The organism is Sphingobium sp. B2 (assembly GCF_007693735.1).
Lineage (GTDB): Bacteria > Pseudomonadota > Alphaproteobacteria > Sphingomonadales > Sphingomonadaceae > Sphingobium > Sphingobium xenophagum.
Window position 1 is genome coordinate 55,943 of record NZ_VDBZ01000006.1, and the last position, 56,009, is coordinate 111,951.

Below are 56,009 nucleotides of genomic sequence, written 5' to 3' on the forward strand. Positions count from 1 at the left end.
ACCGGCTCGTTGACGACCGAGAAGTCGTCCTGCGGATTGCCGGTCGAGATCTTCGACACGCTCGCGAACTCGTCCTCGACGAGGCTGATGCGGGTCAGATCCTTGGCCGACGCGGTGCAATCAACCTGCGCGCTGTCGCTCGCCATGATCGTCTGATCGGCGAAGGCCGGCTCGGCGATGAGGAAGACCGCCAGGGCGACGAGGCTTGCGCCGATGAAGCGGCTCGCGTGGCAAGTCACGCGCGAGAGGAAGGCAGTGCCGAGCGCGGCACTCCCGATAGCATAGACCGGCATCATGATGAGCTCCCCTGTTGGTCTTTCGCGGAGCCGGTCTTCACCATCCCGAAGCCCACCAGCTTCAGCGACAGGCCGGAATATTCCCAGTCGTAGCGGAAGGTGCGGTTCTCGCTGGAGATGACCTTGTTGCCGACGATCGTGTGCAGTTCGCCGGTCACCTCCGAGCGGAGGTTCCTGGTGTCGATCTCCATCTTCTGGATGGTGAAGAACTGCGAGATCGAGGAGCCGCGCTGCTCGCTGACGATCTTGAGCAGGTCGGCCTTGATCTTGCCCTGCGTGCGCGGGCTCGCAATGTCGAGCACCGCATTCATCCAGTATTCGAGGTTCTGCGGGCTGCGATCGAGCGTCAGCACGACCGTGTCGCGCGTGATCATCTCCAGATATTCGCGGCTGACGCCGGCAGAGCTGACCGTCAGCGGAGAACGCAGCACTGGTTGCAGCACCACCTCGCGGTCGCGCGACAGGCTGACCGTGCAGAGCAGCAGGGTGATCACGGCGAGCGCCACCGCGGCGACGGCCAGAATGTTGCGCTGGCGCAGGATCCGCTGGCTGTTCGTATGGCTGTAGGAAAGTTCCATATCACCCCGCCATCAGTCGAAGATATGAGGGTGGCGTGGCTCTCAGGCCGGTGAAGCCGGCCGGAAGATGCCAATAGGCCAGGTGAAGCAGCCAGGACGTCGCCCGGCCTGCCTTAGCTTTTCTGAGACCCCACCAGCCCGCCCCCGAAAGAAGCATGCCGATAAGGATGTGCTGAGACAGGATCCCCCAGACGAATGGGATAACCATCGCCAGGAACTCATCCAGCGTCCACAGCCCGATCAGCTCGGGATCGTCGAGATGAGTTGGAATGACGTACTTGTCTGCGGCCATTGCACCACCCCCTCCTGGACCTGGGCGGAGCTGCTACTCCGCACAGGCCTGGGATCGGTTCAGATCGTCGCGGTCACGGTGGACGTGACGATCGGCACGCCGGTTCCGGCACCGACGCCGACGCCGACCGGGATCGCGATCTGCCCCATCGAGAAGCGACCCGAAGCGAGGGCGACCACGCCGCCGGCGAGGCTGAGCACCGTGATGATCTTGCCGCCGGATCCCTCGAGGAAGTCGGTGAACTTAGTGAGCGCGGTGTTGAACGTCGTGTCGGCGCCGGCGAAGGCGGGACCGGCGAAGAAGAGAAAAGCGAACAGGAGTACGGCGAGGGCGAGGATCGCCAGCTCCGCGTGTCCGCTCTTTTGGAGGACAGACTGCATGTGGATTTCCTTCGATTGGAGACGCGACGGAACCGCGCCCAAACAAAGCTGGCCAATCACATCGCCGCACCGCAACGACGTATGGGATCAGCCCCCTCCCGAATCGGGAAAATTTTCGATCATGTTCGATGTCGGTGATGAAAATGGGGCACCGTGTCCCGGTGATCAGGGCATCCTGCCCCGTCATATGGGGCAAATTGGCCGGGTTGACGGGGCGTTATGCCCTGCAATTGCGGACAGGCTTCATTCGCGGTAGATTCGCGGCGCAAGACTCGTCAGATATTAACCATTGCCTGTTCATAATCCCGGCAAGGCAACCGACCATCGATCGGGCTCTAATGGATGAGGGCAGTTCAGGACGTGGGCACTATGGGCGCTGACTCACGAGACTTTACACTGGATATCTCCGAACGCTTCTTTCATCTCACGACTGAGAGCCTTCGCCTTCATTCTAATAGTACTAAGTGCTATCAGACGCTCGAAAATCTCGTGAACAGCCGCGTTCCAGGAATAGAAAAGATAGATGATGAGGATGCGGAGAACCTAAAGCGCCATCTGGTGGCTGTCCCTACAGGCGGAAGCATTCAGATCCATTTAGAGATTACGGAGACGAGTGCCAAAAATCTTGAGAGAATAAAAGAATTGCTCGAAACAAGACTCGAAACCAACATTTCTGTTGGGGACGCTCTTTCTGCCCTTTTATTCAACTATATAGTCGAGCAGCGGGCAGCTCGCGTGATTTCCAAGCTCCAGTTGGACGAGTTCGATCAACCTCGCGAGACCGGCCCATTCAAGGGGTCCCGGCACTAACAAGCGCGGTCACCAATGCGTTAGCCTTTCGGTTCGGACAAATCTGGTCGAAACCACGCTTGCATTGGCTTTTCTGCTATGATTGTCTTCCCCATCCGAACGGCATTGGGGGATCGATATGACATCTCTTGCCAAGTTAGGGGCGTAAGTTGTGGAGCTCGCCCAAGGCGACGAGCTGCAGAGGGACTATGTGCCTCTGATCCTGCGGGCGATGGCTTGCAAGAAAGCAACTCAACGCAAACTCGCCCACCTGACCGGTATCAGCAAATCGAGGCTGGGCGTTTTGCTGCACAGCAAGCCCGAAAAACGCGTCACCATGACGCTTCCTGAATTTGAAACAATATTGCACGCGCTCGGCATGAATCTAGTGCACGCATATGTGTGCCTGAAAACCTTCAAAGGTCTCGATGAATATTATCAGAAATGTTATTCGACGGCTGTCTTCATGCTCTGCGACATATGCGTGCGCGCGCCTGAGCGAATGATTGATGTGCTCGAGGAATTGGGTGGCTTCGATGGAACCGAGATCAGGCTGGCCTGGAGCCCGTCGCTCCAAAACGCATTGATCAAGAAGGTGACCGAGGAGGTCCAAGCTATTCATGAGCGCAGAAATCGCCTCACCCATGGCGACGATTTCGACCTCTAGCCGAACTGTTCGTGGACATGGATCAGCAAACCATGCGGCTAGAATGTCGAGACGGACGCCTTCCTTCCGATTGTTGGGCGCAGCTGCGTGTTAGGGCCGGCTGTCGTCGAAATGATTGTCGCCTGGCGCCCGATCCCGCTCAATCGCGACCAGTTGAGCAGAACATTGTCCACATAGGCTTGCGTTTCAGGGATCTGCGGGACCAGGCCATTCCGAATCCGCCCCGGTCCTGCATTGTAGGCGGCGAGCGCGAGATGATAGTGGCCGAAACGGTCGAGCTGCTGGCGCAGATATTTCGCGCCCCCGCGCAGGTTCTCATTGATGCTGTAACGGTTGACGCCCAGTGCAACTGCCGTGTCGGGCATCAACTGTGTGAGCCCGAATGCGTTCTTGCGCGAGAAAGCGTCGGGCCGATACCGGCTTTCCCGGATGATCATGGCATCGAACAGGCCAACCGGAATGCCATATTGGCATGCGATGTTGCTCATCATGTCGTAGTAACTAGCCCGGCGCATCTCGGCATCGGACGTCAGAAATCCGGTCGGCCGGTAACCCGGCGAAGAGCAGCCAGGCACATAATGATAAGCCGCCGACGCGAACATGGCGCCGCCTCGCATCCAGAGCGGGACAGGCACGCTGGATGCAGGCGGGAGCTGTGCTTCGACCGCCATCGCGCCCAACTGCGCGACGCCCACATGGGCGAACGGATCTTCGGCATCGGCAGGCGCCGACCGGGGATTTGTGTCCATGAAATTGTTCGCCATCTGGAATTCCACCCATTGCCGACTGAGGTCATGCACCCGAAAGTCCCCAACCGGCGGCAACAGTGTCGCATCTGGCAGATCCCGAACTGGCGCAGCCGGCGCCGCGACGTCTTGCTTCACCGGGGCGCCCATCGCGATGAGCTGGACGCTTCGGACCGCGTGTTCAGGCCTCGAGACGGCGGGCGCTTCGACGGAACAGATCAGGCCGACGGTGGCGACACCCAAGAAAAAAGCACGCATGACGACCTCCCCATTCTTGAACCGAGGAAAATGGACGCCAGCCGAGTCCATCTTGTCAATCCGCCCCGAGACACTCTGACGGCCGGCCGCACAGCTCTTGCGAGAGCGAAATGTGGCTGATCGCGCGATACAGCAATGGCTGCGGAAAGGGCCGAATTCCTCTTCCAGAGGCCGTTCGGAATGCCCTGGTTCGCTGGTACATCGGCCAAGGTGCCCGGGCCGATGAAGAAGCGGGGATCATGCTCGTCCAGCAAGCGCGCATCGGCGAAAAGTGGATCGCCTGTGACTGCTTGCCGCCAGGTGAACCGCCGCCCATCCTGACTCCCGCCTTCCTCTCGGAAGCTGAAACCTACTACCTGCGGCGTCTTACGAGCACTGATCGGCCCGAGCATCAACCCGATTGCCCGTTTTTCCGCGAACAGGCAACAAACCGCATCACCGAAGTGTGGACACAGGAAAGCCCTGCGGAACCGCCCGCCGGCTATTTCGAGGTTCTGCGCCCCGCGCCCGAGAAGCTTGCCCAACGTCCCGAGGAGGACAGCACCGATGATCGTACCCGTCAGGCATCGATCCCGCGCCTGGCGCGGTTGCTTTGGCGGCTTCTTGCTCTTTCCGGCTTGAATCGTTGCCTGCCTCCATCGTTCGATACGGCCGAGCGTTCCATCAAAACCGAATTCCGCGTGCTCTCCGTTGCGGCCGGAAAAGTCGAAATCGCGCCAGGCATTGAACTGGGTCGCGCGTTCTGGACGCATGCTCAGGCGCTACACAGCCGACGCATGTACGCGCGTCTGCGTGAACTTGCCCGAGGCTGGCCCCGCGGCCATGCTCCGCAGGCGTTCCTGGCCCTATTTGCTCAGGATGTCCGCGGCTCCACCATATATGTGCCGGGAAGCGATCCGGTTGTCCTCGCCAATCGCGTCCAATCGCCGTCGATCCGTGGAAACCAGATCAAGGGGCCTTACCTGACGATCGTCGTTGCTGGGGAATATCCTGAAGCCCATGGGTATGCGCCGCTCCGTGCCTACGCCCAGCCTATTTTCTCAGGGAAACGCTTCGTTCCGGTAGATTCCGAATTTGAACGCGCAGTGCTCCGCGAATTGATCAAACTCCAATGGACGTTCGATCGCATCGGAATCGACCTCACCATTGAGAAACCGGTTTTCGACACACTTACGCCGATCGGCGCCTGCCGGCCTGACTTCATCCTGGAACTGCGCTCTCGCGAAACCGGCGAGATCAGGTCGATCATCGTGGAAGCCATGGGATCAACTGATGAGACGTATCTAGCCGCAAAAGCTGTCACTCATCCGCGCATGGCGCAAATTGGTCCACTCGTGTGTGTATCACCGGCGGATGTGGAAACGGGCCGCATCGGCGCTATCGTCCGTCGCGCGGCGGGCGCCTAGCTCCAGCGCATCGATGTGGCGAAGAGAATGACGATGCCGAGCGTCACAGGCATGGAAGTCAGGTACAGCTTTTGCCAGCGCCACCATATTTTCGGGACAAACAGGATGGCGGACCGAAGGGAATTGACGCTGGACCAGCCGCGCTCGCGAACCACTTCCACCATTGTCGTCGCGCAGGAGAGCGCCATGGCGATCACGCAGCACGAACCGGCAGCGACATAAAGCGCCATCCAGTTCGCCAGTTCGATCGCCGTCAGATATCGCATCTCAGCAACCTGTATAGCCGATAATCGTGCACAAAGGCTAATCGGAGTATCAGGTACCGCAAAATTGGAACTTGCCTCATCTGAGATGCACAGATGCCAAAGGTCGGCGTTGCAACGCGATGCAGAAGATGCGTGCGCGTCAGTCCGGGTCCGACCGCAGTAGTACCCGCGCTACGAGGTCGTAGCGCGTCGGGTGTATCCGATCCCGCGTCGGAAAGCGCAGCAGATCGATCGTCTCATCAGCATAGGTCGCAGCGACCGAGTTCACAATGTAGGCATGTTGACGACTGTAAGGAAGAAGCCAAATGACCCGATGGCAGATGGTCCGGATACGGATACTCGTCAGCCTGGCGGCGAGATCAGACCTTGCATCGTCGTTGGATCCGACCGAAAAGACGCATGCGCCGTACTTCTTCGTTGGGAAACGCCATCCAAGTATCTGATGTGCATGCACACGCTCGGCCGCTAGCACATCGCACTGGGGGGCATATTTCGCGTTGATGGCGCGTGCGGTCCCCAGCCCGATGCTGTCGCCCAATATGAGGCACTCAAATACGGACCTGCTCCCCGGCATCGGGAACGTTGCTGTCTTGGTCTTCGATTTGTTGCCGGATTTCCGATACGTCCACCTTGCCGATCAGGTAATCCCCCTCATCCTTGAAAAACGCCTCAATCCGCTTCGTTTCGTCCAGAGGTGGCAAAAGCGAACCGAAGCGGGCCTGCCATTGCTGCTCTACAAAACCCAGGAGTGCCTTCCAGGAAGCCGCCTCGCTTGCGTGGACCTGGAGCATCTTATGACCCTCATGCAGGATGATAAGGACGGAGGCGTGCATGATGCTATCCATCGTAAGCGGCAAATCAGTACGGGCAGGCACGACCTGCCTTTTCGTCGCAAAACATGCAATTCCGGCCACCCGAAATCAAAAATACATATCAACTATGTCTATGTACTGCCAAACTGATTCTAGAAAATACAAGAAAAACCTTCACATGTGTAAAGAGAAAGTTTCAGTTAATTTTGTATATACTCAGAAATTTATCAGAATTGTTATTATAACAACAGTTCTATCAACTCACCAAAAGTGACTTGATAGGAATCTCAGGGTTTGCAAGTACAGATTTATCAGGAGTGGCCTGCGTGATAACGAGTGCCTTACCCTGAACATAGTCCTTCACAGAGTTGACGCAGTCAAGGGCCAGCACCTTACCCTTGCTAAGATATACGAGCGTGAAGCTGCGCGCTGCGCTCTGGCCCCGCACGACGACTTCATCGTATCCCAAGCTAAGCCCGATAGTCTGGAGCTTGAGATCATATTGGTTCGACCAGAACCAGGGAACGGCGTGGTACGGCGCGGCGTCACCAGCAATATGCCTGGCGGCCGTTATGGCCTGGTCATTGGCGTTCTGAACTGACTCCAACCGGATCCGCTGACCGCCAGCAAAGGGGTTGGCATGGATCGCGCAATCGCCGATCGCGTAAATGTTCGGCAACGAAGTCTGACAGAATTCATCGACTTCTACCCCGTTCCCGCTTGCCGCACCCGCCGCGATCAATGGCTCTACGGCCGGAACGATCCCGATGCCGACGACAACCATGTCTGCGGGTAAGACCGAGCCGTCAGACATCCGGACACCCGTTACCCATCCATCATGTCCAATCAGGCAATCCATTTTGGCGTTCAAATGGATCTCAACGCCATGCGCCCGATGTTCAGCCTCATAAAAACGAGAAAGCGGTTCACCAGCGACCCTTGCCAGCACACGATCCATCGCTTCCAGCACCGTCACTTGCTTGCCGAGCTTGGCGAGTACCGCAGCCGCCTCGAGGCCGATATACCCGCCACCGATCACCACGACATTCTGCACTTTCGGCGTCTCGGCCAGCATGCGGTCAGCGTCAGCACGAGTGCGGACGTTGTGGACACCCATGAGATCGCTTCCCGAACAGCTCAAGCGACGAGGCGCACCGCCAGTTGCCCAGATCAGCTTGCCATAGCCAATGCGGCTTCCGTCGGAGAGCACAACATTTTGCTCCGCCGGATCGACGGCCACAACCCGTCGCAGGAGCTGCAACTCGATATCGCGCTCGGCCCAGATTGCCTGAGGTCGAATGAGAATTCTTTCGAAGCTCTTTTCGCCTGAGAAATATTCCTTGGAGAGCGGCGGGCGTTCATATGGCGGATCTGGCTCATCTCCCAGCAGTGCCACACTTCCCGCATATTTATGCTGGCGCAGCGCGAGCGCGGCTTGAGCTCCCCCATGCCCGGCCCCAACAATAAGAACATCGTACCGCTCGCTCATGGGATAGATAGCTTCCTTACAGGATTACATAAGCCGTGCTTTGCTTGTCACGCCGTCGGTTAACGGCAAGAGCCTGATTGAGCTCTCTTTGCGAACTCAAGTGCCCTCAATCTTCCGGCGCAATCGTGATGCAAAGTCCGTCCAGAGCATCAGAGATAGTCAACTGACAGGATAACCGAGATCTTGAGCAACGGTGCTCGGACGAGTCCAGAAGATCGTCCTCATCCGTACTCATGGGTGGCAAGCGATCGAGAAACGCTTCATCGACCTGGATATGGCAGGTTGCGCAGGAGCAACACCCTCCGCACAATGCAAGCAACTCGTCGATGCCTGCGTCGCGGATCGCTTCCAGTAACGTGGTTGCGCCATTCGGTGTGACGGTCACGCGCTCGCCAGTGCGCGTTGTAACGGTAATCTCCATTAGTCCTCTAATTTCCAAATATGCTTTTTGGCAGTCTGCTATCGACTGAAAAACCTCCACGCCGCCTTGGCGCGCAAGGCTCATGGGGAAAGCGCGTAGTCCAATCCGATATCGGCCGCGGGAGCACTTTGGGTGATGCGCCCGACTGATACAAAATCGACGCCAGTCGACGCGATTTCCCTAATCGTATCGAGCCGCACGCCGCCTGACGCTTCGATGGGGACGCGGCCGCCGACAAGGGCGACGGCCTCTTTGAGCTTGGCAGGAGACATGTTGTCGCAAAGCAGACGATCCGCCCCCGCCATCAGCGCAGGCTCGATTTGTTCGATCCCGTCAACCTCGACCTGGACTTCCAGCCCGGTATTGGCGGCTTTCGCAGCCTTGACCGCTTCGACAATGCTGCCAGCGGCGGCGATGTGGTTGTCCTTGATCAGGATACCGTCATCCAGACGCATGCGATGATTCCGCGCCCCGCCCACCTTGGCGGCATATTTCTCGATCGCCCGAAGACCGGGAATTGTCTTGCGCGTATCGAGAAGGACGCAATCCGTACCGGCGATCGCTTCGGCATAAGATCGCGTCACCGTCGCGATGCCGGTCAGGTGCTGGAGCGTATTGAGAGCGGACCTCTCGGCCGCGAGCATGAGCTGCGCGCTTCCCGCAATTCGCATGAGGGGCTGCCCAGCGGCAACATTGTCCCCATCCTGCACCAGGAATTCGATAGCGACCTCGGGGTCGAGCTTACCGAAAAACGCGGCTGCCAGCTGGAGCCCGGCAACCACTATCGGTTGCCGGGCAGCCAGAACGGCGGAAAAGCGCGCGCTGGCGGGGACTGACACACGGCTCGTGACGTCTCCGCTCCCCAGATCCTCACTCAGAACATAATCGACGAAGTTGTCGAGTTGTTGCTGATCCAGGCCCGCGATCAAATCCGACTCACGCATCAGGAAACCGCGTCCGCCAGATCTTCAACTTCTTCCTTGTCGGCGAAGACGCCGGTCAAGCGCCTCTCCTCCTCGGAGACGTTGATCAGCCGCCAGTCATCGCCCTTGGGGACCATGCCCTCGAACGACATGAGCTTCGCCAGTGGCACGCGCGGTTCTACAGCACCCAGTGCCGGCTCGCCTTTCTGAACAGCCTGGGCGGCGCGATACATCTGGGTGCGGAAGGTGAAGATCGCCTTGTCGCTCGAGCCGAGCAGATCCTCGCTGCGGTCGGCGATCGGCCCCATCGATTCCCACATCGCCATGTCCTGACAGGGAATGCCGTAGATGCCGGTAAAGTCGCCGGCTTTCATCAGGGCCCGGTCCTGCAGATAGTTGTTTTCGGCGTTGCGCCGCTTTTTGAAGGTAACGGGCTCGACGTCCTTGCCAATCTCCGCCCCGCAGAACTTGCGCCAGGCATCCTGACTGATGCCCTTCGTCGGATGCCAGGCGATCCAATAGAACATGGTGTTCACATCGTCGATCGGAACCAGCATCTGTGACAGATGATATTGGTCGTTGGACGGGATGTGCACCGTGAACGGAGCCTGGAACAGAGTCATGCGTACATAGTCCTGCTTGTCCGCATCGATGATCGGCTTGCGGATAGCAGCATAACGAAAGCCGAACGGCGTTTTCTGCACTTCAATCTTGGGCGCCTTGTCGGCCGACGGGCGAAGCCACGCGGTGTCCGTAGCCGTCGAGCCGCTTACTTCGGTGGCCGTCGGCATGTTCGATGAATGCAGGCTCGAACTGTGCGCCGAATCGATCGACCCTTCGAGAACCTGCGCCCAGTTGCAGCCGCCATGCATTTTCACGATGCTGATCTTCTCAGCCGGCGCGGCCGACCAGTTCGGCGGGCTGAAAGGGATGACATTTTCCGGGTCACCCATCCACACCCAGACGAAACCAGCAGATTCTACCACCGGATATGCCTTGGTCTTCATCGTGCCGCGTAGCTTTGCATCGACCGGCTCGGAAGACATGTCGACGGCATTGCCGTCCACATCGAATTTCCAGCCATGATAAAGGCAACGCAGGCCGCATTCCTCGTTGCGACCGAAGGCAAGGGAAGCGCGCCGGTGCGGGCACAGCTCGTCGAGCGCACCGATGCGCCCCTCCGTATTGCGGAACACGACCATGTTCTCACCCAGCAAGCGAACACGCAACGGCGTGCCGTCTGGCTCGGCGACGTCCTCGATCATGCAGGCGGGCAACCAGTGCTGCCGCATCAGCTTCCCCATTGGGGCCTCGCCCTCCACACGGCAAAGCAGATCATTTTGTTCCGGAGTCATTAGCTACCCTCCTCATTTTGGCTTGGCACGAAGACGAATCACCCTCAGGATGCGCCCTTGAAATTACTTCTATATCGTAGTAATGGCTTTTTCAAGCCTGATTTTCGGGTTGAAGGGAGCGGCAGGCAAAGAATGGCAAATGCGTTGCGACTAGGAATCATTGGGCTCGGCCGGGGTTTCATGCTCACTCTGCCCGCGCTGAAGGCCGATTCTCGCGTAGCGCTTGCCGGGGCTTTCGACCTGCGCCGCGAAGCTCGGGAACGCTTCGCGGACGAATTCGGCGCGCCGGCGTTCGATACGCTCGACGCGCTCTTGTATTCGCCGGTTATCGATGCGGTTTATATAGCCACCCCGCATGAGTTGCATGCCGAGCAGGCCATCGCCGCTCTGCGGGCTGGAAAGCATGTGCTGGTCGAAAAGCCGATGGCGACAACGCTTGCAGATTGCGCGCGTATAGAGCGCGCCGCCGCCGATGCCGGCAAGGTGCTCGTGGTCGGACCCAGCCACGGCTTCGATGCACCCGTACAGGCTGCCGCGCAATTGGTTGCCTCAGGCAGGTTCGGTGCCGTGCGGATGGTCACGGCGCTCAACTTCACCGATTTCATGTTCCGGCCCAGGCGTCCGGAAGAACTGGATAGCGCCCGTGGCGGCGGCGTCGTCTACAGCCAAGCGGCGCACCAGATCGATGTCGTGCGCCGCCTTGTCGGGCAGCCCGTTTCATCTGTTCGCGCCGTCGCCGCCAACTGGGATAGCAGCCGCCCGAGCGAAGGCGCCTATACGGCGCTGGTGACATTTGAAGCCGGTGCTGCAGCGTCGCTGACCTATAGCGGATATGCGCATTATGACAGCGACGAACTGGTGGGGTGGATAGCGGAGCTTGGCTATGACAAGGACCCGGATCGCTACGGCGAGGCGCGTAAGAGGCTTGCGACGCTATCATCGCAGGATGAAATCGAAGCCAAACTGAAGCGCACATACGGCGTCCCGGCTGTCGCTGCCGACACGCCAGCGCCGCATCATGAGCATTTCGGTTTCATCATCGTCAGCTGCGACCGCGCGGACCTGAAACTGTCGCCCAAGGGGCTCTCAATTTATGGGGACACCGAACGCGATTTCCAGCCGATCGAGCCCCCTGCCCTGCCGCGCAAGGAAGTCATCGACGAGTTTGTCGGCGGTTGCCTAGCCCTGTCTCTTATACACATCTAGATGTGTATAAGAGACAGGCCCTGCCGCGCAAGGAAGTCATCGACGAGTTTGTCGGCGGTTGCCTAGCCCGTATAATTCATCGGGGGTTGGCGGATGTAGCGTAAGCATCTGATTTAACGTATGATTTGGTTGTCTAATCCGATCAACGTCATTTCAAGAAAGCTACACCCGCCATGGACGATCCTACGCTGCCGCTACCTGGTCTGTCACCTGTTTCGGGCAAGCGGTTGGACGTCAGATTTGACGGCGGTCTGCTATCGTCAGACGGCGGGATTTTGCTGTTGCGCGAGGTGGAGCAGCGCCTTGGCGTTGCGGATCGCATGGCGGCCTGCATCAAAGATCCCCGCGCGCCGGATCTGATCACCCACAGCCTTACCGACATTATCCGCTTCCGGCTGATGATGATTGCGGCGGGTTACGAGGATGGCAATGACGCCTCCAGTCTGCGCGTCGACCCGATGTTCAAGCTGGCCCTTGATCTGGCACCTTCGGATCGCGCGCTATGTTCGCAGCCGACGATCTCGCGACTGGAGAACCTGCCTGATACGCGTGCGTTGCTGGGCATGGGCCGGGCGATGGTTGATCTGTATTGCGATTCCTTCCGCACCGTGCCCAAGCGTATTGTCCTCGACATTGATGACACATTCGATGCCGTGCATGGCGGCCAGCAGTTGCGATTATTCAATGCCCATCATGACGAATATGGCTTCCAACCCATCGTCGTGTTCGATGGCGAGGGCCGCTTCATCACTGCCGTGCTACGCCCGGCCAAACGACCCGGCGGCAAGGAAATCAGGGCTTTCCTGCGCCGCCTGATGCGTGCAATCCGCGCCAACTGGCCAAGAACGCAGATCATGCTGCGCGGCGACAGTCATTATTGCTGTCCCGAGGTCATCGACTGGTGCCGGGCGGGCGGACACGACTTCATCCTGGGCGTCGCGCCGACCTCGACATTGCGCCGCCATGTCACCGATCTCGAAACCAGCACCAAAGCGCGCTTCGAGGCCGCAACCGACGATGGCAAGGTGCGCCGCTTCAAGGCATTCCACGACGGCGCTAAAAGCTGGAGCCGCGTCGAGCGGATCATCGCCCGCGTCGAAGTCGGCGATCAGGGGGCCGACACCCGCTTCGTCGTCACCAATCTCAAAAAGGGCTCGCCCCGCTGGCTCTACGAGCAGGTCTATTGCCGGCGGGGGCAGGCGGAAAATCACATCAAGTCGTGGAAAACCCATCTCGCCGCAGACCGTACATCCTGCACAAAGGCCACGGCCAACCAGTTGCGGCTGTTCCTTCATGCCGGTGCCTACTGGCTTATGTGGGGTCTGCGCACCGCCATGCCGAAACGCTCAATATGGCGCACTGTCCAGTTCGATACCTTGCGCCTGCACCTCATCAAGATCGCTGCCCGTGTCGTCGAAATGAAGACCTTGATCCGCGTCCAATGGCCCACCGCCTGTCCCAACCAGCAGATCGTCCGGGTCGCCCTCGATCGTATCCCTCGCCTCGTTACCTGAACAACGGGCCTGGCCCCAAAAACCAAACCCGTCCCTTCAACCCGCAAGCCTCAACATACCCGACCTTCGGCTCATCCCCGGGAGTGATGCACCGCGCCTGCCTCCAACCAAAAACCGAAATCCTGACGCCCGATCAACAACGCGATGAATTATACGGGCTAGGCATTCGCCGCCCGATCCATGACGGGCGCTGGGGACTTGATACCATGGCCTGTTGCGTCGCGCTCCTCGAATCGAGCCGACGCAATACGGACGTAGCGCCCAACCAACTTCTCGACACTCTATCGGAGAAACCGTGACAATGACCAGACTGAGCCTTTCCCTCGCCTGTTGGGGCTATGACCGCACCGAAGCCCTCCAGACGGGCGCGGTCCGGCCCGACGGCATCGACCTCAACTTTCAGGTTCTGGATGTCGAGGAAACCTTCTTCCGCATGCTGCGCAATCGAGAATTCGATGTCGCTGAACTGTCGATGTCGTCCTATTGCGTGACCCTGGGCCGCGAGAATCCTGGCTTCATCGCCATTCCCGTCTTTCCTTCGCGCTTCTTCCGCCACTCCTGCATTTTCGTCTCCGCCAAAAGCGGCATCGAAAAGCCCGAGGATCTCGTCGGCAAGCGGATCGGCGTGCCTGAATATCAGATGACGGCTCCGGTCTGGATCCGCGGCATCCTGCAGGACGAGTATGGCATTGATCCTGCGTCGGTCACCTACGTCACGGGTGGTGAAGAGGAGCCGGGGCGCGAGGAGAAGCTGAAGCTCAATCTACCCGACAAGTTCAAGGTCGAGCCGATCGGACCCACCCAGACCTTGAAGCGCATGCTGGCGGATGGAGAGATCGATGCGCTGCATACTGCGCGGGCGCCGTCGACCTTCTATTCGGAGCCGGGCAAGGTTCGGCGCCTCTTCCCCAATTTTGTGGACGTTGAAAAAGCCTATTTCGCGAAGACAGGAATCTTCCCGATCATGCATGTCGTGGCCATCCGGCGAGACGTGTATGAGAAGAATCGATGGATTGCTCAGGCGCTTTACAAGGCATTCGTAGAAGCCCAGCGGTTGAGCTATGAACAATTGTTGGTGTCGGCATCGCTGAAAACGATGTTGCCATGGCAGATCGCCGCAGTGGAGGACACTATTGCTACGATGGGCAGGGAATGGTGGCCCTATGGCATCGAAAAGAACCGCCACGTCATCGAGACATTCACGCGTTACCATCACGAGCAGGGCCTGTCGCCCCGCCAGCTCACCATAGAAGAGATGTTCGCGCCCGAGACTTTCGCCGAGTTCCGCATCTAAGAAACCATCCTGCACGAGGCCAGTCTACTGCTCACATGATGGTCCTCGGGACACGTTTAATATCCCGAGGACCATCATAGGAATATGGGTTTCGGGTGCCGGGTACGGTTTTGCGATGCGTTCGTGCGGCGTCTGTGCGAGTGGAGGATCGGTTGAACCCGTCAGGAGTGAACAGATGTCGAAGCACGCCCCCAAACTCGATCCGGAACTGAGTTTGGGCTATCAGGTTCGGCGCTGCCACCGACGGTTCGATCGGCTCTTGAGTGCCTATTTGGCCAAGCACGAACTCAAAACCGGTTTCTGGTACTATCTTCGTGTCCTATGGCTCAGGGACGGGGTGACCCAAAAATATCTGAGCGACATGACTAACGTCACCGAAAATACGACGGTCGCCATGATAAACGCCATGCTTCGGCAAGGGCTGGTGCAACGCGCCAAGGACAAGGATGATCGTCGAAAATTGCGGATTACTCTTACAGATCATGGCCGTGCGCTCGAAAAGGAGCTGATGCAATACGCGATCGACATCAACAAGGTCGCTGTTGCTGGCATCGAGCCGCGCGAAGTTGAAATCTGTCGATCGGTCCTCGAGCGCATATCAGCCAATCTCGCTGCCGAATTTGATAGGCTGCCTGCGAAGCCTGCTGACGAAGGATGACTCCTCCACATCATCCCTGGATCAGGGGCAACAGGCCATGAACAGGGAGGGACGTGTGCGCCATGGCTGAACGGGAAGGCCTCACGGCCACTCCAACTCCCGATAGAGGGAAGCCTTGGCGCAGCCTGACCGACCGTTTCGGCCGAACGATCACTTATGTCCGCCTGTCCGTCACCGATCGGTGCGACCTGCGCTGCCGTTATTGCATGGCCGAGCGCATGGAGTTCCTGCCGCGCCAGGACCTCCTCACCCTGGAGGAACTGGCGGAACTGGCCGATGCCCTGATCGCGCGAGGTGTGCGACGCATCCGCCTGACCGGTGGCGAGCCTCTGGTCCGTCGCGGCATCGTCGGGTTGGTGGAGGCGATCGGCCAACACATCGGCAACGGCCTTGATGAGCTGACGATGACAACCAACGCTACCCAGCTCGCCACAGTCGCGCGCGACCTCCATCGATATGGCATTCGCAGACTCAACATCAGCCTCGACAGCCTCGACCACGAGCGCTTCCGGGCGATCACCCGGCGCGGCGACCTGGACCAGGTGTTGGCCGGGATCGCCGCCGCGCAAGACGCGGGCCTCGCCGTGAAGATCAACATGGTTGCGCTCAAGGCGCTCAACGAAGATGAAATCGGAACAATGGTTGGCTGGTGCGGCGAACGGGGATTCGATCTCTCGCTGATCGAGACGATGCCGTTGGGTGCGGTGGAAGAAGACCGGACCAATCATTATCTGCCCCTCGACCTCGTGAAACGTCGGCTGGCGCGCGAATATGTCCTGATTCCGTCGCTCCACCGAACCGGCGGACCGGCGCGCTATTATGACGTTGCCGAAACCAGTCGGCGGATAGGCTTCATTACGCCCCTCACCGACAATTTCTGCGCCGGCTGCAACCGCATCCGCATATCGGCTACTGGCACCATTTTTGGTTGTCTCGGCCGCGACCAGCGCATCGAACTGCGCGATGCGATGCGTGTTGGTGGCCGGGATGCGATCGACGCGGCGCTGGATGCCGTAATGACCGCCAAGCCACTCCGCCACGAGTTCGACATTGCGCGATCACAGCCGGCTGTCGAACGCCATATGAACGTCACTGGCGGTTGAGCGCCTCCATGATCTTTTGTTCGCCGACGCAGTATGGCCGTTACTTTTTGCGCGGCTGGTCGATTGATTTTCATAAAATTGGTCTGCCTTGAGAAAATTGGTCCATTTCTGAAGAGAGCCCGAGCGGGCGAAAGGAATGGAGAAATATATGGGACGTCAGCGATTTACGCCGGAACAGATCATCGCGAAGCTGCGTGAGGTTGATGTGATTGTCGGGCGAGGCGGGACCACCGACGAGGCCTGTCGTCAGATCGGGATTGCCGAACAGACGCTATATAGGTGGCGTAAGGCGACAGCCGCTGCTTCATATTCGTTGATAATGTCGGTCTTCTTCGCCATGATAAGCTCGTACGCACTACGTTGTTCGACTGTCGCACGAGCTTAATCGCGCGGTCGATTCAGCTACCGTAGTAACGGCCTGTCATCAACAGCCAGCGCGTTCGTTTTTTGCCGTTTCTCTTTGACAATCCAGTTCTAAAGAAACGCTTGGAATCGGATGCGTCCTAACCGATCTGATGACAGACGAATTTCAAATTGAGATACTCATCGATCCCATATCGTGATCCTTCCCGCCCGAGACCGGATTCCTTCACCCCACCGAAAGGCGCGACCTCCGTCGAAATCAGGCCGGTGTTGAGCCCAACCATCCCATATTCAAGAGCCTCACTCACCTTCCAACTGCGCTCAAGGGATTGCGTGTATACATAAGCCGCCAAGCCGCTGTCCGTGGCATTCGCCAAATTGATCGCCTCATCCTCTGTCTGGAAACGGACGAGGCCGGCAAGGGGGCCAAAGGTTTCCTCCCGACATAGGAGAGCATCCGGCGAAACATCTACGAGAACGGTCGGCTCGAAGAAATGGCCTGCCCCGGGCACTCGTCGCCCTCCGGTCAATATCCTGGCACCATGTTTGACGCCGTCTTCGATATGGCTTTCGACCTTTGCAACGGCACGTTCATCGATCAATGGCCCCTGATCCGCGCCGGTCGAAAGACCCGGCCCGACGGCAAGCGCGCGAACACGTGCCGCCAGCTGCCGGGAAAAGGCTTCATAAACGCCGGATTGGACCAGAATGCGATTTGTGCAGACGCAGGTCTGACCTGAATTCCGGAACTTTGATGCTATTGCGCCTTCAACCGCATCGTCGAGTTTCGCATCATCAAAGACAATGAACGGCGCGTTTCCACCCAATTCGAGGGAAACCTTCTTCACGGTGCTCATACAACGGGCGGCGAGCATCTTGCCAACGCCTGTCGAACCAGTGAAGGTGAACTTGCGAACGCGCTTGTCAGCCGTCAGCACATCGCCGATCGGCGCGGGCTGACCGGTCACGATATTGAAAACTCCCGCCGGCACTCCGGCCTGGTCGGCCAGCCACGCCAAAGCGAGCGCTGAAAGCGGCGTCAATTCCGACGGCTTCAGCACCATGGTACAGCCGGCAGCCAGAGCTGGCGCTGCCTTTCGGGTGATCATGGCGAGCGGAAAATTCCAGGGTGTTACAGCGCCTACCACACCCACGGGTTCGCGTCGCACCAGGAGACGGTGGTCGGCCGCATGAGGTGCTAAGACATCTCCGTTCACACGCTTCGCCTCCTCCGCGAACCATTCGATGAACGATGCCGCATACACCACCTCGGCCTTGGCCTCGTGCAACGGTTTGCCTTGCTCGGCCGTCAGAAGGCGCGCCAGATCATCCGTATGGACGAGCACCAGATCATACCAGCGCCGCAAAATCGCGGCCCGCTGCTTGCCTGTAGCTTTTCGCCAATCGGTCAAGGCACGATAGGCCGCGTCGACGGCACCTTCGGCCTCGCGATACCCGAGATCCGGGACCGAGCCGACCAAGGAGCTGTCTGCCGGATTCAAGACGTCGATTCGCGCTTCGCCGTCGATCCATGCGCCATCGACAAAAGCTTGCGCCCGGAGCAGTTTTGGCTCCGCAAGGCTAAGATTCACGTTTGCTATTTCCCTGAAATCCAGTTTGGCATTCCCTAACAAATCCGGCCGATGGATGCCTTCGCGGTATGGACACTCTCATTTGATGAGAAGCCATCCATTCTGATAGCTGATGCATGTAAACGCCCGACGATACTCGCGGAATCTTGATTGCGCGAAACCAGATGAGAAGCGTTAGTCCGGCGTGATAGCGACCAGTTTCGAGACACGCACCGCGCTTCGAGGGCGTCGCGCACCGCTCATCAAGGCATCGTCTGCGATCGCATGGATGCTATAATAGATCAGCGTTGATAGCGCGTGGGGATCATCCACACACCATGCGCCCTCCAGCGTTCCTTGTGAAAGCAGATCGCTGATATAGCCCACAAGCCCGTCGTTCACGGCCACGGATCTGAGCGGCGTATCCCCACTGAAGAAGATCACATCCCGCAACTCGGGCGTGTCCAGATAACTTTCCACCGCCGTCTCGACCAGAAGATCGATCCGCGTGAAAAAATCGTCGGATTCGCAAAGACTGATCCTGCTTTTGACACGGTTCAATATCATGTTGCAGAAGTTGTCCCGAAGTGCCGCACGCAATTCGGTCTTACTTGAAAAATAATGGTAAAGTGTGCCCTTAGCGAGGCCAGTTTCAACGCAAACGTCATCCATCGTCGTCGCGTCATAGCCTCGCTCAACAAACAATCGCCTCGCCGCTTCCAGAATTTCGACGCGCCGAAGCTGAGCCTTCCTCGGACCGGGCGGGGCACCGGCCGGCCGGCGAACTGCGGCCGCGACCCTGCGTCGCCGGTCCCGAACGACCCGTTTCACCTGAACAGTCTAGCTGGCAAGCGGCTCACCCTCCCAAATCTCGGTACCAATTTGCGATTGGGCTTCCTTTGAATAACGAGGTCCCGAAACGGCGCCAAAAGCGAAAAGGGCGTCCACTTGGTCAAACACGACCTCGGAGATGGTCAACGACAGGGTATCCAGAATTTCATCGAGATGATCAATGTTCGTGGTCCCGGGGATCGGAACGACGAAGTCGCGCTTTGAAAGCAGCCAGGCGAGGCAGAGCTGCGCCGGAGTGCAATCTGCAGCCCGGGCCAACCCAGCCATCTGATCATAAAGCCCGAGGTTCCGCGTCAAATGAGGTTCCTGGAACCGCGGCATCGCGGCTCTCAGGTCGCCTTGCTGGAAACCTGCCGTACCCACACTTCCCGCCAACAAGCCGCGAGCCAGAGGCGAGAAGGCGATAAAGCCAATCCCGAGCTCCTCGCAGCAATCGAGTACGGCAAGTTCCACATTGCGCGTCCAGGGCGAATATTCGGTCTGGACAGCTGTCACCGGATGGATCGCATGTACCGCGCGGATCGTTTCTGCCGATACTTCCGACAAACCGATCGTGCGAATTTTTCCTGCCTCCACTGCCCGCGACAGGGCGCCGACCGACTCTTCCATCGGTACCTTCGGATCGAGGCGGTGAAGATAGTAGAGGTCGATGACATCGGTCCTCAATCGTATCAATGCTTCATCCAATGTCTGCGTGATCGCCGCCGCCGAACCGTCGAGACCGCGTTTTCCATTGATCTCGCCAAGCGCGCATTTGCTGGCAAGGACGAAATCCTTGCGGCGATGTCCCAAGGCACGCCCGATCAGCGTCTCATTTGCTCCGAACCCGTAGAGAGCAGCCGTATCGAAGAACGTGACGCCTCTATCCAACGCATGTAACAGTAGCCGTTCAGCTGCTTCAGCCTCGGGACGCGGCTGATACCCATGCGAAAGGTTCATGCAGCCAAGACCAATTGCTGACACGGAAAACGGGCCTAAAGCGCGCTTTGGAAGGGTCGCGGTCATACTATGCTCTTCCTGCCTGTGGTAGCGCGAAGGGATCAGCGGACAAGCTGCGCTTCCAGTTCGCCAAGCACGCGATAGCAATCGAATACGCCGGCGACTGAGGAATTGGGCTCGCGACCCTCGCGGATGGCCGCGACGAACTCACGATCCTGTAACTCGATGCCGTTCATCGACACATCCACCTGGGAAACGTCGATCGGCTCCTCCTTGCCGTTCACCAGGTCGTCGTAGCGCGCGATGTAGGTGCCGTTATCGCAGATATACCGGAAATAAGTGCCGAGCGGTCCGTCATTATTGAACGACAGCGAAAGGGTGCAGATAGCGCCGGTTTCGCTCTTCAATTGGATCGACATATCCATCGCGATCCCAAGTTCCGCATGGATTGGCCCCTGCAGCGCATGTGCCTCGACGATCTTTCCGGCCTGATAGGCGAAAAGGTCCACCGTATGCGCGGCATGATGCCACAGCAGATGGTCCGTCCAGCTACGCGGCTCACCCTTCGCGTTGATGTTCTTGCGGCGAAAAAAATAGGTCTGGACGTCCATCTGCTGGACGTTCAGTTCTCCGGCCCGGATCTTGTTGTGCACATATTGGTGCGACGGATTGAACCGACGGGTGTGGCCCACCATGCAGACCAGACCCGTTTCCTTCTGCTTGGCCAGGACCGCTTGCGCGTCTGCCCAGCTGTCCGCCAGCGGAATCTCTACCTCGACATGCTTGCCTGCCTCCATGCAGGCAATAGCTTGCTTAGCGTGCATCTGCGTAGGCGTGCATAGAATGACCGCATCGACGTCGTCGCGGGCAAGCGTTTCATCGAGTTCTGTAGTGACGTGGCCGACACCGTATTTCTCGGCTATCGCCCGGGTCGGCTCCAGCTCGCGGCCGACCAGCGAAGTGACGGTCACGCCATCGATGTTCTTGAGGCCATCCAGGTGCTTCTCGCCAAAGGCGCCCGCACCAGCCAGTGCAATCCGCATATGTGACATTTCCTTATGTTGGGTTGCTTCGCGAAGCAGCCAGTTGCAGTTCAGCGAGCCCCTGCTCGAGGTCATCAAAGGCCTTGCGTATGCGTCGAGTAGACGCCTGAAAATCAGTCGCTCTCTCGTCTAGCGCCACCGCCGGCCAGCGAGCTTGATGCTCAGCCAGCGCGGCGCGCAAGACCGACAGGTTTTTGCGAAACCGCGACCAGGCAGCCGAAGCACTCGCGTGCGCTTGCCAGTCATTCGTAGAATTGCTGACAAAGCCCAGCTTGCGCGACAATTCGAGCCTCAAACGAACCACTTCCTTCCGCCAGTCAGGCGGTTGGTCCTGGACAACCGAGGCGATCGATTGTTGCGTCTCACGCAGTTCGATCACTCTGGCCTTGAGGTCTTCGAAGTCCACTAGACCTCCGATGACGAACTCTCAGCCGGCCTCAATATGAGATGTCCGACCGCGGTATTGGACGCCGGGACGTGATAGTGCCGATGCAATGGCTTGACCATGCGGCCCAGCGCCCCGCGCATGATGAGCCACATCACCATTTCGATGCCTTCGGAGCCCGTCTCGCGCAGATATTCGATATGGGGAATGGTACGAAGCGTCTCCCCGTCATTTGTGCTCATCAAATCGAGGAAGCGGTTGTCCCATTCCGCATTGATCAGGCCCGCTCGAGGCCCCTGCAACTGGTGGCTCATACCACCCGTACCCCAGACCTGCACGTTGAGATCTTCGGGGAAGCTCGCCACTGCCCGCGCGATCGCCTCGCCCAATTGCCAGCACCGGTTGCCCGATGGCGGCGGATATGTGACCACATTCACGGCAATCGGAATGACCTTTACCGGCCAGGCCTCGGGCTGACCGAACATGAGACTGAGCGGAACGGTCAAGCCGTGGTCGACGTCCATCTCGTTGATGATGGTCATGTCGAACTCGTCCAGGATCAGGCTTTGCGCAATGTGCCAAGCAAGGTCTGCATGCCCGATCACCTCCGGCACCGGCCGCGGTCCCCAGCCTTCATCACAAATACCGTAGCGATCGGCGCAGCCGATCGCGAAAGTGGGGATTATCCGCATGTCGAAAGCCGACGCATGGTCATTGTAGACAATGATGACTACGTCGGGCTTTTCTTCGGCGATCCATTGCTTCGACCAGTCATAGCCGGCAAATACCGGCGCCCAATAAGGCTCGCCCGTCTTGCCGTTGTCGATCGTGGCGCCGATCGCGGGAATATGGCTTGTCGCGACGCCGGCGGAAATGCGGGCCATCACCTTTTCTCCCGAATCGAGCGGACGCCTTCAGGCGAGCGGCCGCCGGCAATCATCATCGCCTGATAGTCCTGGGGGCTCATGCCGGTCATCGTGCCGACGGCCTGTAGGAAGCTGAGCCCATCCGTCGAGAAGACCTTGGCCAGAAAATAGATATTGCCGCCGAGATCGAGGCAGCGATTATAGTCCCGATCCAGAACGGCCTGCTTCTGATCCTCGGTCATCGGCCATTCATCGATATAGGCACGCTCATCGGCTTTCCAGCGCTCACGGTTTTCGGCTTTCATCAGGCTCATCGCGAACTGGTTCATCCAATAGCCCTGCCGGGCACGTTTTGCCGTATAGACCCGCGTGCCGGGGATATCGTCGAACTCGGCCAAATAGGCGTGAATATCCCTTGTTCGACCAGTCACCGCCCATCCTCCCAGGTATAAGACAAAGGGGCTTCCCGAAAGGCGAACCTGTCGAGATGGCTCTCGATTACCCCCCGCAGGGTTTCAGCCTCTTCCGCGCCTGATGTGCGCAGGACGATACGGATACCCTCCGGATCGCTGGTAAAGCTCGCTGAAGCCACGTCAGAAAAGGGGACTAGGCCTTCTCCATCGGCATAGGACGTCTCGAACCGGTGGCTCCAATGCTTGATGAGCTGCTGGACATATTTGTCACCGGAAGCAGTCGAAACGAAGGCTTTCGAAACGAAGCTCACAGCCCTCTCTCCTTCAATCGGGAATCGAGCCGCGGAAAAACCCGGCGGGCGTTCCCTTCGAAGATCGCATGACGCTCCGCGTCGCTGATCACGAGCGCGTCCACATAACGCTTGGTATCGTCGAAATAATGGCCGGTGGTAGGATCGATGCCGCGCACCGCACCGACCATTTCCGAACCGAACAGGATATTCTTGTTGTCGATCACATCGGCCAACAGGTCGACGCCTGGCTGGTGATAGACGCAGGTGTCGAAGAAGATGTTGTTCATCAGATGCGCATCGAGGGCCGGCTTCTTCAGCATGTCGGCCAGGCCCCGGTAACGCCCCCAATGATAGGGGACGGCACCGCCGCCATGCGGGATGATGAAGCGCAAGGTGGGGAAATCCTTGAACAGATCTCCCTCGAGCAACTGCATGAAGGCGATCGTGTCGGCCGCGATGTAGTATCCGCCCGTGGCATGCATCGCGGGATTGCAGCTGCCCGACACGTGGATCATCGCCGGAACGTCCAGCTCCACCATCTTCTCGTAAAAGGGATACCAGTAACGGTCTGTCAGCGGCGGATGCTGGAAATGGCCGCCGCCCGGGTCGGGGTTCAGATTGCACCCGATAAATCCCATATCGACGCAGCGTTCCAGTTCCGCGATGCTGTTCACCATGTCGGCTGCGGGCGATTGCGGCAGCATGCACACGCCAACGAAAGTTTCCGGATAAAGGCCGACCACGCGCGAGATCAGGTCGTTGCAGCGGATCGCCCATTCCTTCGCGACACCGGCATCACCGACATGCGGGGCCATCGCAGACGCCCGGGGAGAGAAGATCGTGAGGTCGGCGCCACGCTCTTTGATCAGGCGAAGCTGGTTGGATTCGATGGTGTCACGGATTTCATCGTCGGAAATCTCCGGATAGGCCGGCGCAGGCACGCCCGCTTTGAAAGCCGCCTTCTGCTCCTCTCGCCAGGCATCGTGCCCCTTGGGCAGCACGGTATAATGACCATGGCAGTCGATAATCAGACTCATGCGGCGTCAACCCTCCCCACTAGTTTGGATTCCAGATCGGTGATTTTCTCGATTTTCGCGGAAAGCCCTTCCGGCGGAGGTGTGACCCCCAATCGACGGGTCGTGCGGCTGAGCGGAACAGGAAAGTGTCATAAGGCACTGTTTGGCTCGATACAGCGATAGATGGTGGCCGGGTGAACGTTGAAGGTCCTTGCGACGGCGCTAATGGACTTACCCTCGAGAACGAGTTGGCGAGCGAGCTCCGCCTGATCTGGGCGCATTTTCTTTGGGCGTCCGAAGCTCACACCGCGCGCCATCGCCGCCTTTCGCCCCTCCTCGGTTCGGCTCAATATGAGAGTCCGCTCGAACTGGGCGATCCCAGCGAATACGGTCATGATCATCACGCCAGACGGGGACGTGGTATCGGCCCAAGGTTCATCAAGCGATTGTAATCCTGCCTGCTTTTCCTTGATGCGTTCCGCGATGTGCAGGAGTTCGATGGTGGATCGCGCCAAACGATCGAGGCGGGCGACGACGAGAACATCGTCTTTGCGCAGGTGACCCATCAGCTTTTCAAGCTCGGGCCGGCCACGAGCGGCCCCCGATATTTTCTCTTCGAACATCATTTCACAGCCCGCCTCCGAGAGCCGACCGCGCTGGATTTCCAAGTTCTGATCCTCGGTGGAAACGCGCGCGTAGCCGAGCTTCATGCGACTGCTCCAGATATTGTGCGAAAGTTACTGCAAAACAATTTTGTTTCGCACATATGTTTTGCGAAGAAATTCGCCTTGTTTATCGGCATGGGCCGTCCCCTTCGCAAAAGTTGAAAGTTTCGCACGGTATGCCCACCCGTCACCTCACTGACGCCCAGCGTCAGGGCTTTGCCCGCTTTGATGGCGAACCGTCGGCCGATCAACTCGCGCGATATTTCCATCTGGACCAAACTGATCGCGACCTCATTGGAACTCTGCGCGGCGACCACAATCGGCTCGGCTTTGCCGTGATGCTGACGAGCGCCCGGTTTCTGGGCGCATTTCCAGTCTCGCCCGCCGAGATCCCAGCGTCGGTCCTGGCGGCCGTGATCGAACAACTCGCTCTTGAACCCGGCACGGACGTGGACGCCTATTTTGCGGGAAGCCGACGCATCCGGCACCTCGCGCTCATCCGGACGCACTGCGGCTTCACGGACTTTGGCGACAACGCGGTGGCACGTTTCCGGCTGACCCGATGGCTCTACGCCCTTTGCTGGAGCGGCGACGATCGGCCCGGCCCCCTGATTGATCGAGCTGCGGCCTGGCTGATCGCCAACAAGGTGCTGCTGCCGGGCGTCACGGTCGTCGAGCGCCTGGTTGGCAGGATCCGCGATCGTGCGCGGACCAGGCTTTGGCGCCATCTGGTCGCCAGCTTGAGCGATGACCAGCGCGTGCGCATCGCCGCGCTGTTTGACGATGGCGACACATCCACGTTCGCCGCCCTGGACGCGCTCCGGACCGTTCCCTCCAAGCGCATGCCGACCGAACTCTTCCGACACCTTGATCGGCTCGATGCGGTCCGGGCGTTCAATCTGCGGCCGGCGCCACCGCGGGGCGTTCCCGCCACAACCCTTGAGCGGCTCGCGCGGGTAGCGCGCGTCGGCAAGCCCTCGGCCATCGCCGCCCTTCAGGAGCCTCGTCGAACCGCGACCGTAGCCGCGCTCTTCCATACGCTCGAAGCGGCGGCCCAGGACGACGCCGCCGAGCTGGCCGAGGCTCTGCTCGCCGACTTGGTGAAAGGGGCTGAAGCCGCCGACAAACAGGCCCGCCTGCGCAGTCTGCGCGATCTCGATGGCGCCGCGATGCTGCTCCACGCAATGGGTCTGTTGGTTTTGACCGACGACGCCCTGCCCCTCAATGAATGGCGAGATGTGCTCTTCGAGCGGTTGCCCCGTCCCGACATCGAGGCCGCCATGTCCAAGGTGGAGGCGATCGCCAAGCCCGCGGAGACCAAGCCCTATGATCAACTGCGAACAAAATGGCGGAGCGCCCGGCGATTGTTCTTTGAAATCGCTACCCGCATCGAGACCGACGCTGCCCCAGGTGGCAAAAACGTCAAGGCCGCGATCAGCTACCTCAAGGGCGTGGACGACTGGTCCTCTCTCGTCAAGATGCGCGGCGCACCGATCGCTACGGTCTCGAAGGCGTGGAGGCAACATGTCCTGGATGACGATGGCAGGATGCGCGACCCGAAGGCCTATGTCTTCGCGATCATCGATGCGTGGCGTCTGGCGATCAAGCGTCGCGATGTGTTCGCCAAGCCCGGCATCCGATACGGGGATCCCCGGCGCGGGATGCTCGAGGGCGAGTCCTGGCACAATTCCAGGTTGATGGTAGCACGCGCCCTGGGCCGATCTCTGGAAGCCGACATTGAGATTGACGGTCTCTCCCGCCTTCTCGACGAGGCATATCGACATGTCGTTGCGCGCGCCGGCGACAATCCGGACCTGCGTTTTGAGACGGTCGCCGACAAGATGGGGATTGTGGTCACGCCCCTCGACAAGCTTGATGAACCCGAGAGCCTTCGAGCACTTCGCGCCGCCGTCCAAACGCGCATGCCGAAGGCCGGAATGCCCGACATCTTTCTTGAAGTCATGGCGCGAACCGGATTTGCCAAGTCCTTTACGCATCTGAGCGAGCGTCAGGCCACCGTCGAGCACTTCGAGATAAGCCTGTGCGCGACCCTGGTCGGCGGCGCCTGCAACATCGGTCTTGAGCCGATCGTGCGCCCGGAATTTGCGGCTCTGCGTCGCGACCGTCTTTCTTGGGTCGGTCAGAATTTCATTCGGCCCGAGACCATCGCCGCGGCCAACGCCGCGATCGTTTCCGCTCACAGTCGTCTGGATATCGTCCAACATTGGGGCGCAGGCGAGGTGGCCAGCGCCGACGGCATGCGTTTTGTCGCTCCGTCGAGCGCCATACACGCCGGGCCCAACCCCAAATATTACGGCCAGGAGCGCGGCGTCACTTGGTACAACATGATTTCCAATCAGTTCAGCGGTCTGACCGGAGCGGTCATCCCCGGCACGTTGCGCGACAGCCTGGTCGTCCTGGCTCTCCTGCTGGAGCAGGAAACCGAGCTCGATCCTCTGGAGATCATGACCGACACCGCCGCCTATTCCGACGCCATTTTCGGTCTGTTCTGGCTCTTGGGCTACCGGTTCAGCCCCCGTCTGGCGGACATCGGCGACGCCAAACTCTGGCGTATCGACCGCCAGGCGAGCTATGGGCCGTTCGATCAGACCGCCTGGGGCAGGGTTAAAATCAATCTGATCCGGGAAAACTGGTCCGACCTTATCCGCTTGGCCGGATCGCTCAAGCTCGGCCACCTCAAGGCCGCAGGCGTCATGCGAATGCTGCAGGTCAAAGACCGCCCAACAACGCTGGCCAAGGCCCTGTCTGAACTCGGCCGCATCATCAAGACGCTGCATATCCTGCGATACATCGATGACCGGCCGTTCCGGCGACGAATATTGTTTCAGCTCAACCGGCAGGAATTGCGCCACAAGCTCGGTCGGCGCGTCCATCACGGCGATCGGGGCGAAATCAGAAGCCCTCTGCGTCAGGGCCAAGAGGAGCAGCTTGGGGTCCTCGGTCTGGCCCTCAACTCCATCGTCCACTGGAACGCTGTCTACATGCAGGAAACCGTGCGCCAACTCAGCGAGGCCGGGACGCCGCCGCTGCCCGCCGATATCGCTCGGCTCTCGCCGATATCTTGGCGTCACATCAATTTCCTCGGCCGCTACGACTTCTCCGTGCCTGACGCCGTCGCAAACGGCGGCCTCAGACCGCTACGCCAACCTAATTCCGAATGGGACTTTTGAAAGGAAATAATGCCCCTTACGACACTTTCCTGTTCCGCTCAGCCGCACGACCCTCGATGCGCTCGGTTACCGCTGGATAGCTCCCATCAACTCAACCGCAGCAGCGCCGAGCGCACCAGGCGCTGACGAGGACTGGCGGGTACATCGCCTACGCCTTGGCGTCGCGGAAGGACACAAGGAGCTTGGATCCGGCGAGACATTCTGGCTCGAATGCAATGCAATGGAACTCCACGGGGTCAGCTTCACCAAAGGATGTTTCGTGGGGAACGAGAATACCGCTGGCATGAACTGGCGTCAGAAGATCAATCGCAGGCTGCTGGTCGTGCCTCTCGCTCAATCAGATCAAAAGCGGCAACGGGTAGCATATCCGGCGCTCGGACTTGCTGTGGATCTTGTCAGGGTAGAGAAACTGGGGACAGCAGGTTTACCCAAATGGCTCATTACCGATCCAGATCACGCGGCCTAGAATACGGTACAGGCGGCGGCGTGCGCCGTCTTGTTGGTTTTCAAAAAGTGGTGCTCGACGCCGGCAAAAGCCAGGATGTCGACATCGTGATCGACCCGCGCCTCATCGCGAAATTCGATACGGCCAAAATGCGATGGGTCTCGCAAAGCGGAGCAGTCGAAATTGAAGTCGGTCATGACAGTGCTGCCTTTGACCTTCATTCGAGTATCACAGTTCCTGCGGTTGTCAGCCGGTGATCAGGAGCCGAATGCTGGCAGGCGTGCCGATCCGACGTCTCGTTCACACCCGGCTTCACCCATCGTGCGCAGCGCAAAGGGAGCGCGTCAATCAGGGGAACAGATTGTAGCGACGACGCGGAAAACTTCGATTGGCTAATAAAAATGGCCATCGAAAGAATGCGCGCCTCCCACCTCAATGGCCGGCGCCCCGGATTTCTTGCAACCGGCCATCCCAGACCTGCGATGCAAACCACCGCGTTGTCCCGGGGCCCTTCGATCACGGCGCACGCGCAAAGGGGGCCGAGAATACACGAACAGGAGATAGGCGCCGTCTCTCCCGAAACAGCGCCTTTAGCAGGCTGCGGAAAAAGGCGCTTGCCTTGATGTGGCATTGCTGATTCCAGGATCCCGTAGAGGGATGTTGAAGGGATCGGGATGCGCGGCGGTGATGAACGGAGCGAGGGGCTGTTCTCGTACGTGAGTTGCGAGGCTCGGGTGCCGGCGAACCATGCTCTTCGCGCGATCCGGGCGATTGTCGATGAAGCGCTCGAAGTGCTGTCCGCGGACTTCGACGGCCTGTATTCTCGTATCGGGAGGCCGTCGATCCCACCCGAGAAACTTCTTCGGGCCTTGCTCCTGCAGGCCTTCTATTCGATCCGCTCGGAACGCCAGTTGATGGAGCAGATGGACTACAACCTGCTCTTTCGCTGGTTCGTCGGCCTGGCGATGGATGCGCCGATCTGGGATGTCACGGTCTTCACCAAGAACCGCGAGAGGCTGCTGTCCGGGGACGTTGCCGCCAAGCTCCTGTCGGCCATCATCAACCAGCCACGCGTGCAAGCTCTTCTTTCGGACGATCATTTCTCGGTGGACGGCACGTTGATCGAAGCGTGGGCAAGCGCGAAAAGCTTCAGACCCAAGGATGAAGGCGGCCCCGGAGATGACGATGACGCCGGGTTGGCTTCCAGCCGCAGCGAGCAGGCAGCAGCGCCGACCGACCGTAATGCCGAACGCGATTTTCGCGGCGAGAAGCGCAGCAATGCAACCCATGCATCGACCACAGATCCTGATGCCCGACTATTCAAGAAGGCGCGCGGCCAGGCAGCGAAGCTGTGCCACATGGGCCATGTCCTGATGGAGAACCGCAACGGCCTCGTCGTCGATGCGATCCTCACCCACGCCACCGGCACCGCCGAACGCGAGGCCGCGCTGACCATGTTGGGCCGCATGGAAGGACGCCACCGGATTACACTGGGCGCGGACAAGAACTACGACACCGCCGCCTTCGTCGCGGCGCTGCGCGAGATGGAGGTCACCCCGCACGTAGCCCAGAACAACACCAACCGGCGCTCCGCCATCGACAGGCGCACGACACGCCATCCCGGCTACGGCCTCTCCCAGAAAATCCGCAAGCGGATCGAGGAGGTGTTCGGATGGACGAAGACCTGCGGCACCATGCGAAAGACCCGCCATCGAGGCCAGGACCGCGTCGGATGGTCCTTTACGCTCACCGCTGCCGCCTACAACCTCATCAGACTGCCAAAACTTCTGGCCGCGGCCTAATCGTGTCGCTCACGTCACCACGACCGCGCCAACGTGGCCGGTATCTCCGAATTTCACCCTGAAACGAGCGACAGACCAGTCCCCCTCCTTCGAACGCAGATCGACGGTGACCACTGCGGCGCCTTTTTCCGCAGCCTGTTAGAGCACTAGCCGTTGAGCTTGTCCTTGACCATCTTGGCAGGGGTGAAGGCCAGCTTGCGGGCCGCCTTGATCGTCATCGCTTCTCCGGTGGCCGGATTACGACCTTCGCGCTCGGGCGTATGACACAATCACAGGGTCGCAGCGCGGCAAACTTCCTTCTCCTGGGTCTGATGCGCAGCAAGCTTTTTACTAGAGGAGCCATGGATGAAGCGGTCGAAGGATAAAGCCGCCTTCTGGATTTGATGCGCGAATTCCTATCCACATATTCTCGAATGAAAATGGCGGCTTTAACAATCTGCTGGACTTGACCGATATCACCAACCCACCATCGTTTTCTGGAGCGCGCTCGCTTGAGGCAGGCAATGGCTCGCGCGAGAGCGACTCAAATCAGTTCCTTGAGTGGGCTACCTGCATCGGAGAGGCGTTCGAGATCAGGCGTAGCTCCGGCTTCCACCAGCTTGCGGCCCTGGACGTAGTCCTTGACCATGTTCACGCAGTCCAGAGCGACCACGCGGCCGTCCTTGAGGTACACAACCGTGAACGAGCGCCCTGCCACGTCGCCGCGGATCACGGTCCGGTCGAAGCCCATGTTGATTCCGGCGGTCTGAAGCTTGAGGTCATACTGGTTGGACCAGAACCACGGGAACGCCTTGTAGGGCTTTTGATCCTCGCCATTTTGGGGGCTGCAGATGCCCTTGGCCACGCAGGTCGCCATGTCGTTGGCGTTTTGCACCGATTCCACTCGCATCACCGTACCACCCGCATAGTCGCAGGCAAAGGCCGCGCAGTCCCCGATGGCGTAGATGTTCGGCAGCGAAGTGCGGCACAGCTCGTCCACGTCCACACCGTTCGCACCCGAGGCGCCCGCAAGGATCAGCGGGCCGACTGCGGGAACGATGCCAATGCCCACGATCACCGCGTCCGCCGGCACGATCTCCCCGTCGACCAGCTTCACGCCGGTGACCCGGCTCCCATCGCCCTCAAGGCAGTCGACCGCGACGCCGGTGCGCAGGTCGACGCCATGCGCGCGGTGCTCGGCCTCGTAGAATTCGGACAGTTCCTCTCCGGCCACGCGCGCCAGCACGCGCGGCAGGGCTTCGAGCAGGGTGACTTCCAGCCCCATCTTCGACAGCACCGCCGCCGCCTCAAGCCCGATATAGCCGCCGCCGATGACGACGATCCTGCGTGTCCCGGCATCGATTTCGGCCATCAGCGTGTCGCAGTCCTCGCGGGTGCGCACGGCGTGAATGCCGGCAAGGTCCGAGCCGGCGCAGGACAGCCGGCGCGGATCGCCGCCGGTCGCCCAGACCAGCTTGCCGTAGCTCATCGCGGTGCCATTCGAGAGCGTCAGTTCTTTCGCCGCCGGATCGACCGCCGTGACCTCGGTATTGAGCCTGAAGGTCACGTCCTTCTCGGCCCAGAACGTCGGCGGGCGGATGTAGAGCCGATCGAACGTCTTCTCCCTCGCGAAATATTCCTTCGACAGCGGCGGCCGCTCGTAAGGGTGCTCTGGCTCACGCCCGATCACGGTGATGGTTCCCTCGAAACCGTTCTGGCGCAGCGCCAGCGCGCACTGCGCTCCACCATGACCCGCTCCGACGATTGCCACATCAACGTAATCCATGCCTGTTCCTTAGGTTTTTATCCGGCCTTTGACCTGAGGGCGCGATCGCAATCAATCTTCGGGCGCAATGGAAACGGCCATTCCTTCCAACTCGGGAGCGATGTGGATCTGGCACGACAAGCGTGAGTTGGCGCGCCGATGACTTGAGGAATCCAGTAAGTCGGACTCGTCTTCACTCAGTACCGGAAGCAGATCCACATAAGCGTCATCGATATAGACGTGGCATGTCGCGCATGAGCAACACCCCCCGCACAGCGCCATCAACTCATCGTTATCGGAAGACCGGATAACCTCCATGAGTGAGCCGCTTCCGCTTGCTGGAACCTCAATGGCATCGCCACTGCGGGATATGATCTTGATATTCAAGAACGCCTCACTACACCACAATCCGTCAGGCAGATGCGGGAACTAGTTTCCCCAAATCTCAACAAAACACATAATCGAGCCCGATATCGGCGGCAGGCGCGCTCTGCGTAATTCGCCCTACGGAAACGAAATCAACCCCCGTTTCTGCAATGGTGCGGATGGTCTCAAGCGTGACGCCCCCCGAGGCTTCGATGGGCACGCGACCGGCTACGATCCTGACTGCCTGAACGAGTTCGGCAACGGACATATTGTCGCACAGAAGCCGGTCCGCTCCAGCATCGAGCGCCGGGCCGATCTGTTCGAGCGTATCAACCTCCACCTGGACCTCAAGCCCGGTCGCTGCCGCCTTCGCTGCGCGAACGGCCATCTCCACACCGCCACATTGCGCGACGTGGTTGTCCTTGATCAAAATGCCATCGTCGAGCCTCATCCGATGATTAGCACCGCCCCCGGCACGAACGGCGTACTTTTCGAGAGCGCGAAGGCCCGGTGTCGTCTTTCGCGTATCCAGCAGGACACAGCCGGTGCCCTCGAGCTTTTCCACGTACTGGCTCGTCAGCGTGGCGATACCACTGAGATGCTGTAATACGTTGAGTGCCGAGCGCTCCGCGCCAAGCAGCGCCCGGGCATTGCCATGAACGCGCATGATCGCATCGCCAGGTTCAAGGCGGTCCCCGTCTTTGCACAGCAAATCGGCTTTCAGTTCTGGATCCATTTCCCTGAACACCGCGACCGCCGCATGAATCCCCGCCAGTACGAGACGATCGCGGCTGACGACGGCCGCCGTCAGCCGCGCCGTTTCTTCGATGGTGACCCGGGAGGTGACGTCCCCGCCGCTCCCCAGATCCTCCCGAAGGATGTTCACGGCAAATTCGGCCAGATCGGCGTATTCCAGTTCGTCGCGGATGACATCCGGCTGCGTGACCGTATCGTACATCAGGCGACCACACCTTCCTGCTCGGACGGTTCCTTTTCATCCCGCAGAGTGATCTCGCGCTCTTCCGCGGAGACATTGAGAAGTCGCCAGTCCGCTCCCTTTTCGACAATGCCTTCGAAAGACATCAGTTTGCCTTGAGGGATATGCGGTTCGGTAGTTCCAATGGCGGCTTCTCCGCGCGAAACGGCCTGCGCCGCCCGGTACATCTGTGTCCGGAAAGTGAAGATGGCCTTGTCACTTGATCCAAGCCGGTCATCTCCGCGATCCGCAATAGGACCCATCGATTCCCACATCGCCATGTCCTGCGCAGGAATGCCATAGATACCGGTAAAGTCACCGGCCTGCATTGCATCGCGGTCTTGCAGGTAGTTATTCTGTGCGTTTCGAACCTTAAGGTACGTGACCGGCTCCACATCCTTGCCAACCTCGGCACCGCAGAACTTGCGCCAGGCATCCTGGCCGATACCCTTTTCCGGGTGCCAGGCGATCCAGTAGAACATCGTGTTCACGTCATCGATCGGAACCAGCATCTGGCTGAGGTGGTACTGATCGTTCGAAGGAATATGAACGGTAAACGGCGCCACGAAAAGCGTCATGCGGATGTAATCGGTCGTCTCCGCGTCGACGATCGGCTTACGAATCGCGACGTACCGGAACCCGAAATTCGTCTTCTGGACTTCGATCCGCGGGGCCTTGTCGGCGGACGGCCGCAGCCATGCCGTCTCGGTTGCGGTCGATCCCGCAACGTCGGTGGCTGCCGGCATGTTCGAGGAATGCAGGCTCGAGCTGTGCGCCGAGTCGATCGAACCCTCAAGGACCTGAGCCCAGTTGCACGCACCGTGCATCTTGACGATGCTGATCTTGTCCGCCGGAGCAGAAGCCCAATTCGGTGCATCGAACGGCGTCACCTTCTCGGGATCGCCCATCCACACCCATACGAAGCCGCCGGCCTCCTCGACAGGATAGGCCCTGGTTTTCATCGTCGTGCGCAGCTTGGCGTCGACAGGTTCCGACGACATATCAACCGCGTTGCCGTCGACGTCGAACTTCCAGCCGTGATAAAGACAGCGCAGACCGCATTCCTCGTTCCGGCCAAACGCCAGAGACGCTCGGCGGTGCGGGCACTTCTCATCGAGAGCACCCACACGCCCCTTGGAATCGCGAAATACGACCATATCCTCGCCCAACAACCGAACACGCACGGGTGTACAGTCGGGTTCGGCGACTTCCTCGATCATGCACGCCGGCAGCCAGTGCTCACGCATGAGTGCACCCATCGGCGCCGAACCTTCAACAAGGCAGAGCAGGTCATTTTGTTCAGGAGTCATCAGACAGCCTCTTCGATTGCGTCATGGATCAGCGGGACCGACTCTTCGCACGGTCGCCCCTTGCCAACACTTCTATAGCGAAGTATTTGCCGTTTCAAGCCCCGGTGTTTGAACGAGGCTCAACGATGCAGAGAGAGGAGTGACGTGGAAGTTCTCAGACTTGGTGTCGCAGGGCTCGGAAGAGGCTTCATGCTCACCTTACCGGCGCTGATCGCGCATCCCGGCGTAGTGCTCGCGGGAGCCACTGATTTGCGGCCGGAGGCGTTGCAGCGTTTCTCCGAGGAGTTTGGCGCTCCGGGTTACGCCACTCTGGACGAACTCCTTCAGGACGAGACGATCGATGCGGTTTACATAGCCACGCCGCACGACCTCCACGCCGTCCAGACACTCGCGGCGTTGCGGGCCGGAAAGCATGTCCTGGTCGAGAAGCCCATGGCCACCTCGGTCGAGGATTGCCTGGCCATGGCAGGAGCCGCACGGGAGGCAGGCCTGGCGCTCATTGTCGGTCCGAGCCACGGCTTCGACGAGCAGGTCCGGACAGCGGCATCACTCGTCGCATCGCGGGAGTTCGGTCAGGTGAGGATGGTGACCGCCCTGAACTTCACCGATTTTATGTTCCGCCCGCGCAGGCCCGAAGAGCTGGATCCGGCTCGCGGAGGCGGCGTCGTGTTCAGTCAGGCAGCACACCAGATCGATGTGGTGCGCAGGCTGGTCGGCAGTCCGGTCACCGGCATACGCGCGGTGACAGCGAATTGGGACAGCCAGCGACCGAGCGATGGGGCCTACACGGCACTGATGACCTTCGAAGGGGGCGCTGCCGCATCGCTGTCCTACAGCGGCTACGCCCATTACGACAGCGATGAGCTGCTGGGATGGATTTCGGAACTTGGACAGACCAAGGATCCGGAACTCTATGGCCAGGCGCGCCGCCAGCTCGCTCGGATCGGAACCGAAGGCGAGCAATCAGCAAAAGCCGCAAGGACGTATGGCGGTGACGGTCCTCGATCTGCAAAAGCGCCGCACCATGAGCATTTCGGCTTCATCATCGTGAGCTGCGAGAAGGCAGACATGAAACTTTTGCCGACCGGCATCGAGATCTACGAAAACGAACGGCGGATATTCCATCCCATAGCCCCACCGAAGGTCCCGCGCGCCGCGGTGCTGGAGGAGTTCGTGGCGGCGGTGGCTGGCCGCCCGACCGGACTGCATGATGGCCAATGGGGGCTCGAGACAATGGCGTGCTGCCGCGCCCTCATCATGTCCAGCAGTCAGGGAACAGATGTCGATCCCCGCAAGATAATCACCGACCTACAAGTGGAGAATTTCAAGTAATGAGCCGACTAGAACTTTCGCTCGCCTGTTGGGGCTATGACCGTACCGAGGCGCTGCAGAACGGCACCGTGCGTCCGGATGGCATCGACCTGAACTTCCAGGTGCTCGACGTCGAGGAAACTTTCTTCCGCATGTTGCGCAATAAGGAATTTGATGTCGCCGAACTGTCGATGTCGTCCTACTGCGTGACGCTCGGGCGGGAAAACCCCGGCTTCATCGCGATCCCTGTATTTCCATCCCGTTTCTTCCGTCATTCATGCATCTTCGTGTCTGCCAAGAGCGGGATCGAGAAGCCCGAGGATCTGGTGGGCAAGCGGATCGGCGTGCCGGAGTATCAGATGACCGCTCCGGTCTGGATCCGGGGCATTCTGCAGGATGAATACGGGATTGCCCCCGATAGCGTCACTTACGTGACAGGCGGCGAAGAGGAACCCGGCCGTGAAGAGAAGCTGCGCCTCGATCTGCCAGAGCGCTTTCGCGTTGAGCCGATCGGCCCTACCCAGACATTGACCCGAATGCTGGCAGATGGCGAGATCGATGCCCTGCATACGGCGCGTGCACCATCGACGTTCTACAGCGAACCTCACAACGTACGCCGCTTGTTCCCTGACTTCGTGAACGTCGAGAAAGCCTACTACGCCAAGACCGGCATTTTTCCTATCATGCACGTTGTCGCGATACGCCGTGAAATCTACGAGCGGCATCCCTGGGTGGCCCAGTCGCTTTTGAAGGCTTTCTCGGAATCTCAGCGACACACTTACGAGCAATTGCGGGTCTCCGCCTCGTTGAAGACTATGCTCCCATGGCAAATCGCGGCGGTCGAAGACACGATTGCGACCCTGGGAGATTCCTGGTGGCCCTACGGCATCGAGCGCAATCGTAACGTCATCGAGACATTTACGCGCTACCATCACGAACAGGGCCTGTCTCCGCGCCGTTTGACCGTCGAGGAAATGTTTGCGCCCGAGACCTTCGCGGAATTCCGCATCTGACGCTTCGCTTTCTCCACTGAATTGTGGGGTGGCTGAATTTGCTGGTCCATCGGGTACGACCGATCGGACCAGCAAATCACCGTGCGGGTCCTGGGGGCAGGACCGTCCGATTCCTCCAGTATCGGGCTGCGGTCAGCAGCCATCTTTGCGCATCCCTCACCTTCCCGGTAGAGATCGCGTAAGCCGGTATTTTGCGACCGACTCGTCATGCTGGAGAGAACGATGCCCCGAAAGAAGCCTCACTTGGAACCGGAGAAAAGTCTGGGGTATCAGGTGCGCCGCTGCCATCGGCGCTTCGACAGACTTTTGAACGCTCACCTTGCGCGACACGACATAAAAACCGGGTTCTGGTATTACTTGCGAGTTTTGTGGCTGGGAGACGGCGTTACGCAAAAGTATCTCAGCGACATGACCAATGTCGCTGAGAATACTACGGTTGCGATGATCAATGGAATGGTCTCGCACGACCTCGTCGAACGGGTTCGCGATACCAAAGATCGCCGAAAATTCGGAATCTTCCTGACCGAACGGGGCAAAGCCCTCGAGAAGGAGGTCATGCAATATGCAATAGACATCAATCGCGTGGCGCAAGCCGGCATCGATCCTGCGGAGGTCGCGATTTGCGCATCCGTGCTTGCACGCATGTCCTCCAATCTCAAATCGCATCTTGACAATCTGGATCTGGATAATTCGTAACGCATTAAACCAGTTCACATGGTCAGAACTTGATGTTTACATTTTTCAGCTGACTGAACTCGTACATTTCCTCCAGACTCTCTTCACGACCTAGCCCCGATTGCTTGTATCCGCCAAATGGCGCCCCTGGAAAATGCTCGCTGACATTATTGATCCATACGTAACCTGCTTGAACACGCTGCGCAGCAAGGTGCGCGGTGTTTAAATCTCGTGTGAAGATCGCCGCAGTAAGGCCGTAGTCCAGCTCGTTCACCTGCTCGAACAAAGTGTTTTCATCTGACCAGCGGATCACCGATAGGACAGGCCCGAATATCTCCTCACGAGCTATCGCCATTTGTGAGGTGACGTCGGCAAAGACTGTCGGCTCGACGAACCAGCCGGACGCAAGCGCAGGATCATTCGGCACCTCGCCTCCTGTCACGAGCCTTGCCCCCTGCTCCTTTCCCTTCGCGATGAACTCAAGCACTTTGTCATGTTGCGCCTTGCTCACGAGCGGGCCCATCGTCGTTGCATGGTCGGTCGGCAGGCCGGGTCGGTGCCTATCCCGGGTCAGCCGGACGATCTTCTCCAGAACCTGATCATGGATGTCCGAATGCAGGAACAGCCTGCTCGTAGAGCCGCAGGATTGACCAGCCCAGGTGAAGTTCATGCCGCGCACTGCCCCGTCGGCCACCGCGTCGCAGTCCGCATCCGGATAAGCGATCAGCGCATTCTTGCCGCCAAGTTCGAGGATCACCGGCTTGAGTGTCTCCGATGCCGAGCGCATCACGGCGCGTCCGGTCGGAATGCTGCCGATAAGCGATACAGCAGCAATCCCTGTATGTTCTGCCAATGCCCTGCCGCATTCGACACCGCCGGTAACCACATTGAGGACACCATCGGGAAACAGTCCTCCAATCAGTTCCGCCAGGCGAAGTGCCGACAACGGAGCTTGCGCAGCAGCCTTGATGATCAGGCTGTTCCCAGCCGCCAAGGGTGCGCCGATCTTGGTCCCCGCGAACATGAGCGGGTGATTGTACGCGACAATGCGCGCAACCACCCCAAGGGGTTCGCGCAAGGTGTAATTGAGGTTGCCATTGCCCAGAGGTATGGTTTGCCCCTTCAACTCGCCGGCCAATCCAGCGAAATAGTCGATCGAGGCCGCGGCGATATGCGCGTCCGCAATCATCTGCGCCACCGGGTTTCCCGTATCCAGCGCATCGATAAGTGCAAATTCCTCGGCATGACGGCGCAAGATCGAGGCGGCCTCACGCATGATGGAACCACGCTCGGACGGCTTCAATTTTGCCCAGACAAGAAAACCCGCATGAGCGGCGCTCACCGCAGCGGCCACATCCGACGTCCCGCCTTCGGCAACGTCTCCCAGCGAGGCACCCGTCGCCGGATCGATCGTCTGCTCGTAGAGCCCGGAAATCGGGCTGTGCCAACGGCCACCGTAAAAAAGTTCCCGGTTCGAGGGAAGGCAGCGCAGCAGTTCATCGCGATCCATAAATCACCTTTTGTGTGCAGCGGTCGTCCCGCTCATGTTGGAGCTGTATCCGGGCTGTACCCGTGCATCGACGACGACCACGCCCCCGCCCTTGACAATATCGAGAGCGTCTTCGAGGCAGGTCTTGAGCTCGATCCCGCTCGACACAGGCCCGATCCCGATCGCGCCCTGCGCACGCGCCATTGCAGCAATATCGATGTCCGGTCCGGAAATCGCCTGCCCGATCCACTTGTTCTCGACATTCCGGCCGCGTTGGATCGCCACTTTTTCCTGGTGGGTCTCGTCATTATAGAAACTGCGGTTATTGGCCACCACGATCAGCAACGGGATGCCGTAATGAACGGCGGTCCAGATGGCGGTCACGCCCATCAGGAAATCCCCGTCGCCCAATACCGCTATGGTCGTGCGGCCCGTGTCGATCAGCCCGAGAGCCGTTCCAACGGCCATCCCCGGCCCTGAACCGATTCCCGCGCCTCCGTCATATCCCAGGTAATCAAGCGGATGCGACCAGTTGCGGTAACCGCCGTTCCACCCCAAGGGCAACCGTGCGAAGCAAACAGGCGTTTCGCCGATCGCAACATCCAGCGCTTCCGCCAGTTGCTTCATCGTCAGCGGCCCATGGTCATCGAGCCCATGGGCCCGGGCTTCGCGCATCGCCTCAAAGGCCCGATCTCGCGCTGGGCGTCGCTCGACCTGCTCGAGAAGCAGCGGCGTTGCGACGTCAGGATCACAAAGCAGATAGGCATCGGTTGGTGCCAGACCGAAATACTCCATGTTCCAGCCCCGATGAAGATGCTGGTCGAGGGATATCTGCAGAACCTTTGCCGCCGTTTCCTCTCCGCCGCAGCATTGCCGCAGCGTACCTCCCAGATCGATCCAGTCGAGCGAAACAACAACGTCTGCGCTGCGCACGATCTCGCAGGCCTCCGGTGTCAGGAAGAAACCGGGAGCGGACACGAGGAGCGGGTGGGCCGTCGGAAACGTTGCGCCGGTTTTCAGGTCACAGATCACGGGCATGTCCAGAGCTTCGGCTAAAGCGACCCTGGCGGCCCATGCCTTTTCGTCCCGCCCGACCCTGCCGACAAGCATGACCGGATTGCTGGCCTGCGAGAGCATCTGCGCTGCCTGCCGGACAAGTTCCGGCGAAGGATGCACTGCCGGGGGCGGCAAGGCCCGGGAAACGTTCCTGAGCGGCGGTTTACCCCCCACCTCGGCCTCCTGGATCGCCGCATCGAGATTGACGTATGTCGGTCCATAAGGCGCGGTCGTCGCAATCAAGCGTGCACGCGCAAGAGCCTCTACGGCCGCCGGCACGGAGGCAGGCTGGTCGTCCCATTTCGTATAATCGCGCACAATCGCACCTTGATCGGCCGACGTGTGCAGCCAATCGATCCATGGGCGCCGGCGGGCAGCGTCCACAGGTCCGGTTGCCCCCAGAAGCATCATGGGCACTCGATCGCACCATGCGTTGAAGATCGCCATCGACGCATGCATCAGTCCGACATTGGAATGGAGAACCGCACCCATCGTTCTGCCGGTAGCTTTCGCGAAGCCGTGTGCGATGGCGACAGCACTCTCCTCATGCAGAACCAGCAGCATCTGGGGGGACTGGTTGCCGAGGTGGTTTACGAGACTGTCGTGCAGGCCCCTGAAGCTCGCGCCAGGGTTGAGCGCCAGGAATGGTATTTCGAGATCGCGCAATGCCTGCGCGATCACGTCGCTGCCAAATAGCGGCTTCTCGGCATCTGCTTCGATTTGATTGGGCGTATCATGCGTGATGGATCGCACCTGGACCTCTCCTGTTCATAATCGTCTTGATCAGGATGGAGCTGGATCGGTATGTCGATCAAGATTGATAGATGAATCAACGTGACGATTGAGGGCACGATGACGAACAGTTTGCTTACTGCGGCCGAAGCGATCGAGCGCCTCAAGGTAAAGCCGCAGACCCTCTATTCGTACGTAAGCCGAGGTCTGATTCGAAGTGTTCGGCATCCCGACGGCCGATCGAGGCTCTATTTCGGCGAGGACGTCGCACGCCTCCATGAGCGCGCCGCCGCGCGATCCGGGCATGGCCCTGTGGCAGCAGACGCCATGCACCATGGCGAGCCGATCATTCCGACCCGGCTGGTGGAAATAACCGCAGCCGGACCGCGGTATCGAGGGCACCTTGCAACTAAGCTCGCGGCGGAGAAAGTGACCTTCGAAGCTGTGAGCGAACTGCTCTGGACGGGACTACTGCACGAAGGAGCGTTTGCATGGGACACGTGCTCTCTACCGCAGAACGCCAAAGCGCTTCCATCTCCCGACGCCCCGGAGCAAATGCTTGAGACATTCGCCAGGTTGACGATCGAGCTTGGCATGGCTCGCGGGACGGCATCTGCCCGCTTGCGCAAGGGCGATACACTCCACGCCGCCCGCGAGCTCATACAAGCGACAGCCTGCTCACTTTCCTTACTGAACCGCAGCGCCCCGCGAACTGAATTGCTGCCTGAAGAAAAAATCTCCGATTGCATCGCTCGGGCCTTCGTTCCTGCGAATTGCGATCTGGTCAGCGGGATAATCGAGGCTTTGCTCGTGCTGTTTGCAGATCACGAACTGTCCCCGGGCACATTCGCAGCGCGGATCGCTGCATCAAGCGGCGCCCCTCTCCATTCCTGCGTCACGGCAGCGCTCTGCACGATGACCGGGAGCGAAATCGGACGCCATTATGCCCAGATGGAACAGGTGTTTGTGCGATCCGGCGATGCCAGCCGGATCATCGAACGTGCGCGCGCCGCCATCCGGTCAGGCAGTTCCCCGCTGGGATTTGGACACCCCCTCTACCCGGCAGGCGACCCCAGAGCCGAACATCTTTTCCAGTTGATGCGCCAATGTGGCCCGGCAACGCAAGATGGGGAGAATATCCTGCTCTACGCTGAAACGATCGCTCGCGAATTTGAGATCCACCCTCGCCATGAGTTGGCGATCCTCGCCCTGACGACCGGGCTTGGCTTTCCGCACGGTTCCAGCGCCGGGCTGTTCGTCCTGGCGCGACTGCCCGGCCTTGTTGCGCACATTCTCGAGCAGCGTCTCGATGGAAGGATATTGCGGCCCAGAGCTAAGTTCGTCGGGCTAAGTTCCTTGGGCTAAGCTCGCTTTGGCACGCCGAGCCTTGAGACCGGCCACAAGCGCAGCCAAAAGCGCAAGGAGCGCGGCCATTGAAAGGCCCGCGTCCGACCCGGCGCCGAAGAAATGGAAGCTGCACGCCATGAGAGCTGCACCGATGGTCTGACCCGTCAAGCGCGCGCTTGCCTGCATGCCGGCAGCAGCTCCACTGCGCTCCAATGGCCCCGAGGCCAGCATCGTTCGATTGTTGGGGGTCTGAAACAAGCCAAATCCAAGGCCGCTTATGAGCGAACAGCCGAGCAGGCTGACCAGATGATTTCCTGTCGGCACAAACGTGAAACAGACCAATCCCAAGGTAAACAGGAGAAGACCGCAAGTCGCGAGCGCATCCAGTGGAGAATGCATGGAAATCCTGCCAGAGGCCAGCGCGCCTGCAGCGACGGCGAATGCCCAGGGTGTAATGATCAGCCCGGTCATAAAGGTGTCGATGCCGAACCTGAAATTCAAAAGAAAGGGCAAAGCGATGAGAGCCATCGTCTGAGCAGCAAACGTAAGCAGCGAGGCAAGGTAGGCAAGACGTAAGGCGGGATAAGCCAGCAGGTCGACGGGAAGCATCGGCTTGCCGGAATTCCTTTGCTTGCGCACCAGAACTACAAGCGCAGCCACGCCGAAAGTAGCCTCGAATACGGTTGCATAACTCAAGCGCCACTGCGCGAGATTGATGAACGACAGCGCAAGCATCCCCAGTCCTGCGGCGCAAAGAACAGCCTGGACCTTGGCAAAGCCTTTGGCGCCACCCGTCTCGTCAGGCAGCGCCCGCCAACCCGCTAAAAGCGATAACGCGCCGATAGGCAGGTTTATCGCAAAGAGGATCGGCCACTCTGCAACCCGCAGCAGCACGGCAGCGACAGTGGGGCCGGCTGCCGAGGCAATGGCGACGACAAGAGCATTGTAGCCTATGCCGCGTGCGACCCTGGATTGCGGATAGATATATCGAATAAGGGCGCCATTGACGGACATGACCCCGCCCGCACCAAGCCCCTGAAGCGCCCTGCATATCGCCAACCCCTCCAGGTTGCTCGACAGTGAACAGCCGATCGATGCGATCACGAAACAAATCAGCCCCGCCTGATAGACCTTGCGGTAGCCAATCCACTCGCCCAGAGCCGCGAGCGGAAGCAAAGTCATCATGACCGCGATCTGATAGGCATTCACGATCCAGATGGAAGCAGCAGGCGAAACATCGAGCGCCGCGCCAATCGCAGGCAGCGCGACATTTGTAATCGAGCCGTCGATAGTTGTCATGCCGATGGCCAACCACATTGCCGCCGCCGCCATCCAACGCTTTCGCGGCGCAAGCCCCCGGTATGGCTCACCCAAACTCATCGCGCATGCCTTTCGTCCATGTCGGTGCTGAAAAGCCGCTCAATATCGCAGCGTCAGGCTCATCATGCCATAAGTCCCACCGCCATAGCCCGCCCGCTTCAGGACGTTGCCGGCAAAGAGATGCTCGCTTTCGGCAGACAAGGTAACGTGGTCGTTTACTGCCCAGGAAGCCACGACCCTGGCTTGCGAGCCTACCGTCCGACCGGAAACGTTCTGTGTTCCAGCATAAGGTCGCATCAGACCGCCATAGACTGCGTCATTGCGGGCCAGACGGTGAAGAAAAGCGTAATCAGCGGTGATAGTCACCCCTCTTGTGGGAATAACGGCAATGGTCGGTGCCAATATAGCGACGTTGCTCTGACTGATGAGCAAACCTTCACCCAGATAATTCGAGCTCGCGTAAAGCTGATTGAAGCTCTTGATAGGGCCATCCGGGTCGAAGCTGTTGCCTCCTGAGCCCATATCAAGACGAAATCCGGCACGAACTCGAACGCCCTTTTCCTTCACGAGGACGCTTTGAACCAACGACGCGGCCCAGGCATCGATGTTTCGGCCCTTGTGCTCACCCGTCTGACGAATGGCGGTCCAGTCCACCGACACGGGACCACGGCTGCCCCACAAACGTATGCCAAAACTCTTGCGCTTGTCGGCCCCTTGCGATGGGCCAGCCAAGCCCCTGACATTCGATGTCACAAATAGAAAGGGATCGAGGTAGATATTTCCCGCTCCCTTTCCGCGGGCGACAACGATACTGGCGTTCACACCCTTAAGACGTTCATCGCCATTTACCTGTTCATCGAAGGCACCATTGCCAAGCCGCGTCACTTTATACGAGAAGGCGCCGACGCGAAAATTGCGACCGTGCACGTATGTTCTGAGACCATTCCATGTCCGATGCAGATTGGGGCCGTCGCTGATTGCGATCAACTGTCGCGGTCCATCGGAGAACTCCATCCGTCCAACCATCGCACCGATCAGATAATCACCGACATGCGTTGCCGCCTCTGCAAATAATTGCTGGACCGCCACATCATTCCGGTAATTTCCAGGAGTGACCGTGCCTCTATAGTTCGGCGTAAAGCCGTTCCCATGGCCACCGACCTGAGCGCTCCCAAGTTCACCATACACACGAAGATGCTCTCCCAGATGCATGTCGGCACCAGTGACTACGCGAGACTCCAACTGACTGAAATCGTTTCCTTCCATCAACGCGGCGTCGTCGTAAGCGTCGATGCGAACGCGCGCTTCCGCGCTGAGCGTCAAGGTCACATCGTCGCCGATCAGGGGCATGGCCTTTAAGGCAGGGGCCTCACCATCACGCCTTAGTCGAGACCAGTCTTCAGCCCATCGTTCGACAAAGAACGGTCCGGCAGCAGGCCCCCAGCCTGCCGCCTGCATCGGGTACGGCTCGTTCTCAGGAGTAACACGAGAGCCTGATGAAGTCTGGCTCACGACCCCCTTTTCCTCGCGAGGCTTGTCGCGAACTGCTGGCGCAGCACTTTCCTGCGCGCTCGCCTCACAAGCGCACGCAACAATCAAAAACCCGGTGACTGCACCAGAAAAGGCACCCATTCTTGAATCCTCTCGCAGGGTGACCGTCGTTGCGGTCGCTATTTTTATGGGGCCCCGGCACGCCAGGAACGCTGTTACCTGAGCCGTGCAGGCGGCCACTGAGATGCCCCGCCGCCCCCGGAAACACATCAGAAATCATTCTATATCGAAGTTATATAGTTCGATATAGATGTTTTTTGCAATCATCTGAAAATCTTCGCACCTGAAGGGGGTAGCAGCCCACCGTATTGGTTTTCCTTACTTTTCTGGCCTGACATGCGAACCGAAGCGAGGTCGAGGTCGATCCGCAAAGGCGTTTGCCCGTCCCTCCCCCTTGCCAAGAAAGATCGCGGATGGCTCTTGCATTACTTCTATCTAGAGGTATTCTCGCTCGAGTCTCTGATCAGCAAGCCGACGTAAAGATCGGTTGCGACGGAGGCGAGAAAGTTCCGCTGCGACCATGCCACAGCGGCAAATCTGGAGACTGGAATGCCTGGGATAGGAGCCCCCGCCAACGAGCGGACGTCTGCGCTAGCGCAATTGGATGACGCACCGCTGGGCGCAATGCAGATCAGAACTTTTGTATTGTGCGCCCTGGTGGCACTGCTTGACGGGATCGACAATCAATCGATCGGGGTTGTGGCGCCGCTGATGGCCAAAGACCTCGGGCTGACGAAAACCTCCCTTGGACTGATTTTTTCGATCGCGCAGATCGGTGCGACCCTCGGAGCACTGGGTTTTGGACCATTTGCAGATCGATTTGGTCGCAAGACCGCGACGCTCGTTGCGCTTTCCGGCATTACAATATTCACTTATCTGACGGCCCTGACGCCAACCTTTGCCGGGCTTCTGCTGGTGCGGTTTGCAGCAGGCATCGCATTAGCCGGCGCCATACCCTGCGTCCTTGCCTTGGGGTCTGAATACGCGCCCCTGAGGCTGCGAGGCACGGTCGCCAGTGCAATCTTCGCAGGCTATCCCCTGGGAGCATCGATCGGCGGCGTTGTCAGCGCTTACCTTCTGGCCTCCTACGACTGGCGTTGGGTTTTCTACATCGGCGCACTCATGCCGTTTCTCACGCTTATTGTCCTGTGTTTCTATCTGCCGGAATCGCTTCGCTTCCTGCTGTCAAAGGGCGGGCGCGAAGACAGCATCAAACGCATAGCTGCATCCTTGGGGATCACCATCGAGGCTTCGGAACAGACGGCAACGCCCATTGCCGCCCGCAAGACCAAAGTACCGATCTCGCGCCTTTTCACGAATGGATTGCTCGCATCGACCATGCTTTTGTGGGTGCTGTATTTCTTTTGTTATGCAATGACGAAGATCATGGTCGTGTGGCTGCCAAGCCTGCTTACCGATATCGGCTTTGGCGTTTCGGATGCCGCCTTAGCCCAGGCAAGTTTCAACCTCGGCTGTGCATTGGGAATGGCAGTGGCCGGACATCTCGTCGATCGTTTCGGCGCCGCGAGGGCTCTGGCGCCGGCGCTCATGCTAGGCGCTGGTTCCGTTGCCCTTCTGGGCATCGCGGGGCACAGCTTCACGCTCGTCCTTGGCGCGGCCGCCGGCGTGGGACTGCTCATCGGTATCGGGGGTTCGGGAGCGCATTCGATCGCCGCTACCCTGTACCCAACCGAAATCCGCACCACCGGGCTCGGTTGGGGAATGGCCTCCTCGCGGCTGGGCCAGGTTATGTCGCCGATGCTTGTGGCATCGCTTCTTTCCGTCGGCGTTGCAGGCAGCGATGTCTATTTTGTCCTCGCCGTGTTCCCAGTGATAGCGGCCTTCGCTGCAATCGGGTTGGGCGCCTCGATAAACCGCCGCACCCGGGCCGCCGAGCGCCACACGGCGACCGAGCAAACAATGCAAGTGACTGCCGCAGGATGATCGAAGCCTCGCCTGCCGCACCGAAGGCCCGGTCTCTTTCGTTTGTCTTTATGGTTTTCACGGGCTTTCTCGCCATTGGAATTCCTCTTCCGGCGATCGTGTCTTTTGTGCGGCAGGAGTTAGGGCTCGGGTCGACCTTGGCGGGTTTGGCTTTCGGTTCGCAGTCGCTCGCCACGATCCTGTCCCGCCACGCAGCAGGATCCATGGTAGACAGGCACGGTGCGCGCCCCATTGCCTTAGCCGCCATGCCGGTTCTGCTGCTTTCGACAGGCCTGTATCTGGGCAGTACCCTCACTGGCTCCGCTTATACCCTTGTCTCACTTGGCCTTCTACTTTGCGGCCGTGTATTCGCAGGCATTGGAGAGAGCTTTCTGCTCATAAGCGCGATGGTTTGGGCGATAAATCTATCGGGGATATCGAATTCAGGACAAGTGATGGCACGACAAGGCCTCGCAATGTTTCTGGCGATCGGTGTCGGTGGATTTGTAGGTGTCGAACTTATGACGACTTCCGGCTTTGCTTCGGTCGCGTTCGTCGGGGGGGGCCGGTCTGCTTGGCGACGTTGATTGCGCTCACGCTTCCTAAAACCACCAGTGCACCAAATCCCTCATCGAAGGGCGCTACGGTTTTCGCGGTCCTTGCTCGCATCTGGCGTCCTGGCCTTGTTCTGGCGTTTGCTACCCTTCCGACCGCTGCCATGTCCGGCTTCATCACTCTAGCATTCGAAGCTCGTGCTTGGCATGGAGCAGGCGCCGCATTGTTAGCCTTTAGCGCCGCGTTCATTACCGTCCGCTTGGTCGGGGCACGTCTCATCCTTCGATACGGTCTGATGACAGTGTCACGGATATCGTGCATGATCCTGTTGGCAGGTCAACTCTCCCTTTTCCTCGCCACCAGCCAGTGGCTTTCCGTTTTAGGCGCTATTGCTAGCGGTATAGGCTACTCACTCGTTTTTCCTGCAATGGGTATCATCTCAATGAACGCCCTCCCAGTGCAATTTAAGGGCAGGGTAATAGGCCTCTATTCGGCCTTCTTCGACGGTTCGCTGGCAATCACCGGCCCAATTGTCGGCATGTTAGTTGCCAAATTCGATGCCGACATGATATACTTATTCGGCGCCTTCGGAGCAGCATCGAGTTTGGGCTTGCTCCTCAGCATACATTATCACGATTCCAATCGAAATCCTTAAGTCGATTTACAATCTTTTATAATATTTTTATGTTGGATTAATTTTCCAAATATAGCATCTTACACTGCAAGCTCGATGTGTCAGCAATTACAAAACCTCGCTCAAAACTATTCCCGATTCAACGAAATGCACTCGCATCGATCACGTAGTTCATGCGCAACTCAACTGGCTTCGCGGCCGAAATTGAATTCATCTCACTGTTCAACTCCAAACAGCCGTTCTTGGTGAAAGCTTGAGATAAGGCTGCGATAGCGGCACCGTAGCTGGAATATTTAGATGATGCGCTTGCCCGCCGGATCGCTCTGGCAGGCAACCGCATCACATTTCCTCAGGCCAATACAGGCGCATCGGATTGGTCACCAGCAGTTTGCGCTGCAGTTCCGGCGTCGGCGCGATGCGCGGGATCATGTCGACCAGATGCCCGTCGTCAGGGATCGCGTCCTGCATGTTGGGGTGCGGCCAGTCAGTGCCCCACAGCACGCGGTCCTGATAATCCGCGACCAGCGGCGCCACGGCCTCCGCAAAGGCATCCCACGGATCGCCAGTCGGATCGAGACGGTCGGGGCACGTCGCCTTGAACCATATGTCATCACGGCTGTTCAGGAACGCGCGGAACGCCTTCATGTCGGGGCCGTCCGGCCCCTGCGTCACGTCGGGGCGGCCCATGTGATCGATCACCAGCGGCACCGGGATCGCGTCCATGAAGGGGCGCAGTTCCTCAAGAATGTCCGCCTCGAAATAGATCACGACATGCCAGCCTTTCGGCAGGCGGTTGGCCACTTCGAGGAACTTGTCCTTGGGCGCATCGTCGACAAGACGCTTGAGGAAGTTGAAGCGGATGCCGCGAATGCCGCCTTCGTGCAGGGCCGCAAGCTCGCTTTCCGAGATCGCCGGATCGACAACGGCAACGCCGCGTGCCTTGCCCTCACTTTTGGCGATGGCATCAAGCGTGGCGGCATTGTTCGTGCCGTGGCAGCTTGCCTGCACGATCACGTTGCGGGCAAAGCCCAGATGATCGCGCAGGGCGAACAGCATGTCCGGCCCGGCGTCCTCGGGCAGATACTTCGCCTTGGCGCTGAACGGGAACTGCGCCATCGGCCCGAAGACATGGCAATGCGCGTCGATCGCGCCTGCAGGCGGGGTGTAGAGCGGCTTCGACGGAGCGCCGTGCCAGGAAACGATACGATCAGACATAGACAATCCCATCCATCAGCTTGCGCGCAGTGCGCAGCAGAGCAGCGCTGGTAACCGCGCCGTTTTCATCGGTTTCGAGCACGCAGGTCATCTCACCGGTCGGGTGTTCGACCGATAGGGTCTTGCGCGCAGCCGCCGGAACATGCGCCACTTCGGCAGCGGGTGAACCTTCGAGCAGGCAGGCCGTCGCCACCGATACCGCGCCCAGCACGCCGATCGTCGCATGGGCGCGATGCGGGATGAAGCTGCGCACCGTCACCGCCCCGCCATTCTTGGGCGGCGCGACGAGCATCATCTTGGGCACGGACTTGTCCGTCACGTCGCCCAGATTCATCCGTTCACCCACCGCAAGGCGGATCGCCTCTATCCGCGCCTTGAGTTCTGCATCGGCATCAAGCGTTTCGCGATCCTCGTAACCGGTGACGCCCACGTCCTCGGCCTTGAACACCACGCAGGGCATGCCGTTGTCGATCAGGGTAACCGGCACGCCGTTCACCACATCGACCGCATTGCCGGTAGGCAGCAGCGCGCCGCATGAGGAACCGGCTGTATCGCGAAACTCCAGCGGCACCGGGGCATGGGTTCCGGGCACGCCGTCGATGGCGGCATCGCCTGCGTAAGTCACCGTACCACCCGGCGTCTTCACGGTGGCGACGGCAACCTGCCCGGTGTTCTCCATGTAGATCGCCACCCGCGTTTCATCGCCGGTCGCAGCCACAAGTCCACGCTCGATCGCGAAGGGACCGATCCCTGCAAGGATATTGCCGCAGTTCTGCGCGTCAGTGACGACAGCCTTGTCGACGAAGACCTGCAGGAACAGGTAATCGACGTCGATCCCTTCGCGCGCAGATTTCGCCACGACGGCGACTTTGCTGGTCAGCGGATCGGCGCCGCCCATGCCGTCGATCTGGCGCGGATCGGGGGACCCCATGACGCCCAGCAGAAAGGCATCGCGCGCCGCCGGGTCGGCGGGCAGATCGTCCTTCAGGAAGTACCCACCCTTGGACGTCCCGCCGCGCATCCACATGCAGGGAGCGCTGACGGAAGGGTCAGACATACTTCAGACCTTCCTTCTCCAGACGCTCACGCATCTTATACATATCGAGGCCAAGCACGCCGTTCGCCAGCTTCTCGCGCTTTTCGCCTTCGTTGGCTTCGCGGGCCTGCGCGGCGGCAAGCACTTCTGCGGCCTTTTCGCGCGGGACCACGCAGACGCCGTCGTCGTCAGCCACGATCACGTCGCCCGGCTGCACCGCGGCATTCGCGCAGACCACCGGCACGTTGACCGAACCCAGCGTGTTCTTGACGGTGCCTTGCGCATAGACCGCCTTGGACCAGACGGGGAAGTTCATCTCGGTCAGGTCGCGCACATCGCGCACGCCTGCGTCGATGATAAGGCCACGGCAGCCGCGCGCCTGCGCACTGGTGGCCAGAAGGTCGCCGAAGTAGCCGTCTTCGCAAGGGCTGGTCGGAGCGAGCAGCAGGATATCGCCGTCCTTGAGCTGTTCGATGGCGACGTGCACCATCCAGTTGTCGCCCGGCGCCGCGCTGATCGTCACCGCCGACCCTGCGATACGCGCACCGCTGTAGATCGGGCGCATATAGCTGGCGAGAAGGCCCGTGCGGCCCTGCGCTTCGTGGACGGTGGCCACGCCGCACTTGGCAAGACCGTCGATCACCGCCGGATCGGCACGCTCTATGTTCTGGACGACGATACCACTCATGACATGCACTCCTAGTTTTGTCCCGAGATGGCGAAGGCGGTGCCACAACGGAAAGAGAACTTTGGAAAGTGCGATAGGATTTGGCTAAGAGTGGGTGCATGGACATCTGGACTCTGAACCTGCGGCACCTTCATGCGGTGGAGCGAATTGCCCGTTTGGGAACGGTCAATGCCGCTGCCAGCGCCGTGAACCTTAGCCAGCCTGCGATAACACAGGCATTGGGCCGTCTGGAGGACACGCTTGGCCTGCCGCTGTTCGAGCGCCGCCATGACGGTATGATCCCGACGCGCGCTGGCGAAATCCTCAGCCCTCGCATCGCCGCCGCGCTGGCCCATGTGCGCAGTCCGCACGTCACCATGTCCCGGATGCGCGCGATGCTTTCGGTGGCGGAGACGGGCAGTTACACCGGGGCCAGTCAGGCGACGGGTCTGTCAGTGCCGTCCATCCACCGGGCGGTCAGCGACTTGTCGCTGGCGCTGCGCCGTGCGCTGGTGAGCCGCCGGGGCAAGTTCGCGATCACCACGGACGCGGGCAACCAACTGGCGCGCGAATTTCGGCTGGCGCAAGTGGAGCTGGAAGCGGGCCTGTCCGAAGTCATGGCCCTGCGCGGACACGAAACCCGGCGCATCGCCATCGGCGCCATGCCGCTTTCGCGCGCCCGCATCCTGCCCGCCGCCGTCGCGCGGTTTCTTGCGCGCAGGCCGCAGGTTCGGCTCACCATCGTCGAAGGATCGCGCGCGGAACTGGTCGAGCCGCTGCGGAGCGGCGTGATCGACGTCATGGTGGGGGCCTTGCGCGAACCCCTTACCGAACCGGACCTTGCCCAGCACCGCCTGTTCGATGACGTTCCGGCCTTCTATGCGCGCCATGGCCATCCTTTGGCCGGGGCTTCACTGAGTGGCGCGGACATGGCGCGGTTTCCCTTTACGCTCGCACCGCGCGGCACTCCGCTGCGGGACGGTTTCGAGGGCTATTTCACGAACCTTGGCTTGCCTTTGCCGCCGGTTCCGGTCGAGTCCGGGTCCGTCATGATGATCCGTCAGGTCCTGATGGGAACGGACTTCATAACGCTGCTGTCGCCCGATCAGGTATCCGTGGAAGTGGAGGCCGAATGGCTGCGTCCGCTGGCCCGCCTGCCCGAACGCTTCGCCCGTACAATCGGCATGACGACCCGCGCCTCGCTGCTTCCCACCGAGGTCCAGTCGGAATTCTTCGCCGATCTAGAAGCCGCCTCCCGCGAATGCGGCATCACACAAAGTTAGCGCAGTCTTATAGCCCTTCGCCAGTTCCGATTTGCCGCGCAAAGGCCGCGCCGCCACCTAGAGCGGCATGAGAGGAACAATAGCCCTGATCGGCTTCGGCGAGGCCGGGTCGACTTTCGCCAGCGCCGCCGGATGGGAATCGCAAGCCGCAGCGTTTGACGTTGCCGCTGCCCGTCGTCCCGCGATCGACGAACTGGGCGTGACGTCCTGCGACAGGGCGGCGCAGGCGCTCTCCGGCGCATCGCTGGTCCTTTCGCTGGTGACCGCCGATCAGGCGCTGCATGTCGCGCAGGAATGCGCCGGGCTTATCGCACCGGACGCCCTGTTCTGCGACATGAACTCCGTCGCGCCCGGCACCAAGCGAGAGGCCGCCCGCGCCTTTGCGGACGCTGGCAGGCGCTATGTTGACGTTGCCGTGATGGCCCCGGTCAACCCGGCCCGCATGGCCGTGCCGCTCAACATATCCGGCCCTGATGCGGCGGAGGCGAAAAGCGCCTTGCATGATGCGGGCTTCACCAGAATCGCCGTTGTTGGCGATGCGATCGGCCGCGCCTCCGCGATCAAGCTGGTGCGCTCGGTCATGGTCAAGGGCGTGGAGGCGCTGACCGCCGAGATGATGCTGGCCGCCCATGCCGAAGGTGTCGCCGATGCCGTCCTCGCCTCTCTGGACGCTAGTGAGAAGTCGATTTCCTGGGCGGAACGTGCCGACTACAACCTCGACCGTATGCTGGTCCATGGCCGCCGCCGCGCCGCTGAAATGGCCGAGGCTGCGCAGATGTTGCGCGATCTGGGCATCGACCCGCTGATGACTGAAAACAGCGTCGCCCGCCAGCAGGCACTTGGCGATCTGGACATCGAACCACTGCCGGAGGGCTTCGCAGCGAAGCTCGCCGCCATTACCGCTACACCTAAGGGAGAGAACTGAGCCATGTCGCTCGTCATCGACTGTCACGGTCACTACACCGTCCTGCCCAAAGCCCACGACGCCTGGCGCGAGGCCCAGATTGCCGCGTTCAAGGCAGGCGAACCGATCCCCGCTTACCCCGAGATTTCCGACGAGGAAATCCGCGAGACGATCGAGCAGAACCAGCTGAAGCTCATCAAGGAACGCGGCGCCGACCTGACGATCTTCTCCCCCCGCGCTTCGGCCATGGCGCACCACGTCGGCGATCAGGCGATTTCCGAAGAGTGGGCCTTCCACTGCAACAACCTGATCGCCCGCGTGGTCGCGATGTTCCCCGAGACGTTCGTGGGCGTGTGCATGCTGCCCCAGTCGCCCAAGGCGGACCTGACGGCCTCCATCAAGGAACTGCGCCGCTGCGTTGAGGAACTGGGCTTCATCGGCTGCAACCTCAATCCCGATCCGGGCGGCGGCCATTTTGAGCACCCGCCGCTGACCGACGAATACTGGTTCCCGATCTACGAAGTCATGTCCGAACTGGACGTGCCCGCGATGATCCACGTTTCGGGTTCGTGCAACCCGGCGATGCACGCCACCGGCGGCTTCTACATCGCGGCGGACACCGTGGCCTTCATGCAGTTGATGCAGGGCGACCTCTTCGCGAAGTTCCCCAAGCTGCGTTTCATCATTCCGCATGGCGGCGGCGCAGTGCCTTATCACTGGGGCCGTTATCGCGGGCTGGCAGACATGCTGAAGAAGCCCAGCCTTGACGAATATATCATGAACAACGTGTTCTTCGACACCTGCGTCTATCACCAGCCCGGCATCGACCTGCTGGCCGATGTGATCGCCAACAAGAACATCCTGTTCGGCTCCGAGATGGTCGGCGCCGTGCGCGGCATCGATCCGCAGACGGGCCATTATTTCGACGACACCAAGCGCTATGTCGACGCGCTCGACATCAGCGACGAGGAGCGCCACGCGATCTTCGAAGGGAACACGCGCAAGGTCTTCCCGCGCCTCGACGCCCAATTGAAAGAGCGCGGCCTGTGACCGACAAGCCTGTGAGCGACATTCACGAATACCTCGGCGCGTTCGACGATATTCCCGGCACGCGCGTCTACACCGCCGCGCGGGCGCGTCAGGGCTATCATCTGAACCAGTTCGCGATGAGCCTGATGAAAGCGGAGAACCGCACGCGCTGGCTGGCGGACGAACGCGCCTATCTGAACGAATGGCCGATGACTCAGGATCAGCGGGAAGCCGTGCTCGCGCGCGACTATAACCGCCTGCTCGATCTGGGCGGCAACATCTACTTCCTGTCCAAAGTCTTCTCCACCGATGGCCTCAGCTTCCTGCAGGCCGTCTCGACGATGACCGGCATGAGCGTGGAAGAATACAAGGCGATGATGGACGCCGGGGGCCGCTCGCCTGAAGGTGTGCGCTCGATCAAGGGGAACTATTGAAATGGCCCGCATAACCGCAGGCATCGCCACCAGCCACGTGCCGCTTCTGGGCGTCGCTGCCGATACCGGCAAGGATCGCGACGCCTATTTCGGCCCGATCTTCGCAGGCTACGACTGGACGCGCGAGTGGATCGCGCGAGCAGAAAACAAGCCCGACGTCGTGATCCTGGTCTACAACGACCACGCATCCGCCTTCGACATGAAGATCATCCCGACATTCGCGATCGGCTGTGGCGAACGCTACAAGCCTGCCGACGAAGGCTGGGGTCCGCGCAAGGTGCCCGATGTGGAGGGCCACCCTGATCTCGCCTGGCACATCGCCCAGAGCCTGATCCTCGACGAATTCGACATGACCATCATCAATGAGATGGACGTCGACCATGGCCTGACCGTGCCGCTGACGATGATGTACGGCGCGCCTGAGAACTGGCCCGCCAAAGTCATTCCGCTGGCCGTCAACGTGGTCACGTATCCGCCGCCATCGGGCAACCGCTGCTGGGCGCTGGGCGAAGCGATCGCGCGCGCCGTCGCATCTTTCGGGGAGGACCTCAACGTCCAAATCTGGGGCACCGGCGGCATGAGCCACCAGCTTCAGGGGCCGCGCGCCGGGCTGATCAATGCCGAGTGGGACAACATGTTCCTCGACGGCATGGTCGGCACCACGCAAAAGCTACGCACGATCCCGCATATCGAATACCTGCGCGAAACCGGCTCGGAAGGTATCGAAATGGTGATGTGGCTGATCATGCGCGGCGCGCTGGGCCGCGAGACGAAGGCGCTGCATCGCCATTACCATGTGCCGTGCTCCAACACCGCGATCGGGCATATCGTGCTTGAACCGGTGGACGGCACGGTGCCGCCCAGCCCCACGCTGGAAGGCAACAATGCCGCAGCGCAGGCTGCGATCTGAATTTCATCCATTTCCAAGGAGAATACCATGCGCATAGCCCTCGTGGGCGCCGGTGCTTTCGGTGAAAAGCACCTCGACGGCCTCAAGAACATCGACGGCGTGGAAATCGCCTCGGTCATCAGCCGGTCGGCCGAGCAGGCCGCCGAAGTCGCCGCGAAGTACGGCGCCCCGCACTCCGGCACCGACCTTGCCGAAGCACTGGCCCTGCCCGACGTCGATGCGGTGATCCTGT

Annotated in this window: 59 protein-coding genes and 3 pseudogenes (2 of these 62 running past the window's edge); 27 read left to right on the forward strand and 35 right to left on the reverse strand. The window is 59.9% G+C overall.

From position 1 onward, the window contains the following. The 4 genes in view from FE851_RS23280 to FE851_RS23295 are tightly spaced (at most 59 nt apart) and all read right to left on the reverse strand, a layout consistent with a single transcriptional unit that may run on beyond the window. Positions 1–296 carry the 5' end (the start) of a type-F conjugative transfer system secretin TraK gene (locus tag FE851_RS23280; protein WP_017184779.1) on the reverse strand. 541 nt of this gene lie to the left of the window's left edge, so only the first 296 of its 837 coding nucleotides appear in the window; the start codon lies at positions 294–296; its stop codon lies beyond the left edge, outside the window. After that, complete coding sequence (locus tag FE851_RS23285; RefSeq protein ID WP_017184780.1) at positions 293–874, reverse strand: type IV conjugative transfer system protein TraE; 582 nt, start codon at positions 872–874, stop codon at positions 293–295. The genes FE851_RS23280 and FE851_RS23285 overlap by 4 nt, the downstream gene beginning before the upstream one ends. Position 875: 1 nt before the next feature. Beyond that, positions 876–1,166: a type IV conjugative transfer system protein TraL gene (gene traL, locus FE851_RS23290; RefSeq protein WP_017184781.1), complete on the reverse strand. Its 291-nt coding sequence runs from the start codon at positions 1,164–1,166 to the stop codon at positions 876–878. Positions 1,167–1,225: 59 nt separating this feature from the next. After that, the gene (locus tag FE851_RS23295) at positions 1,226–1,546 is read right to left on the reverse strand and encodes a TrbC/VirB2 family protein (RefSeq protein ID WP_017184782.1); all 321 of its coding nucleotides are present in this window, start codon (positions 1,544–1,546) and stop codon (positions 1,226–1,228) included. 489 nt (positions 1,547–2,035) lie between these two features. On the opposite strand from FE851_RS23295, the gene FE851_RS23300 reads away from it, so the two are divergent. Continuing rightward, positions 2,036–2,356: a hypothetical protein gene (locus FE851_RS23300; RefSeq protein ID WP_230461512.1), complete on the forward strand. Its 321-nt coding sequence runs from the start codon at positions 2,036–2,038 to the stop codon at positions 2,354–2,356. A gap of 151 nt (positions 2,357–2,507) precedes the next feature. After that, a complete protein-coding gene (locus FE851_RS23305; RefSeq protein WP_017184784.1) occupies positions 2,508–3,002 on the forward strand; it encodes a hypothetical protein in 495 nt (164 codons plus the stop codon). Between the two features lie 38 nt (positions 3,003–3,040). On the opposite strand, the gene FE851_RS23310 is transcribed toward FE851_RS23305, so the two are convergent. Then, positions 3,041–4,006: a lytic transglycosylase domain-containing protein gene (locus FE851_RS23310; protein WP_037515329.1), complete on the reverse strand. Its 966-nt coding sequence runs from the start codon at positions 4,004–4,006 to the stop codon at positions 3,041–3,043. Between the two features lie 110 nt (positions 4,007–4,116). On the opposite strand from FE851_RS23310, the gene FE851_RS23315 reads away from it, so the two are divergent. Further along, positions 4,117–5,412, forward strand: a complete 1,296-nt coding sequence (locus tag FE851_RS23315) for a hypothetical protein (RefSeq protein ID WP_017184786.1) — start codon at positions 4,117–4,119, stop codon at positions 5,410–5,412. Here FE851_RS23315 and FE851_RS23320 read toward each other — a convergent pair. The 7 genes from FE851_RS23320 to FE851_RS23350 form a co-directional block, all read right to left on the reverse strand. After that, on the reverse strand, positions 5,409–5,678 hold the full coding sequence (locus tag FE851_RS23320; protein WP_017184787.1) for a hypothetical protein: 270 nt from the start codon (positions 5,676–5,678) through the stop codon (positions 5,409–5,411). The genes FE851_RS23315 and FE851_RS23320 overlap by 4 nt on opposite strands. Positions 5,679–5,817: 139 nt before the next feature. Beyond that, entirely contained in the window at positions 5,818–6,216 is a 399-nt protein-coding gene (locus tag FE851_RS23325) for a hypothetical protein (RefSeq protein WP_225900034.1), read from the reverse strand. A gap of 10 nt (positions 6,217–6,226) precedes the next feature. Further along, on the reverse strand, positions 6,227–6,511 hold the full coding sequence (locus FE851_RS23330) for a hypothetical protein (RefSeq protein WP_230461513.1): 285 nt from the start codon (positions 6,509–6,511) through the stop codon (positions 6,227–6,229). Positions 6,512–6,746: 235 nt separating this feature from the next. Further along, positions 6,747–7,979, reverse strand: a complete 1,233-nt coding sequence (locus FE851_RS23335) for an NAD(P)/FAD-dependent oxidoreductase (RefSeq protein WP_017184790.1) — start codon at positions 7,977–7,979, stop codon at positions 6,747–6,749. A gap of 106 nt (positions 7,980–8,085) precedes the next feature. Further along, positions 8,086–8,400, reverse strand: a complete 315-nt coding sequence (locus tag FE851_RS23340; RefSeq protein WP_037478039.1) for a 2Fe-2S iron-sulfur cluster-binding protein — start codon at positions 8,398–8,400, stop codon at positions 8,086–8,088. A gap of 80 nt (positions 8,401–8,480) precedes the next feature. Further along, positions 8,481–9,344, reverse strand: coding sequence for a carboxylating nicotinate-nucleotide diphosphorylase (nadC, locus tag FE851_RS23345; RefSeq protein ID WP_017184792.1), 864 nt, complete (start codon positions 9,342–9,344; stop codon positions 8,481–8,483). After that, positions 9,344–10,678, reverse strand: a complete 1,335-nt coding sequence (locus FE851_RS23350) for a Rieske 2Fe-2S domain-containing protein (RefSeq protein ID WP_017184793.1) — start codon at positions 10,676–10,678, stop codon at positions 9,344–9,346. Before FE851_RS23350 ends, nadC (FE851_RS23345) begins: the two co-directional genes overlap by 1 nt. A 132-nt stretch (positions 10,679–10,810) precedes the next feature. Here FE851_RS23350 and FE851_RS23355 point away from each other — a divergent pair, with 132 nt between their 5' ends. The 7 genes and pseudogenes from FE851_RS23355 to FE851_RS27390 form a co-directional block, all read left to right on the forward strand. Then, positions 10,811–11,884, forward strand: a complete 1,074-nt coding sequence (locus tag FE851_RS23355) for a Gfo/Idh/MocA family protein (RefSeq protein WP_145206789.1) — start codon at positions 10,811–10,813, stop codon at positions 11,882–11,884. Then, entirely contained in the window at positions 11,854–11,988 is a 135-nt protein-coding gene (locus FE851_RS27055) for a hypothetical protein (protein WP_261371169.1), read from the forward strand. The genes FE851_RS23355 and FE851_RS27055 overlap by 31 nt, the downstream gene beginning before the upstream one ends. A gap of 69 nt (positions 11,989–12,057) precedes the next feature. Beyond that, positions 12,058–13,398 (forward strand): IS1380 family transposase, encoded by a 1,341-nt coding sequence (locus FE851_RS23360; protein WP_043155119.1) that lies wholly within the window; start codon positions 12,058–12,060, stop codon positions 13,396–13,398. 301 nt (positions 13,399–13,699) lie between these two features. After that, positions 13,700–14,692, forward strand: coding sequence for a PhnD/SsuA/transferrin family substrate-binding protein (locus FE851_RS23370; RefSeq protein ID WP_017184795.1), 993 nt, complete (start codon positions 13,700–13,702; stop codon positions 14,690–14,692). 175 nt (positions 14,693–14,867) lie between these two features. After that, a complete protein-coding gene (locus FE851_RS23375; RefSeq protein WP_017184796.1) occupies positions 14,868–15,350 on the forward strand; it encodes a MarR family winged helix-turn-helix transcriptional regulator in 483 nt (160 codons plus the stop codon). Positions 15,351–15,412: 62 nt separating this feature from the next. Further along, the gene (moaA, locus tag FE851_RS23380; RefSeq protein WP_051034329.1) at positions 15,413–16,453 is read left to right on the forward strand and encodes a GTP 3',8-cyclase MoaA; all 1,041 of its coding nucleotides are present in this window, start codon (positions 15,413–15,415) and stop codon (positions 16,451–16,453) included. Between the two features lie 148 nt (positions 16,454–16,601). After that, positions 16,602–16,742 (forward strand): annotated as a pseudogene (locus FE851_RS27390) (transposase); the annotation flags it as partial. Between the two features lie 214 nt (positions 16,743–16,956). On the opposite strand, the gene FE851_RS23390 reads toward FE851_RS27390, so the two are convergent. From FE851_RS23390 to FE851_RS23440, 10 genes are all read right to left on the reverse strand, one after another. After that, positions 16,957–18,408, reverse strand: a complete 1,452-nt coding sequence (locus FE851_RS23390) for an NAD-dependent succinate-semialdehyde dehydrogenase (protein ID WP_017184799.1) — start codon at positions 18,406–18,408, stop codon at positions 16,957–16,959. A gap of 174 nt (positions 18,409–18,582) precedes the next feature. After that, positions 18,583–19,218 (reverse strand): TetR/AcrR family transcriptional regulator, encoded by a 636-nt coding sequence (locus FE851_RS23395; RefSeq protein ID WP_081095131.1) that lies wholly within the window; start codon positions 19,216–19,218, stop codon positions 18,583–18,585. Between the two features lie 9 nt (positions 19,219–19,227). After that, positions 19,228–20,244: an aldo/keto reductase gene (locus FE851_RS23400; protein WP_026002705.1), complete on the reverse strand. Its 1,017-nt coding sequence runs from the start codon at positions 20,242–20,244 to the stop codon at positions 19,228–19,230. Between the two features lie 35 nt (positions 20,245–20,279). Continuing rightward, complete coding sequence (locus FE851_RS23405) at positions 20,280–21,221, reverse strand: Gfo/Idh/MocA family oxidoreductase (RefSeq protein WP_017184802.1); 942 nt, start codon at positions 21,219–21,221, stop codon at positions 20,280–20,282. 13 nt (positions 21,222–21,234) lie between these two features. After that, positions 21,235–21,627, reverse strand: coding sequence for a hypothetical protein (locus tag FE851_RS23410; protein ID WP_017184803.1), 393 nt, complete (start codon positions 21,625–21,627; stop codon positions 21,235–21,237). Further along, positions 21,627–22,490, reverse strand: a complete 864-nt coding sequence (locus tag FE851_RS23415; RefSeq protein ID WP_017184804.1) for a class III extradiol dioxygenase subunit beta — start codon at positions 22,488–22,490, stop codon at positions 21,627–21,629. Before FE851_RS23415 ends, FE851_RS23410 begins: the two co-directional genes overlap by 1 nt. Then, positions 22,490–22,903 (reverse strand): protocatechuate 4,5-dioxygenase subunit alpha, encoded by a 414-nt coding sequence (gene ligA, locus FE851_RS23420; protein WP_026002706.1) that lies wholly within the window; start codon positions 22,901–22,903, stop codon positions 22,490–22,492. The genes FE851_RS23415 and ligA (FE851_RS23420) overlap by 1 nt, the downstream gene beginning before the upstream one ends. Continuing rightward, complete coding sequence (locus FE851_RS23425) at positions 22,900–23,196, reverse strand: DUF2218 domain-containing protein (protein WP_017184806.1); 297 nt, start codon at positions 23,194–23,196, stop codon at positions 22,900–22,902. The genes ligA (FE851_RS23420) and FE851_RS23425 overlap by 4 nt, the downstream gene beginning before the upstream one ends. Beyond that, on the reverse strand, positions 23,193–24,215 hold the full coding sequence (locus FE851_RS23430) for an amidohydrolase family protein (protein ID WP_017184807.1): 1,023 nt from the start codon (positions 24,213–24,215) through the stop codon (positions 23,193–23,195). The genes FE851_RS23425 and FE851_RS23430 overlap by 4 nt, the downstream gene beginning before the upstream one ends. Positions 24,216–24,343: 128 nt before the next feature. Further along, on the reverse strand, positions 24,344–24,904 hold the full coding sequence (locus FE851_RS23440; protein WP_011950653.1) for a recombinase family protein: 561 nt from the start codon (positions 24,902–24,904) through the stop codon (positions 24,344–24,346). 131 nt (positions 24,905–25,035) lie between these two features. Between FE851_RS23440 and FE851_RS23445 the strand changes: the two genes are divergently transcribed. The 4 genes and pseudogenes from FE851_RS23445 to FE851_RS23460 all read left to right on the forward strand — a co-directional run bounded on the left by FE851_RS23445 (position 25,036) and on the right by FE851_RS23460 (position 30,297). Then, positions 25,036–28,050, forward strand: coding sequence for a Tn3 family transposase (locus tag FE851_RS23445; protein ID WP_145206805.1), 3,015 nt, complete (start codon positions 25,036–25,038; stop codon positions 28,048–28,050). A 52-nt stretch (positions 28,051–28,102) separates the two neighbouring features. Further along, a pseudogene (locus tag FE851_RS23450) lies at positions 28,103–28,516 on the forward strand (tRNA-modifying protein YgfZ); the annotation flags it as partial. Next, entirely contained in the window at positions 28,483–28,752 is a 270-nt protein-coding gene (locus FE851_RS27395; protein ID WP_145206790.1) for a fibronectin type III-like domain-contianing protein, read from the forward strand. The pseudogene FE851_RS23450 and the gene FE851_RS27395, both read left to right, overlap by 34 nt. A gap of 417 nt (positions 28,753–29,169) precedes the next feature. Beyond that, positions 29,170–30,297 (forward strand): IS5 family transposase, encoded by a 1,128-nt coding sequence (locus FE851_RS23460; RefSeq protein ID WP_103098074.1) that lies wholly within the window; start codon positions 29,170–29,172, stop codon positions 30,295–30,297. Between the two features lie 146 nt (positions 30,298–30,443). On the opposite strand, the pseudogene FE851_RS23465 reads toward FE851_RS23460, so the two are convergent. The 5 genes and pseudogenes from FE851_RS23465 to FE851_RS23485 form a co-directional block, all read right to left on the reverse strand. Next, positions 30,444–30,557: pseudogene (locus FE851_RS23465) on the reverse strand (HU family DNA-binding protein); the annotation flags it as partial. A gap of 263 nt (positions 30,558–30,820) precedes the next feature. After that, complete coding sequence (locus FE851_RS23470; protein WP_103098073.1) at positions 30,821–32,062, reverse strand: NAD(P)/FAD-dependent oxidoreductase; 1,242 nt, start codon at positions 32,060–32,062, stop codon at positions 30,821–30,823. 51 nt (positions 32,063–32,113) lie between these two features. Next, on the reverse strand, positions 32,114–32,422 hold the full coding sequence (locus FE851_RS23475; RefSeq protein ID WP_245892743.1) for a 2Fe-2S iron-sulfur cluster-binding protein: 309 nt from the start codon (positions 32,420–32,422) through the stop codon (positions 32,114–32,116). A 64-nt stretch (positions 32,423–32,486) separates the two neighbouring features. Further along, positions 32,487–33,365 carry a carboxylating nicotinate-nucleotide diphosphorylase gene (gene nadC, locus FE851_RS23480; RefSeq protein ID WP_103098071.1) on the reverse strand — a complete coding sequence of 293 codons (879 nt, stop codon included), beginning with the start codon at positions 33,363–33,365 and terminating at the stop codon, positions 32,487–32,489. Further along, positions 33,365–34,693: a Rieske 2Fe-2S domain-containing protein gene (locus FE851_RS23485; RefSeq protein ID WP_103098070.1), complete on the reverse strand. Its 1,329-nt coding sequence runs from the start codon at positions 34,691–34,693 to the stop codon at positions 33,365–33,367. Before FE851_RS23485 ends, nadC (FE851_RS23480) begins: the two co-directional genes overlap by 1 nt. A 144-nt stretch (positions 34,694–34,837) precedes the next feature. Between FE851_RS23485 and FE851_RS23490 the strand changes: the two genes are divergently transcribed. From FE851_RS23490 to FE851_RS23500, 3 genes are all read left to right on the forward strand, one after another. Continuing rightward, entirely contained in the window at positions 34,838–36,025 is a 1,188-nt protein-coding gene (locus tag FE851_RS23490) for a Gfo/Idh/MocA family protein (protein ID WP_103098069.1), read from the forward strand. Further along, the gene (locus FE851_RS23495; RefSeq protein WP_103098068.1) at positions 36,025–37,017 is read left to right on the forward strand and encodes a PhnD/SsuA/transferrin family substrate-binding protein; all 993 of its coding nucleotides are present in this window, start codon (positions 36,025–36,027) and stop codon (positions 37,015–37,017) included. The genes FE851_RS23490 and FE851_RS23495 overlap by 1 nt, the downstream gene beginning before the upstream one ends. Positions 37,018–37,239: 222 nt before the next feature. Then, entirely contained in the window at positions 37,240–37,713 is a 474-nt protein-coding gene (locus FE851_RS23500; RefSeq protein ID WP_103098077.1) for a MarR family winged helix-turn-helix transcriptional regulator, read from the forward strand. Positions 37,714–37,735: 22 nt separating this feature from the next. Here FE851_RS23500 and FE851_RS23505 read toward each other — a convergent pair whose 3' ends face one another. Both FE851_RS23505 and FE851_RS23510 read right to left on the reverse strand, forming a co-directional pair. Further along, a complete protein-coding gene (locus FE851_RS23505; protein WP_103098067.1) occupies positions 37,736–39,202 on the reverse strand; it encodes an aldehyde dehydrogenase family protein in 1,467 nt (488 codons plus the stop codon). Between the two features lie 3 nt (positions 39,203–39,205). After that, the gene (locus tag FE851_RS23510; RefSeq protein ID WP_261371172.1) at positions 39,206–40,918 is read right to left on the reverse strand and encodes a thiamine pyrophosphate-binding protein; all 1,713 of its coding nucleotides are present in this window, start codon (positions 40,916–40,918) and stop codon (positions 39,206–39,208) included. Between the two features lie 171 nt (positions 40,919–41,089). Here FE851_RS23510 and FE851_RS23515 point away from each other — a divergent pair, with 171 nt between their 5' ends. Beyond that, positions 41,090–42,334, forward strand: coding sequence for a citrate synthase (locus FE851_RS23515; RefSeq protein ID WP_103098066.1), 1,245 nt, complete (start codon positions 41,090–41,092; stop codon positions 42,332–42,334). Here the strand turns inward: FE851_RS23515 and FE851_RS23520 are convergent. Both FE851_RS23520 and FE851_RS23525 read right to left on the reverse strand, forming a co-directional pair. Next, positions 42,317–43,696: an MFS transporter gene (locus FE851_RS23520; protein ID WP_145206791.1), complete on the reverse strand. Its 1,380-nt coding sequence runs from the start codon at positions 43,694–43,696 to the stop codon at positions 42,317–42,319. The two genes, FE851_RS23515 and FE851_RS23520, sit on opposite strands and share 18 nt — an antisense overlap. Before the next feature lie 39 nt (positions 43,697–43,735). After that, positions 43,736–45,268 carry an alginate export family protein gene (locus FE851_RS23525; protein WP_170066013.1) on the reverse strand — a complete coding sequence of 511 codons (1,533 nt, stop codon included), beginning with the start codon at positions 45,266–45,268 and terminating at the stop codon, positions 43,736–43,738. A gap of 519 nt (positions 45,269–45,787) precedes the next feature. Between FE851_RS23525 and FE851_RS23530 the strand changes: the two genes are divergently transcribed. The 3 genes from FE851_RS23530 (at position 45,788) to FE851_RS23540 (ending at position 48,320) form a co-directional block, all read left to right on the forward strand. Further along, positions 45,788–47,131 carry an MFS transporter gene (locus FE851_RS23530; protein ID WP_186378973.1) on the forward strand — a complete coding sequence of 448 codons (1,344 nt, stop codon included), beginning with the start codon at positions 45,788–45,790 and terminating at the stop codon, positions 47,129–47,131. Further along, entirely contained in the window at positions 47,128–47,697 is a 570-nt protein-coding gene (locus tag FE851_RS23535; protein WP_103098062.1) for an MFS transporter, read from the forward strand. The genes FE851_RS23530 and FE851_RS23535 overlap by 4 nt, the downstream gene beginning before the upstream one ends. A 287-nt stretch (positions 47,698–47,984) precedes the next feature. After that, positions 47,985–48,320 carry an MFS transporter gene (locus tag FE851_RS23540; RefSeq protein WP_145206792.1) on the forward strand — a complete coding sequence of 112 codons (336 nt, stop codon included), beginning with the start codon at positions 47,985–47,987 and terminating at the stop codon, positions 48,318–48,320. A 118-nt stretch (positions 48,321–48,438) separates the two neighbouring features. On the opposite strand, the gene FE851_RS23545 is transcribed toward FE851_RS23540, so the two are convergent. Genes FE851_RS23545 through ligK form a run of 4 tightly spaced genes read right to left on the reverse strand, consistent with a single transcriptional unit; the run spans position 48,439 to position 51,238 of the window. Further along, positions 48,439–48,639, reverse strand: coding sequence for a hypothetical protein (locus FE851_RS23545; RefSeq protein ID WP_145206793.1), 201 nt, complete (start codon positions 48,637–48,639; stop codon positions 48,439–48,441). Beyond that, on the reverse strand, positions 48,639–49,514 hold the full coding sequence (locus FE851_RS23550; protein WP_103098060.1) for an amidohydrolase family protein: 876 nt from the start codon (positions 49,512–49,514) through the stop codon (positions 48,639–48,641). Before FE851_RS23550 ends, FE851_RS23545 begins: the two co-directional genes overlap by 1 nt. Beyond that, positions 49,507–50,571: a 4-oxalomesaconate tautomerase gene (locus FE851_RS23555; protein ID WP_103098059.1), complete on the reverse strand. Its 1,065-nt coding sequence runs from the start codon at positions 50,569–50,571 to the stop codon at positions 49,507–49,509. The genes FE851_RS23550 and FE851_RS23555 overlap by 8 nt, the downstream gene beginning before the upstream one ends. Next, entirely contained in the window at positions 50,564–51,238 is a 675-nt protein-coding gene (gene ligK, locus FE851_RS23560; RefSeq protein WP_103098058.1) for a 4-carboxy-4-hydroxy-2-oxoadipate aldolase/oxaloacetate decarboxylase, read from the reverse strand. Before ligK ends, FE851_RS23555 begins: the two co-directional genes overlap by 8 nt. A 98-nt stretch (positions 51,239–51,336) precedes the next feature. On the opposite strand from ligK, the gene FE851_RS23565 reads away from it, so the two are divergent. From FE851_RS23565 to FE851_RS23590, 6 genes are all read left to right on the forward strand, one after another. Further along, positions 51,337–52,500, forward strand: coding sequence for a LysR substrate-binding domain-containing protein (locus FE851_RS23565; RefSeq protein WP_103098057.1), 1,164 nt, complete (start codon positions 51,337–51,339; stop codon positions 52,498–52,500). Between the two features lie 67 nt (positions 52,501–52,567). Then, positions 52,568–53,425 (forward strand): NAD(P)-dependent oxidoreductase, encoded by an 858-nt coding sequence (locus FE851_RS23570; protein WP_103098056.1) that lies wholly within the window; start codon positions 52,568–52,570, stop codon positions 53,423–53,425. A 3-nt stretch (positions 53,426–53,428) separates the two neighbouring features. After that, positions 53,429–54,454, forward strand: a complete 1,026-nt coding sequence (locus FE851_RS23575; RefSeq protein WP_103098055.1) for an amidohydrolase family protein — start codon at positions 53,429–53,431, stop codon at positions 54,452–54,454. Continuing rightward, positions 54,451–54,867 carry a protocatechuate 4,5-dioxygenase subunit alpha gene (gene ligA / locus FE851_RS23580; protein ID WP_245892739.1) on the forward strand — a complete coding sequence of 139 codons (417 nt, stop codon included), beginning with the start codon at positions 54,451–54,453 and terminating at the stop codon, positions 54,865–54,867. Before FE851_RS23575 ends, ligA (FE851_RS23580) begins: the two co-directional genes overlap by 4 nt. Before the next feature lies 1 nt (position 54,868). Next, positions 54,869–55,777: a class III extradiol dioxygenase subunit beta gene (locus FE851_RS23585; RefSeq protein ID WP_103098054.1), complete on the forward strand. Its 909-nt coding sequence runs from the start codon at positions 54,869–54,871 to the stop codon at positions 55,775–55,777. Positions 55,778–55,804: 27 nt separating this feature from the next. After that, on the forward strand, positions 55,805–56,009 hold the 5' portion of the coding sequence (locus tag FE851_RS23590) for a Gfo/Idh/MocA family oxidoreductase (protein ID WP_103098053.1). 752 nt of this gene lie beyond the right edge of the window; the window shows 205 of its 957 coding nt (coding positions 1–205); its start codon is at positions 55,805–55,807; its stop codon lies off the right edge, out of view.

Coding starts and splice junctions, on each gene's coding strand:
- FE851_RS23505 (WP_103098067.1), bottom strand. CDS start 39,202: ATGGATCGCGATGAACTGCTGCGCTGCCTTCCCTCGAACCGGGAACTT.
- FE851_RS23375 (WP_017184796.1), top strand. CDS start 14,868: ATGTCGAAGCACGCCCCCAAACTCGATCCGGAACTGAGTTTGGGCTAT.
- FE851_RS23575 (WP_103098055.1), top strand. CDS start 53,429: ATGTCGCTCGTCATCGACTGTCACGGTCACTACACCGTCCTGCCCAAA.
- FE851_RS27395 (WP_145206790.1), top strand. CDS start 28,483: ATGGCTCATTACCGATCCAGATCACGCGGCCTAGAATACGGTACAGGC.
- FE851_RS23355 (WP_145206789.1), top strand. CDS start 10,811: ATGGCAAATGCGTTGCGACTAGGAATCATTGGGCTCGGCCGGGGTTTC.
- FE851_RS23550 (WP_103098060.1), bottom strand. CDS start 49,514: ATGTCTGATCGTATCGTTTCCTGGCACGGCGCTCCGTCGAAGCCGCTC.
- FE851_RS23440 (WP_011950653.1), bottom strand. CDS start 24,904: ATGAAGCTCGGCTACGCGCGCGTTTCCACCGAGGATCAGAACTTGGAA.
- ligK (WP_103098058.1), bottom strand. CDS start 51,238: ATGAGTGGTATCGTCGTCCAGAACATAGAGCGTGCCGATCCGGCGGTG.
- FE851_RS23360 (WP_043155119.1), top strand. CDS start 12,058: ATGGACGATCCTACGCTGCCGCTACCTGGTCTGTCACCTGTTTCGGGC.
- FE851_RS23485 (WP_103098070.1), bottom strand. CDS start 34,693: ATGACTCCTGAACAAAATGACCTGCTCTGCCTTGTTGAAGGTTCGGCG.
- FE851_RS23535 (WP_103098062.1), top strand. CDS start 47,128: ATGATCGAAGCCTCGCCTGCCGCACCGAAGGCCCGGTCTCTTTCGTTT.
- FE851_RS23405 (WP_017184802.1), bottom strand. CDS start 21,221: ATGCGGATTGCACTGGCTGGTGCGGGCGCCTTTGGCGAGAAGCACCTG.
- FE851_RS23460 (WP_103098074.1), top strand. CDS start 29,170: ATGCGCGGCGGTGATGAACGGAGCGAGGGGCTGTTCTCGTACGTGAGT.
- FE851_RS23350 (WP_017184793.1), bottom strand. CDS start 10,678: ATGACTCCGGAACAAAATGATCTGCTTTGCCGTGTGGAGGGCGAGGCC.
- FE851_RS23295 (WP_017184782.1), bottom strand. CDS start 1,546: ATGCAGTCTGTCCTCCAAAAGAGCGGACACGCGGAGCTGGCGATCCTC.
- FE851_RS23335 (WP_017184790.1), bottom strand. CDS start 7,979: ATGAGCGAGCGGTACGATGTTCTTATTGTTGGGGCCGGGCATGGGGGA.
- FE851_RS23545 (WP_145206793.1), bottom strand. CDS start 48,639: ATGCGGTTGCCTGCCAGAGCGATCCGGCGGGCAAGCGCATCATCTAAA.
- FE851_RS23495 (WP_103098068.1), top strand. CDS start 36,025: ATGAGCCGACTAGAACTTTCGCTCGCCTGTTGGGGCTATGACCGTACC.
- FE851_RS23470 (WP_103098073.1), bottom strand. CDS start 32,062: ATGGATTACGTTGATGTGGCAATCGTCGGAGCGGGTCATGGTGGAGCG.
- moaA (WP_051034329.1), top strand. CDS start 15,413: ATGGCTGAACGGGAAGGCCTCACGGCCACTCCAACTCCCGATAGAGGG.
- FE851_RS23310 (WP_037515329.1), bottom strand. CDS start 4,006: ATGCGTGCTTTTTTCTTGGGTGTCGCCACCGTCGGCCTGATCTGTTCC.
- nadC (WP_103098071.1), bottom strand. CDS start 33,365: ATGTACGATACGGTCACGCAGCCGGATGTCATCCGCGACGAACTGGAA.
- FE851_RS23445 (WP_145206805.1), top strand. CDS start 25,036: ATGCCCACCCGTCACCTCACTGACGCCCAGCGTCAGGGCTTTGCCCGC.
- FE851_RS23340 (WP_037478039.1), bottom strand. CDS start 8,400: ATGGAGATTACCGTTACAACGCGCACTGGCGAGCGCGTGACCGTCACA.
- FE851_RS23585 (WP_103098054.1), top strand. CDS start 54,869: ATGGCCCGCATAACCGCAGGCATCGCCACCAGCCACGTGCCGCTTCTG.
- FE851_RS23520 (WP_145206791.1), bottom strand. CDS start 43,696: ATGAGTTTGGGTGAGCCATACCGGGGGCTTGCGCCGCGAAAGCGTTGG.
- FE851_RS23330 (WP_230461513.1), bottom strand. CDS start 6,511: ATGCACGCCTCCGTCCTTATCATCCTGCATGAGGGTCATAAGATGCTC.
- FE851_RS23525 (WP_170066013.1), bottom strand. CDS start 45,268: ATGGGTGCCTTTTCTGGTGCAGTCACCGGGTTTTTGATTGTTGCGTGC.
- FE851_RS23400 (WP_026002705.1), bottom strand. CDS start 20,244: ATGACCGCGACCCTTCCAAAGCGCGCTTTAGGCCCGTTTTCCGTGTCA.
- traL (WP_017184781.1), bottom strand. CDS start 1,166: ATGGCCGCAGACAAGTACGTCATTCCAACTCATCTCGACGATCCCGAG.
- FE851_RS23320 (WP_017184787.1), bottom strand. CDS start 5,678: ATGCGATATCTGACGGCGATCGAACTGGCGAACTGGATGGCGCTTTAT.
- FE851_RS23515 (WP_103098066.1), top strand. CDS start 41,090: ATGACGAACAGTTTGCTTACTGCGGCCGAAGCGATCGAGCGCCTCAAG.
- FE851_RS23540 (WP_145206792.1), top strand. CDS start 47,985: ATGATCCTGTTGGCAGGTCAACTCTCCCTTTTCCTCGCCACCAGCCAG.
- FE851_RS23500 (WP_103098077.1), top strand. CDS start 37,240: ATGCCCCGAAAGAAGCCTCACTTGGAACCGGAGAAAAGTCTGGGGTAT.
- FE851_RS23565 (WP_103098057.1), top strand. CDS start 51,337: ATGGACATCTGGACTCTGAACCTGCGGCACCTTCATGCGGTGGAGCGA.
- nadC (WP_017184792.1), bottom strand. CDS start 9,344: ATGCGTGAGTCGGATTTGATCGCGGGCCTGGATCAGCAACAACTCGAC.
- FE851_RS23430 (WP_017184807.1), bottom strand. CDS start 24,215: ATGAGTCTGATTATCGACTGCCATGGTCATTATACCGTGCTGCCCAAG.
- FE851_RS23555 (WP_103098059.1), bottom strand. CDS start 50,571: ATGTCTGACCCTTCCGTCAGCGCTCCCTGCATGTGGATGCGCGGCGGG.
- FE851_RS23370 (WP_017184795.1), top strand. CDS start 13,700: ATGACCAGACTGAGCCTTTCCCTCGCCTGTTGGGGCTATGACCGCACC.
- FE851_RS23570 (WP_103098056.1), top strand. CDS start 52,568: ATGAGAGGAACAATAGCCCTGATCGGCTTCGGCGAGGCCGGGTCGACT.
- FE851_RS23315 (WP_017184786.1), top strand. CDS start 4,117: ATGTGGCTGATCGCGCGATACAGCAATGGCTGCGGAAAGGGCCGAATT.
- FE851_RS23415 (WP_017184804.1), bottom strand. CDS start 22,490: ATGGCCCGCATTTCCGCCGGCGTCGCGACAAGCCATATTCCCGCGATC.
- FE851_RS23285 (WP_017184780.1), bottom strand. CDS start 874: ATGGAACTTTCCTACAGCCATACGAACAGCCAGCGGATCCTGCGCCAG.